The sequence below is a fragment of the Streptomyces iranensis genome, assembly GCF_017874715.1.
Lineage (GTDB): Bacteria > Actinomycetota > Actinomycetes > Streptomycetales > Streptomycetaceae > Streptomyces > Streptomyces iranensis.
In genome coordinates this window covers 1-54,686 of sequence record NZ_JAGGLR010000029.1, presented here as the reverse complement: position 1 = coordinate 54,686, position 54,686 = coordinate 1, and the positions used below count along the sequence as shown (strand labels likewise).

Here is a 54,686-nt window from a genome sequence, read left to right as displayed (position 1 = left end):
TGGCCGTCGCGGTGGTCGACGCCGAGCCAGAAGTCACGCCACTCGTCCGGAGCGCGACGAGCGACGAACGGCTCGTTGATCAGCATCTCCACGGTGACGGCCGGATACTGCGCCAGCGGATGGCGCTCGGAAAGGATGAGCACCCGCCCCTCGTCGAGAACCGGACACCATTCGATGGCGGGGTCCGGACGAAGCGGAGGCCGGACGAAAGCCACGTCGGCGTCGCCATTGCCCAGTCCTGCGAGAGGGTCCGCGAAGGCGAACTGTTTCATCTGGATATCGACATGAGGGTGGCGGCGGCCGAATTCTTCGAGGATGACCGGTGTCAGCTCCGCTACGGCGTTGGCCACGAATCCCACCGTGAGATGCCCCGGCTTTCCGCGGGCCGCACTGCGCGCGACCGCCATGGTCCGTTCCGCGGCGGCCAGCGTCCTGGTCGCCTCGGCGAGGATGGCCTGGCCGGCAGGGGTCAGCTCGACATGCCTGCTGGTGCGGCGGAACACCTCGACTCCGAGCACGTGCTCCAGCTTGCGGATCTGGACGCTGAGCGCCGGCTGCGAGATGTGCAGACGGGCCGCGGCACGCCCGAAGTGCAGATCTTGGGCCACGGCAACGAAGTACCTCAGCAGACGCAGGTCAAGCTCCATGTTCCGGATGCTACCGCCGAGCCGGCGGGCAGCCCAGAAGCATGCTGCCCCTCATCAATAACTTTGGGTTATCGATAGCAGCCGAATCTGTATTAGACCTTCCCGCTACGCCGCCCTAGCTTTGCAGAAACATCGGCGTCACCAAGGAGAGGAAAATGGCAACAGCAACGACGCAGGGGCCATTGGAGCAATTCCGTCAGCTCAATGACGGAGACGCGGAGCTTCAGGCACATGGGGCGTATTTCTCATGCAGTTATCTGCTCGACATGGAGGACCACACCTTTCTGGTCCGTGTCCACCGCGGCCGTATCGAGGAATTGACCATCGACCCGGAGCCACTTACGGCCTACGACTTCGCGATCCGCGCGAGCGCCGAGACATGGCGGGGATTCTGCCGGCCGACGCCGCCCCCGATGTGCCACGGCATCTGGGCGGCGACCTTCCGGCGAGACATGCGGCTGGAGGGAAACCTGCTGGTCCTCATGCAGAACCTCCGTTGCCTGACCCGGCAGCTGGAGCTGCTGCGCGTCACCGGCCCGCTGGGCTGACCCCGACCGCTCCGCCGAAAGGACCCCGATGAGTACGACTCCGTCCCGCATCTCGCCGGTCACCGGCCACTACGTCACCATCGACGTGGAGGGCATCGAGTACAAGGTGTTCTATCTGGAGCACGGCGAGGGACAGCCTCTCGTGTGTCAGCACACCGCCGGCGCCCACAATCATCAGTGGCGCGATCTGCTCGAAGACGAGGAAATCACCAGTAACTACCGCGTCATCGCATACGACCTCGCGCGCCACGGGAAGTCCGACCCACCCCGGAACACGGAATGGTGGAAGGAAGAATACAAACTCACGGCGAACCACTACGTGGCATTCATCACCGCCTTCTGCGATGCCCTCGGGCTGGACGATCCGATCTTCATGGGCTCCTCCTTCGGCGGGAACGTCGCACTGCAGCTGGCGCTGCACCACCCGGACCGTTTCAAGGCCGTCATCCCGGTCGAGGGCGCGGACCACTCTCCCGGCTTCTACCTGGACTGGTGGCAGCATCCGCACGCCAACGCGGCACAGGTGTGTGCCAGTGGTGTGTGGGACCTGATGGCCCCGCAGTCTCCCGACAAGGACCGCTGGGCCACCTGGTTCTACTACAGCCAGGGTTCCGAGTCCTTCAAGGGGGACTTGCACTTCTACTCGGTCGATCACGACCTGCGCGACCGGCTCGGCGACATCGACGGCGAACAATGCCCCGTGATCATGCTCACCGGCGACTACGACTACCTCACCACTCCCGAGGACGGCGAGCGCACCGCCAAACAGATCCGCGGCGCGGAGTTCGTCGAGATGAAGGACATCGGCCACTTCCCGATGAGCGAGAATTATCCGCGGTTCGCGCCCTACCTCAAGCACGCGTTGCGGCGCATCGCGGAGCTCACCGGCGACCGCTGAACGGACCCCCTCCAAAGCCTGGGGCGCACGGACCACCCGCGCGCCCCAGGCTTCGCCATTCCCTCCGCGGCCGGCCCGACCGAACAAGTGAGAGGCATTCGCCAACAGAAAGGCCGCCGCCCAGGCTCCCGGGCTGGTCAGGGAGGTCGCATGAACGAAGATCCGACAAGCGTCGTTGAGGCAGCGTTCCGTTATTACCGGGCACAGGACCGCGTTGTGAGCCATCGGGAAGCCCAGGAGCCTCCGCCGCTTCGGCCGGCTGCCCGGCCTCGCTACTGGCCGGAGGGCGTCGGTGCCGGTACGAGGCCGTCTTCGACCAGGCCGGCCAGGACCGCTTCGCCGAGGGCGTGGACGGCGGACTGGGGGCGGACCATGACGGTGAACTCCTTGATGCGGCCGTCGTCGGCGAAGTGCAGCAGGTCGATGCCGTGGATCTCCTTGTCGCCGACCCGGGTACGGAAGAGCAGCACCGCCGACTGGGCGGACGTGCCGTCGGTGCTGGTCTGCGCGGTGCCGGTGTGGTCGCCGATGTAGCGGAAGTCCTGGAAGGTGCGCAGCAGGACCCCGAAGAGGCCCAGCACCATCGGCTTGCCCTCGAAGGGGGTGAACTTGACGGGGCTGTAGAAGCGGATGTCCTCGGTGAACAGGTCGTCCAGGGCCGCGAGGTCCCGGTTGTCGATGGCGGTACGGAAACGGTCGGCAGTGGTCATCGCACACCCGCCTTCTTTCATAATCATGGACGTGAGTAGTCACTTTCATGACTATCATGGTCGCGTGTCCGGCGAGACATGAAGGAGGCGATCCGATGGCCCTGCGGCACGCCGTGCTGGCGGCACTGCTCGATGGGGAGCTCAGCGGATACCAGCTGACCAAGGCGTTCGACATCGGCGTGGCCAACTTCTGGCACGCCCAGCCACAGCAGCTCTACGCCGAGCTGACCCGCCTGGAGAAGGACGGGCTCATCGCGGGCCGGGCCGTGGTCCAGGAGACCCGCCCCACCAAGCGGTTGTTCCATGTGACCGATGCCGGGCTGGCGGAGCTGGAGGAGTTCACGGCGGCGTTCGCCAAGCCGTCCTTCATCCGCGACGACCTGCTCGTCAAGGTGCAGGCCGCCGACCACGTCGACAAGGAGACCCTGATCGCCCAGCTCACCGAGCGTGCCACCTTTGCCGAGGCCAAGATCCAACTCTTCGGCAAGCTGCTGCGCAAGATGCGCGGTGACCGTACGGAGGAGGAGTTCCTGCGCCACGGCCACCGCATCGGCCCGTACCTGACATGTCTGCGCGGCCTGGCCCTCGAACAGGGCAACCGCGACTGGTGCGAGCGCACCATCACCGTCCTGCGAGAGAGGCAGCACAGCCGTGCCCGACACTGACGCGGCGTACAGCCGCTACGTCGCACTGGGCGACAGCCAGACCGAGGGCCTGGGCGACGGCGACGACGTCACAGGCCTGCGCGGGTTCGCCGACCGCCTCGCCGAGCACCTCGCCCACGCCAACCCCGGCCTCACATACGCCAATCTCGCCGTACGGGGCCGCCTCGCCGCGCAGGTCCACGCGGAGCAGCTCGCACCCGCCCTGGCCCTCCGCCCCGATCTGGCCACCGTCGTCGCCGGGGTCAACGACCTCCTCCGCCCCCGCTTCGACGCCGACCACGCCGCCCACCACCTGGAGGCGATGTTCGCCGCGCTCACCGCGCAAGGCGCCCACGTCGCCACGCTCACCTTCCCCGACCCCGCCCGCATCAGCCCCCTGGCGCGTCCCCTCACCCCGCGCGTCATCGCCCTGAACGAGCGGATCCGCGAAGCCGCCCGGCGCCATGGCGTCACCGTCGCCGAAACCGGCCACTACCCCGTCGTCACCGACCCCCGGCTGTGGAGCCGCGACCGCCTCCACGCCAGCCCCATCGGCCACCAGCGCATCGCCGCCGCCCTCGCCCACACCCTCAACCTCCCCGGTGCCGACGACACCTGGAGCCACCCCCTGCCCCCGCCCGCGGCGCCCGCACCCACAGGATGGCGTGCCGCCACCGACGAACTCCGCTGGACCGCCGCCTTCCTCGGCCCCTGGCTCACCCGCCGCCTCCGCGGCCGCTCCTCCGGCGACGGCCGCACCGCCAAGCGACCGCGGCTGGGGCCGGTGCGAGCAGATGGGACGGAGTCCGTGAGCAAAGGTGGGGATGTTCAGCGCTGACTCGCCCCGCGGGAGGCTGCCGCCGACTGGTCGGTACGCGTACCGCGTCCAGTGCGGCGGCAACCTCATCTTGGGCGGCAGGCGCGGGGGTGTCGTTTCAGTGCTGTCGCGGACGGTGCGGTCGTGTCGGCAGCAGCGCGTTGGCGGACACGTATTCGCCGACGTTGGTACCGATGGCCCTCCCGTCCTCGGCGTCCCAGCGGAAGTGCACGCCCAGCCAGAGGCGGCTGAACTCGCCCTCCTGGGCGACCTGGCTGAAGCTGTCCATCCGGCGGTACGCCTTGATGGTGTGCGGGTCCTCGGAGCGTGCGGTGAACGAGACGTCGTCTCGGCCGAAGAAGTGCTTCATCGCGCTTGCCCACGCAGCCGTGAAGTTGGCGTGCCCGGAGGTCCAGGCGGCGAAGCACGGGGTGAACGGTGCCCCTGAGCGGTCCGCGCTGAGAGGCTCCCATTTCGCGTTCGCGCCGCCTGTCGCCTGGATCGCGGACACCGGGCGCCACAGCTTGATCCGGGTGTCGAACTTGCTGTCCCAGGCCGCGATCCCGGCATCCGCCAAAGACAGCGCCGACAGCGCGAACAAGCGGGTGGTCTCGTACCTGGCGAGCTTGAACTTCTTGGCGACGATCCCGGTCAGTTCGAGCAGTTGTCCCGGGGGGTGGTAGGTGCCGTCCAGGTCATGGTCCCAGAACCAGGCGACGACGGTCTGGTCGTAGGTGCGCTCGGTGGAGTCGACGGCACCGACCCGCCGCACCTCGGCACGCTGGCGCGCGTACTCCGGGCTGGCCAGCAGTTTGGCGTAGGAAGTGAAGCCGCGCAGGGTGGAAGGCCGGAACTGCGAGCCGGAGCGGAGCACGAACGGCCTCACCTTGCCCCAGTTCGGGGTCACCGCGTCGCTCGGCTTCTGGCAGTCCTCTTGGGGACCCGTCGGCCGCCAGGCTCCAGGTGTGGTGGTGTCGCCGCGGTAGACCTCCGGGTTGTCCGAACCGTCGCCCGCCCGAGCTTTGTGCATCTGCCTCACCACGCGGTCGACCACCAGGCGGTCGAGGGGGTCGTAGGAGTGGGGGGAGCGGCCGGTCCGAGCCTTGTACTGGGCGTCGATGTAGGCCTGATCGCCTGGGTACAGCTGGGAGATCATCCGGTACGCCGTGCGGTCGATCAGCCGCTCCTCTTCGTCCGCACGCGGCCGCGACGATTTGCCGGCGTACTTCAGCGGCCGGTTGAGGTACGGCTGGTACTTCAGGGTTCCGTACGTGTACTGATAGGCGCTCTCGGCGTTGTAGATCGCCGCGAAGACCATCGCCCCGGACCTGGAGAGTTTGCCGGGCGAGGCGTCCCAGCCCCGCGCATTGCGGAACGTCTGCAGCAGGACCTTGTTCCAGTACTGCGTCGGATCGTCCTCATGCCCCGTCGCGGCGGCCTGCGGCGCACCGGCCGCCACCGGACTCAGCCCGGCGAGCAGGGCACCGGCCACGACGGCGGCCCGCAGCCGTCCCAGGCGTCCGCCAACACGGGACTTACAGCGTGGAAGCACAGACTTCGCGGCCGGCCGACGGCCATGATTGGGCTTGAGAGGCACGGCATTCCTTTCGACGTCGCTGATCAACAGCGGCAGCGTAATGTCGTATATGCCGCATAAAGGACAACCACGCCGATATGCCTCGGGGCTTAGTGTTTCTGCATGCAGGACGCGCCGCCATGGAATGCGTGACCCGCGTTGAACGGTCGGCTCTCTCGGCGGCATACCGCCCCGACCGGCGTGGGGCCTCGTCCGCAGGGCCGGTCCTTTCGATCGATCTGGCCGTGGTCGCGAGCGTGTCGAGCCGGTCCGCCGTGGTTGCCCTTGCTACCGTCCACTTCGCCTAAATCGCCCATAAGGGGCCAATTCGCGTCTGCTGACGGCCGAGAGGACACGGACCATGAACGACTTTTCCCGCCGCGGGCTGCTGAGGGTGACGGCGGGCGCCGGTGCCGGCGCGGTCGTCGTGTCGGGCGCCGCGGCCGCCGCGGCCCCCGCTGCCAGCGCCGTGACCGAGGCGTCCGGGGGCGATGCGTATTGCGAGCCCGCGGAGCTGACCGGCCGGATCGTCCGCCCCGAAGACGCCGGATACACGGACGCGCGCCTCGGCTGGGACCAGCTCTTCTCCCACTATCCGCTGGTCATCGTCTTCGCCCAGAACACCCAGGACGTGGTCAACGCCCTGACGTGGGCGCGGCAGAACGACGTGGCGGTGCGGGTGCGGAGCGGCCGGCACGCCCTTGAGGGCTGGTCGAACGTGGACAACGGCCTCGTGATCGACATCAGCGAGTTGAAGTCGGTTCACGTCGACACCAAGTCGCGTATCGCGACGGTCGGAGCCGGGCTCAACCAGTTGGAAGCGGTGACCACCCTCGCGGAGCAGAACTTCGCGGTGACCACCGGAACGGAGGGCAGCGTAGGCCTGTCCGGTGCGACGCTCGGCGGCGGTTTCGGCTTCCTCACCCGCTGGCTCGGCATGGCCTGCGACAGCCTGGTGGGGGCCGAGATCGTCGTCCCGTCGGGTACCGAATGCGCCAAGGTGATCCACGCGGACCTGTACAACAACTCGGATCTGCTCTGGGCGCTCCGTGGCGCGGGGAACGGCAACTTCGGCATCGTCACGTCACTGACCTACAAGGTGGCTCCGCTGAAGAGCGTCACCTATCTCCAGGCGACGTGGCAGGGCATCGACAACCTTCGCGCCATCTTCGAGGCGTATCAGCGCACGGCACCGACCACCGACGCCCGTCTCGGAACCCAGCTCGAAATTCACCGAAACCAGATCTTCCTGTTCGGGGTTCTCCCTGAAGGAACGCCGGACGAGACGAAGAAGTTGCTGGCCCCGATCCTGTCGATCGACAGTCCGGACGTCACTACGCAGGTCGGTAACTGGGGCGACGTATACGCGGGATTCCAGATTCCGATCGAGCAGGAACCGGCGAACTGGAAATTCCACTCGCAGTTCACCAGAAAGCCGTTCCCGAGCGACGCGATCGACATCGTCGACTCGTTCATCAAAACGGCCCCGACGGATGACAGCAACTTCTTCGTCCAGGCTTTCGGCGGGAACGTCAGGAGGAGCCCCCGCGGCGGCACTGCCTTCCCGCACCGCGACGCGCTCTTCTACTCCGAACCCGGAGTCGGCTGGGGGGAGCGCAGTGACCAGCCGGGCGTCTGCGACCCGCTCACCTCGCAGTGCCAGGCTTGGATCGCCGAGTTCAGCCAGGCCCTGCGGACCTACGTGAACGGCGCCTACGTCAATGTGCCGAACATCGCGCAGCAGGACTGGGAAACCGCCTACTGGAGGAACAACTTCGACCGACTCCGCACCATCAAGGCGAAGTACGACCCCAACAACGTCTTCCAGTACGAGCAGAGCGTTCCGCCCGCGGTCTGCTGACCGAGCACGGCCAGAGCCCCCTCCCGATCGGTGAGGGGGCTCGGCCACGCCTACCCGTCCTGAGTATTTCGCTGAACGCCCGCAAGGGCTCGGCGGTCAGGCCGGGGCAGTTCGGGGCGCCGTGATCACCACCGTCGCGTACGGCATCGTGAAGCTGCCGCCCATCGCGTCGATGGCCGCGCCAACGCCCTCCAGCACCTCCGCCAGCTCGGCAGGAGGGAGCCGGGTGAAGGCACCCTGGGTGGGGATCTGCTCGAGCCAGGCGTCCCGGGTGTAGGTCCACTCCCAGTCGAACCGCCACTGTTCCGGTTCGCCGAACGCGCCCGCCGCCCGTATCCCGTCGGCGGCCCTGGCGAGGATCGGCTGATACACGTCCAGGCCGGCCTGCGTCACCGCCCGGAAGTCGAACGGCGCGTCGGGCATCACCCGTCGGCAGACCGCGGCGAGGGCTTCCGCCAGATCGGAGGGAAGCCGGAACACGTTCCAGAACGCGGCCAGCCGGGCGCCGGGCCGCAGCACCCGGGCGGCTTTGGCCGCCCCCGCGACGGGGTCGATCCAGTGCCACGCCTGGCCCGCGATCACGGCATCGAAGTGCCGACCGGCCGGGTCCCAGGCCTCGAACGCCGCGACCTCGACCTCCGTCCCGAGCCGCCGCGCCACGTCGGCCATCCGCGCGTCCGGCTCGACCCCGAGCACCGTACGGCCGGTCTGCTGGAACTGCCGGGCCGCGATACCGGTGCCACAGCCGACGTCGAGGATGTCGGGACCGGGGCTGCCGGTGGCGATCCGGTCCACCATGGCTTGGGGGTAGCGGGGCCGGGCCTGGTCGTAGCGTTCGGCATCCGAGCCGAACGACTCGGCCATCTGCCGATGCTGATGGGGCTCGTCCCCGGAAGACGGTAAAGTGGGCATGCGCCCACTATGAGTGGGCACTCGCCCACTCGTCAACCGGGCGGGCCACAAGCAAGGTGAGGGAGGGACGCACGGTGCCGACAGGGGTGGCCATGCGTGACGTACGCGAGCAGTTGTTCAAGGCCGCCGAGCGAGTCCTGCTCCGGGACGGGCCGAGCGCGCTGACCAGTCGGGCCGTCACCACGGAGGCGGGCTGTGCGAAGGGCGTCCTGCACCGGCACTTCGCCGACTTCGACGCCTTCCTCGCCGAGCTCGTACGGGATCGCGTCACCCGGCTCGACCACCAGTCCGCCGCCCTGCGCGACTCCGCCGGGACCGGCACCGTCGCCGACCACCTCGCCGACGCGCTGACGACCCTGTTCGAGTCGGTCGCCGTGGGCCTCGTCAGCCTCGTCATCTCGCGGGACGGGCTACGCGCCCGCCTCCGCGAAACCACACCGACCGGCCTGCCGCTCCTGACGGAGGCCACGGTCATGATCGCCTCCTACCTCACCACCGAGCGGGACCGGGGACGCATCGCGGCCGACGCCGACATCGACGCGCTCGCGCCCACGGTGATCGGGGCCGGGCACCTGCTCTTCGCGGACCGAGAAGCCGCGCCGCCGGACGCCGTGGCCGTCCGCAAGATGGTCACCACCGTCATCGCCGACGTCGTACGGGAGCCGTAGCCCTGACGGCCTGTGCGCCCCCGAGACCCCGACGCACCGGGCCGGAAAGTGATCCTCATCGCGGCCCCGGCGAGCCACGCCCGCCATCGGTCGGCCGTACCCCCGTCGGTACGATCAATACGGAACGGGAACCCATCCCACAGGGGAGCAGGTCATGTCCGAGTCGACCGTGTCGGGCCGAAGTGACTCGCCCGCCGTCGCGCTGGGCCCCACCGCGCTTGTCCTCGGCGTGTTCTCCGCCGTGGGCACATGGGTGCCCGCGCTCGTGCTCATCACCTTTCCGTGGACGATCATCACCGGGCCGCTCGCCATCGCTCTCGGGGCAATGGGTGTGCACCACGCCCGCCGCGGGGCCGGGCGCCTGTGGATCGCCATTGTCGGAACCGCCCTCGGTGTCATTGGGTTCGGCGGCATCACCGCCCTTTTCTGGTCCTTCGGCGGCTGACTACACATTGGTGTCGAGCTCGGCGGCGGACGCGATGACGGCGTCGAGGACGGTGAGGACTTCCTTGCGGGGCTCGGAGCGGGTGGTGCGGTGCCGGGCCATCAGGCGGCGGGTCCCCAGGCCGGGCAGGGACACCGCCTTTACGCCGTCGGGCAGTACGCCCAGCACGGCCAAGGCGGGCACGATCGCGATGCCCAGACCTCCCGACACCAGCGAGAGCGCGACGTCGTAGTCGTAGTAGCTGTGGACCGGGGGCGCGGCCTTCAGTCCGCGCCGGGCCTGTTCGGTGGCGCTGTGGGCGGCCGCGTCCGGGTCGACCCCGAGCCAGGTGAGGTGCTCCAGATCCGCCGTACTGACCGGGACCGGCGTCGCCACGGGCATGATCACCACCCACGGTTCCTCGAGCACCGGCACATCGCGGGTGCCGCGCGCGGCCCGGTGTCCGAGGGGGGTCTCGGCCTCCAGAATGATCAGGTCGACCGCTCCCGACCTCAGCTCCTGCTGGGCCTTCTCGCCGTCCATCTCCCGGATCAGCAGTTCCAAACCGGGGAACTGCTCGCTCAGCCGGTGCACCAGCGGTACGAGCAGCATGCGGATCACCGTCTTGAAGGCGCTGATGACGACCGTGCCCGTCACCTCCCCCTGCAGCGCCGCCAGCGCTTTGCGAGCGTCGGTCAACTCGGACTCGATGCGTTCCGCGGCTTCGGCGAGAACCCGGCCCGCCTGTGTCAGGACGGCTCCGCGGGGCTGCCGGTCCAGAACGGTGACGCCGACCGCGTCCTCCAGGCGGGCGATCTGCTGGGAAACGGCCGACGGTGTCAAATGCAGGACATCCGCCGCCGCCAGCACCCCGCCGGCCCGGTGGACGGCCAGCAGCACGGCCAGTTTGCGCGCGTCGATTTCCATTCAGTTCAGCTTAATGCAGGGGGAAGACAACTTCGATTGATGTGTATCCTCGCGACCGCCACCATGGGGGTATGGAGGAGTTGTTGCCCCCGGTCGCCACGGGAGCCGGGTGGATAGGTGCCCTGTGCACCGCCACGGCCTACGCCCTGGTGTCACGTCGGCGGATCGAACCGGATTCGCGCGCATCCCAGTCGATCAACATGCTCGGTGGCGCACTGCTGGCCGTATCGGCGGCCGCCAATGGCGCCTGGCCATCGGTCACTTCGAACTTCGTGTGGGTCATCATCGGCATGCAAACCCTCGTGGGCGTACGCCGCGGCCTGGGCGTGACCGACAGCCCCTAGCCCCGCGCGACGGCTACCACACCACCGGCACCTGCTCGAAGCTGTCCGTGAGCACTCCGGCGCGGCGCGCCAGCTCGGAGGACGGGACGGCCAGGGCGAGATCGGGCATGCGGTCCAGGAGGATTTCCAGGGCGACGTGCAGTTCGGTACGGGCCAGGGCCTGGCCTATGCAGGAGTGGGCGCCGGCGCCGAAGGCGAGGTGGCGGTTGGGGGTGCGGGTCAGGTCCAGGTGGTCGGGGTGGGGGAACATCCGCTCGTCGCGGTTGGCGGAGGCGACGACCGAAACGGTGGTACTGCCCTTGGGGATCACCTCGCCGCCCAGTTGGGCGTCCTCCGTCAGATAGCGGGGCATACCCGGGCCACGGTTGACGTCGAAGCGGAGCAACTCCTCGACGGCCGGGCGGATCAGGGAGCGGTCGTCCAGCAGGCGCTGCCAGCGGGAGCGGTCGTCCAGCAGGACCGGGACCAGCTTTCCGATCACGCTGGAGGTGGTCTCGTGACCGGCGTGCATCAGACCCTGCGCGATCTGGACCAGGACCGCCTCGGGCGGGCGGGGGTCGGCGGCGTCGGTGATCTCGATCAGCCTGCTGAGCAGGTCGTCTCCCGGTGCGCTCCGGGTCCGGGCCACCTGCCCGCCCAGATACGCCAGAAGCTCCTCGCGGGCGGTGCGGGTCTCCCGCTCGCCGTAGCGGTCCCCGCTGAACAGGGCGCCCGACCAGTACGCGAGGCGGTCCCAGTCCGCCTCGGGTACGCCCAGCAGGGCGCCGACGACCCGCACCGGGAACGGATACGCGAAACCCGCCCAGAGATCGGCGGGGATCGGCCCGGCCTCCATGACGTCCACCAGGGCGTGGCCGATGGCGACGATCCGGGGGCGGAGCGCGGCGACCCGCTTGGCGGTGAGCGCCTGGCCCACCAGGCGCCGCCAGCGCTGGTGCCGTTCGCCCGTGCCGGTCCCGTCCGGCCCCGCCTCGCTCACATCCCGCGGGAAGCGGGGATCGGACAGCATCGCGTGCACATCCTCGTACCGGGTCAGCACCCGCACCGGGGCGCCGGTGGAGCGCAGCGTCAGCTCCGGGATCGGGCATCCCTCCGCCCGTAGCGCCGCCCATTCCTTCGGGGGTTCCAGGGGGTGCTCCGTGGCGAACGGGAAGTCGCCCAGGGGGCAGCGTGCTTCCGCGCCGTCCGGCTTCGCGCCTTCCGGTTTCGCGTCTTCCGGTTTCGTCTCGTCCGCCACTTCTGCTTCACCCACGGAGCGCCTCCAGAGCCGTACGACCTGCGGCGAACAGTTACTCACCACTCATGGGTGAAGTCAAAGAGGCTGCCGGTCACGGCGGTTGGCGGCCTCGGCGGTGGTCTTCAGGTCGCTCAACCACGCTTCGAGGCCCTGGCCCAGGGCCTCGGCCGCGGGGTGGGGTCGACGCCTTCGCCGCGGCAGGTGGAGGGGTCGTCGTGGTGGGCGGCCTGAGCGGTCTCGGCCCTCGCGGGTGCGGCTTGGGTCTGCGGGGCGGCCATCCCGAGTACGCCCGCGGCGGCGAGCGCGATCGTGGGTCATCCCCGCGCGCTGATCCTGAACACCGGGAAGCCGGGCGCGATCTCCAGCAGCTTCCCGTCGCTCGAATGCGCGTCGACACCGTCGAAGAAGCGGCCGACCTCCCACGCCCACTTCTTCAGGTACAGCCGCAGGATCTCCGGCTTCGCGCCGTCCTCGACCTCGACCGCGGTGAACGGCTCCACCCTGCGGCCCAGCCGCAGTTCGCCGCCGCCGGCCGCGCGCATGTTGCGCACCCACTGGGTGTGGCCGCGCGGGGCGACGAGGTAGCGCTCGCCGTGCAGGGTGAGCGGGTTGACCGGGGTGGTGCGCCACTCGCCGCTCTTGCGGCCGCGGACGGCCAGGATCTGGCTCCCGGCCAGGCCGATACCGATTTTCGTCAGGCGCTTGGCGAGGCCGTTGAAGATTCTGTCGAACTTGCTGGGCTTGAGGTTGCGGAACTCGGTCATGTCATCCCTCTTCGACTCTCGATGTGCGAGAGCGGTGTTCGAGCGACGAGAGCGGTGCTCTCTGTTGAGATCACTGAACACCGAATCCCGTCCACAAGTCAAGAGCAGTGCTCTCGGAATCGTGCGCCGCTCTCGCACATGGCACACTGGTCGGTATGAACGCCAGTCGGACAGCCAGGGACCGGGCACGGGCGGAGCTCACGCAGGAGATCAAGAACGAGGCCCGGCGTCAGCTCGCGGTGGATGGCGCCCAGAAACTCTCATTGCGCTCGGTCGCCCGGGAGCTGGGCATGGTGTCATCGGCCCTCTACCGCTACTTCGCCAGCAGGGACGAGCTGCTCACCGCCTTGATCATCGACGCCTACGACGCGGTGGGCGAGCAGGCGGAGAAGGCCGCGGAGGGGGGTGCGCCGCGGGAGCGCTGGCGCAAGGCGTGTCACGCGGTACGGGACTGGGCGCGGGCCAACCCGCATGAGTACGCCCTGATCTACGGTTCACCGATCCCCGGGTACGCCGCCCCGCAGGACACGGTCGCCTCGGCGGCGCGCGTACCGATGGTCCTGATCGGGATCCTGCGGGAGACAAACCCTTCGCCCGCGTTCGAAGGCCCGCCCCTGACCGACGGCCTGGCCGGTCAGTTGCGGGCACTGGGCGAGCAGGTCGCGCCGGATGGCGAGCGGATCGCGCCGGATCTGCCGCTGGAGACGCTCAACCGCGGCATCGTGGTGTGGACGCAGCTGTTCGGGATGCTGAGCTTCGAGCTGTTCGGTCAGTTCGTCGGCAGCGTGGACCCCACGAACGAGTTCTTCGACCACACCATCGAACAGCTCGCCGACTTCCTCGGGCTTCCGCCGGCCCGTTGACGGGTCATGGGCGGCGGGCCGCCCACAGGGTGCGCTCGGCGCGGACGGCCAGGTCGTCGCGTCGCAGCACGCCGTCCGGGCCGTCGCTGTCGAGGAGGTGGTCGAGGGTGGCCAGGTCCTCGGGGCTCAGGCGCTCCGCCACATGGGAGCGCACACGGCGGAGGAACGCCTGGGCGTAGCGGCCGGTGGGCTCGGGGAGCGGGGGCCGCAGATCGATTTCGAAGGGGCGCTCCGTCACGATGCCGAATCCGGCGCGGGACAGGCGAGGGCCCCAGTCGGAGCCCAGTTCCGGCATCCGCTCGGCGTGCTCCTGGGCCTGTACGGCGTGACAGCGGGCTTCCAGGCCGGGCCGACCTCGGCCGACGTCGTCGGGGAGGAAGCGCGGGAAGCCCGCCATCTCGATCACGGCCAGCAGACCGCCGGGGCGCAGCCGCTCGAAGATCTCGCGCAGGCCACGGTCGGGGTCGGTGAGGTGGTGTACGGACGCCGACGCCCACACCAGGTCCACGGGGCCGAAGTCCGGCCAGGTGTCGTCCAGATCCGCCTGGACGGTTCGGACGCGGCCCTCCACTCCGTGTGCGCGGGCCTTGCGCCGCAGATGCTCCAGGAGGTCAGGGGATCGGTCGACGGCGATCGCCTCGGCGTCCTCGAAGCGCTGGAGCAGGGCGAGGGTTCCGGTGCCGGTGCCGCTGCCCAGGTCGAGGATGCGGTGGGGCGGTTCGTCCCGCGTCAGCTGGGCCAGCTGAGACATCACTTCGGACAGATAGCCGTGCAGGACTTCGGCGTCGAGGTCCAGGAGTTCGGCCCAGCCCGAGTCGTCCGCCCCGGCGGCGCCGTGGTGATGCTGGTGATGGTGCTCGTGGTGGTGCTCGTGGTGGTGGTCCGTCATGTTCCGAGCGTAGGCGGGCCTTGCTTCAGCGACATACCATCTTGCGTATGACGCAAGAGGACAGCGCTCTCGACGCCCTGGTTCGCAAGCGGATCAGGGGACTGCGTTCGGCCATGGGCTGGTCGCTGGACGATCTGGCCGCCCGCTGCTATCTGAGTCCGTCCACGCTGAGCCGGATCGAGACGGGGCATCGACGGATCAGTCTTGATCAGTTGAGCGCGATAGCGCGGGCCCTGGGGACCAGTCTGGATCAGCTGGTGGAGTCGACCGCCGACGATGACGTGCTCATCCGTCCGCAGCATGACGCGGCGCGCGGGCTGACCACCTGGATGCTGAACCGGCAGCCCGGGGTCATCGTGGCCAAGCTGCGCCTCACCAAACCGGCCCCGACCAGTGCCGAGGCGCTGAAGGTCCATCCGGGCAGGGACTGGTTCACGGTCCTGTCCGGGGCCGTCACGCTCGTGTTGGGGGATCGCAGGATCGTCGTCGAGACGGGGCAGGCGGCGGAGTTCTCCACGATGATCCCCCACGCCTTCGGAGCGCACGGCGGGCCTGCCGAGGCCCTGGGCATCCTGGACCAGGACGGGCGCCGTACGCATCTGCGGTCCCTGCCGGACGGGGGCGGGGATGAGGATACGGAGGAGGGCCGGGGCTCCTGAGGGGAGCCCCGGCCCTGGAGAGGCCGGTCCGGTCCTGCCCGGACTCAGTCCTGGTGGACCTCGTTGCTCCCCGGGCCGCCGGAGAGGGTGTCATCGCCCTGGCCGCCCCACAGCACGTCGTCGCCGCTGTTGCCGTAGATCGTGTCGTCGCCGTCCTCGCCATACAGCGTGTCGTCGTCCTGGTCGCCGTAGATGGCGTCGGCGCCCTTGCCACCGCGCAAGACGTCCTTGCCGGTGCCCCCGCGCAGGACGTTGTCCTCGGAGCCGCCGGTGATGGTGTCGTCGCCGGCGTCACCGTGGCATTCCTGCGAGCAGTTGGTGATGGTGTCGTCGCCGTCGCCGCCGTAGGCGCCGAAGCCCATGACACCGCCGCCGCCGTCGATCTGGTCGTCGCCGTCCTCGCCGTAGAACATCGGCGCCGCGCCGCCCTTGAGGACGTCGTTGCCGGCGCCACCGTGAATTCCGGCGTAGGCCGAGCTGTTCGCATCGAGCTTGATGGTGTCGGCACCGTCACCGAGGTCGACGTCGTAGTTATCCGAGTCGTCGGAGTTCTGCGGGATTTCCACCGCGCACTGAGCGACGGTGTGATCGCCCGCGGTCGGGTAGGTGCACTCGTCCCAGTCCGCCGCTTGCGCATCGATGGTGATGTCACCCTGGTCGCGGAAGGTGAGGACGTAATAGTCCTCGAATTCCCCACGGCTGACGATCTGCTCGGAGACCGTCAGATTGTTCTTCTGCCCCGCGGCGGCCTTGTACCAGAGCTCGCCGTCCTCGTGGACGAGAGAACCCGAGGTCGCCGGGGCCGCCTGGGCGGCGGGCGCCGCGAGCGCGGCTCCCCCAAGGGCGAGAGCGAGGGCGGCCGTAGCGGCCATGGTGCGGTATCTGCGCATAGGGAATCGGCCCTTCGTGCGATCAGTGCCGATCGGGCCGGCGGGAAAGTTCGGTTGAGTCACCGGGCACCGGCGATCGGCGATTCGGAGTTTCCGATCGCCCCGGTAGACCGCGATGGACGGCAAGCGGTTGCTCCGGAAATCCCCTAGCTTCCCGCAGGTTTCCCGCAGTCGCAGGTCATCGAGTTATTCGAAGGGAGTTGCACAAGAAATAACGACATCCCCGTAACCGGCCTTTCCGGGCCGCTTAACCCCTTGTTCACCCGGCCGGTTCCGGCGGACGCCCACATCCGTTCGCCCGGGTCGCCACGGAGGTCATCGCACGGGAGGAGCCGGGACCGACCCGGACGTGGGCGGTGGTCCACCGGCCCGGCGCCCGTCCGGGGACCGCGCCAGAAAGCCTCCGCGAGAGGGCCGCCGAGAGAAAGTCGCCAGGAGAAAGCGGCGCAGGAAACTGATCCGGATTCCAGTAAACATTTCCTGGAGAACATCTCCGGAATCTGTGGAGCTTCGGCGTATCCGCCTGTCAGGATCTTCCCTCATACCTTCCCCGTTCACTCAGGAATATCAGGGATTCTCGTGCGGAAAATGAATGCGGCCGCCACCGCGGCCGTCGCGGTACTGGCTCTGGCGCTGACCGGCTGCGGCAAGGACGACGACAAGGGCGCCCAGTCGTCCGGCGGCTCCGACAAGACGGCGTCCGCTCACAAGGCGGACAAGGCGGAGCGGGGCACCGCGTCCGCCACTCCCACCAGTGCGAGCCCCAGCCCGAGCCGTACAAAGCCCGCCAAGAGCCCCAGCGCGAACCCGAGCAGTCCCAGGGCCACCCGCGCCGCCGACGGCACCACCCCGGCCCCGCGCCGCACGACTCCGAAGACGCAGGCCCCCGCGCCGACCCGTGCGGGCGCCCCGGCGAGCGTGCAGGGCACGTGGTACTCCGAGGTGCGTGACCCGAACGGCAAACCGGTCGTCATGACCGTGACCGGCGGTTCCCTGACCGTGGGGTACCAGGGCAAGTCCTGCCCCGGGACGATCAGCGCGAGCATGGCCGTCACCATGACCTGTCAGGGCGAGACCATCTCCGGCGGCCACGCCGTGGTCAGCGGTGACGGCCAGAGCCTCAGCGTCAACTGGCCGCAGGGCAAACCCGACCGGTACGTCCGCCCGTGAGCCGACCCCTGGTCGGTGCGGCCCGTGGTGCGGCCCGTGTCGCGGTCCGTCAGTGGGGTCGGCCGGTGTTGAGCCGGGCGGCCTGGCGGGTCAGGTAGTCGCGCTCGGCGAGGTTGGCCGCCTTGTGGGCCGCCTCGGCGTACAGCCGGGCCGCCGTCGCCAGGTCGCCATCGCGCTCGTGGAGGTACGCCGCCACCGCCGCGTGGCGGGGCAAGGGGTATCCCCCGCTCGAAGAGCCGGCGGAAGACGCGTCCAGTTCCGCGAGCGCGGCCAGCCCGGCGCGCGGCCCATCGGCCTCGCCGACCGCCACCGCGCGGTTGAGCCGGACGACCGGGCTGTCGGTCAGGCCCGCGAGCTCGTCGTACCACTCCACGATCTGCACCCAGTCGGTCTCCTCGGCGGTGGGCGCGTCGGCGTGGAGGGCCGCGATGGCGGCCTGCGCCTGGAACTCGCCCAGTCGGTCGCGGGCGAGCGCCGCCTGCAGGATCTCCACCCCCTCGGCGATCGCCTTGGTGTCCCACCGGGAGCGGTCCTGCTCGGCGAGCGGCACCAGGCTGCCGTCGGGCGCGGTCCGGGTGGCGCGCCGGGCGTGGTGGAGCAGCATCAGGGCGAGCAGCCCCGCCACCTCGGGGTGGTCGATCGCGGTGACGAGCTGCCGGGTGAGCCGGATGGCCTCGGCGGCGAGGTCGACGTCGCCCGAGTAACCCTCGTTGAAGACCAGGTACAGCACGCGCAGCACGGTTGCGACGTCGCCGGGCTGGTCGAACCGTACGCCGGAGACGGTGCGCTTGGCCCGGCTGATGCGCTGCGCCATGGTCGCCTCGGGCACCAGATACGCCTGGGCGATCTGGCGGGTGGTGAGCCCGCCGACCGCGCGCAGCGTGAGCGCGACGGCGGACGACGGCGTCAGCGACGGGTGGGCGCACAGGAAGTACAGCTGGAGCGTGTCGTCCACCGAGGCCGCGGGCCCGGACGCCGGTTCCTCCTCGACGAGGTCCTCACGCCGGCGGCGGGCCGCGTCCGCCCGGGTCGCGTCGAGGAACTTGCGCCAGGCCACGGTGGTCAGCCAGCCCTTCGCGTCACGCGGGGGGTCGGCCGGCCAGCCGCGGACCGCCTCGATCAGCGCGTCCTGCACGGCGTCCTCGGCCGCCGCGAAATCGGCTCCGCGGCGGACGAGGACGCCGAGCACGCCCGGCGTGAGGCTCCTGATCAGGGCCTCGTTCATCTGCGTCACTTGAAGGTGCACTCCGTGGTGCTGGGCTTGGCGGCCAGGAACGGGCGCACCTCCAGCCACTCGTGGATCGGCTTCCCGTCCTTCCCCGGAGCGGCCGACAGCTCACCGGCCAGCTCGACGGCGCGCTCGTGGCTGTCGACGTCGATGATCATCCAGCCCGCGATGAGATCCTTGGTCTCGGCGAACGGACCGTCGGTGACCGGCGGACGCCCCTCACCGTCGTACCGCACCCACGACCCCTCCGGGGCGAGCGCCTGACCGTCGACGAACTCGCCGGACTTCTCCAGCCGGGCCGCGAAGTCGTTCATGTACTGCACGTGCGCCGAGATCTCCTCCGGCGTCCACTGGTCCATCGGCACGTTGTTCACCGGAGCCGGGGCGCCGCGGTAGTGCTTCAGCAGCAGATACTTGGCCATCGTGGTTCTCCTCGATGCGGATGCGACCCATTGTGGTCGCGTTCACCCCGGGGACGGAGCCGGTCACGCGTTCTCGACATCCCCGTCCGAGATTTTTTTCCGCTGTTCCTCGATCCGGTGCAGCACCGAGTCCAGATGGGCTTCGGAGGCCGCTCGGGCCGCCTCCGGGTCGCGGGCCTCGATCGCCCGCAGGATGGCCTGGTGCTCCTCGATGGTGGCGCGCCGGCGGGCGGCGGACAGCGAGGTCTTGCGCCGCCCCGGCTCGCCGATCTCGTAGACCCGGTCCAGCAGCCGCAGCAGCAGGGGGTTGCGGGTGTACTGGGCGATGGCGCGGTGGAAGGTGCGGTCCAGGTCGGTGAACTCCTGCCGCGTGGGCTCCCGTCGCATCGCGTCCAGCAGGGCGTGCAGCTGGACGATGTCGGAGGGGGTGGCCCGCCGGGCGGCCCGCGCGGTCACCGAGGGCTCGATACACGCGCGCACCTCCATGACCTGCAACAGCTCCGCCGTGGCATCAAGCCCCGAGGCCAGGAGGTCACCGCGCGGAGTGGCTCCCGGGTCGAGCACGACGGTGCCGGAGCCGGGGCGCCGGACGACCAGTCCGCGCGAGGCGAGCGCGCGCAGCGCCTCGCGGACCGAGCCCCGGGAGACGCCGAGGCTCTCCGCGAGCTCCCGCTCCGGGGGGACGCGGGAACCGGGCGCCAGCTCTCCGCTCAGGATCAACCGCTCCAGGCCGACGGCCAGGGCGTCCGGCCTCGACAGGGTGGAGTGCCGCAGTTGCCGCCAGTCCATCTCCTGGCTTTCCTCCGACTTCTTCGGCTTTCTTCAGCTTTCCGGCCCGGCCGGTGGTCCAGAGTCTCACACCCGGCGGGCGCCACCCCCGGCGTCCGCCCGGCGTCCCTCCCGGCCTCCTCCCGACCTCCTCCCGGCCACCGCCGCGAGCGGATTTAACCAGGTGGTGACGGGCGGGCAACCGGAGCCGCCGGGTCCGCACGCTAGCGTCTGCCGACATCAATTTGGTCCTACCAATGGACCAACTGCCGTCCCTGCGCCATCCTGGCCGCACCGCAGCGCGCGCCCCCGACGTCCCCAGCAGTGAGGCACCCCGCCATGCGCCAGAGAACGAGCGGACCCAGCGACCGGCCCCCACCCACCCGCCACCGACCGCGCGCCGCCGCCCTCGCCGCCCAGGTGCTGTGTGTGCTGGTCGCCGGCGCCACCGCCGGCTGCGCCTCCCTGGCGTCCCCCACGGCCGAGGTGGGCGCCGACCGGATGACCGACCCCCGGCCCGCCCGCGACGGCGGAACGCTGACCATCGCCCTCAAATCGGACCCGGACAAGCTGGATCCCACCCTGGCCAGCACCGCCGTGGGCCGGACCGTGTTCACCGCGATGTGCGAGAAGCTCTACGACGTCGACGCCGAGAACCGGATCGTGCCGCAGCTCGCCGCCGCCCCGCCCACGACCGGCGACGGGGGCCGCACCGTCACCATCAAGCTGCGGCGCGGCGTCCGGTTCGCCGACGGCACCCGTATGGACGCCAAGGCGGTCAAGACCTCCCTCGACCGCCACCGGACGCTGACCGGTTCCGTCCGCGCGAGCGAGCTGAAGCCCCTCACCTCGGTCCAGGCGGTCGGCGACGACACCGTACGGCTGCGGCTGGCCAAGCCGTACGTCCCGCTGCTCGCACTGCTCGCCGACCGCGCGGGCATGGTGATGTCCCCGACCGCGCTGAAGCGCTACGGCAAGGGCTTCGCGAGCCACCCCACCTGCGTCGGCCCGTTCCGCTACGCCGAGCGTGTGGTGGGCGACCGGATCGTGCTGGACAAGGACCCGAACTACTACGACGCCGACGCGGTCCATCTGCGGCGGGTGATCTACCGCACCATCATCGACGGCAACGTCCGGCTGGCCAATCTCCAGTCCGGCGACATCCAGGTGGGCGACCAGATGGACCCGGTCCAGGTGGGCCGGGCACTCACCGAACCCGGGCTGCAGCTGTTCCACTCCCCCTCGCTGGGCTACTACGGACTGACCCTCAACATCGGCAATACGAAGGGCGCCGGGGCACCGCCGGGCCGGATCGACACCCCGATCGCGCGGGATGTGCGGGTGCGCGAGGCGTTCGACCTCTCCCTGGACCGCGACCTGATCAACACCATCGTCTTCCAGGGCCGCTACCGCCCCACCTGCGGCCCGCTCCCCTCCGGCACCCCGTACGCCACCGGGTCCCGCTGCCCGGCCCGCGACCTGGCCAAGGCCAAGCGGCTGCTCAGGGCCGCCAAGGTGACCACCCCGGTACGGGTGCGGCTCCAGATCAGCACCACCCCGGAGGACAACCGGCTGGGCCAGGTCATCCAGGCCATGGCCAAGGAGGCGGGCTTCGCGGTGAGCCTGACGCCCACCGAGTTCGCCACCGGCCTGGAGCACTCCCGCGCGGGCGACTTCCAGGCGGCGACCACCAACTGGTCGGGGCGGCTCGACCCGGCGGGCAACATCGACGTGTTCGCCGGCACCGGCGGCGCCCAGAACTACGGCGGGCTCTCCGACCCCGCCATCGACCGGCTGATCGCCGAGGGCGGCGCCACCGCGGGCAAGCCCGCCCGCAAGAAGATCTACGCCCGGCTCGTGGAGCGCGTACGCGCCGCGCACACCGTGCTCTATCTGATCCAGCCCACGAACTACGTCTCCGTGACGGAGAAGGTCGCCGGGCTGAAGGTCTTCGGCGACGGGCTGATCCGGGTGAAGGACGCCGGATATGTGAAGGGAGGGAGCTGATGCCGTATCCGATCCGCCGTCTCGGCGAATCACTGATCACGCTCTTCCTCGTCAGCGTCGTGGTCTTCGCAGGCGTACGGGCGCTGCCCGGCGACACCGCCACCGCGCTGGCCGGGGAGGAGCCCACGCCCGAGGCGATCGCCCAGATCCGCGAGAGCTACGGGCTCGACGACAACATCGTGGTGCAGTACCTGCGCTATGTGCGGCACGCCGCCACCGGCGACCTCGGCGTCTCCTCCCGCACCGGGCTGCCGGTCCTGGACTCGGTGATGGAGGCGCTGCCCGTCACCCTCGAACTGTCCGCCCTGGCCCTGCTGCTCGCGGTCGTGGTCGGCGTGGGCGCCGGGGTGGTGGCGGCGGTCCGGCGCGGCCGGCCCGAGGAGTGGCTGGTCAACGCGGTGGCGCTGCTGGGGCTTTCGGTGCCCGCCTTCTGGCTCGGCATCGTGCTCGTCCTCGCCTTCGCCATCGCCGTCCCGGTCTTCGCCGCCTCCGGTTTCGTGCCGTTCGGCGTGGACCCGATGGAGAACCTGCGCCATATGGTGCTCCCGGTGATCGTCCTCGGCTCCGGTCTGGCGGCGGTCGTGATGCGGCAGACGCGCGCGGCCATGCTGGGCTCGCTGTCCGCCGACTACGTCCGCACGGCGCGCGCCAAGGGGCTCTCCCGGCGTCAGGTGATCATGGGCCATGCGCTGCGCAACAGCCTGGTCACCGTGGTGACCGTGCTCGGGCTCCAGCTCGGGCACCTCATCTCGGGCGCGGTGGTCACCGAGCAGATCTTCGTCCTGCCGGGCTTCGGCAAGCTCACCATCGACGCGGTCTTCTCCCGCGACTACGCGATGGTGCAGGGCGTGGTGCTGTTCACCTCGACCGCCTACATCCTCGTCAACCTGCTGGTGGACCTGGCCTATTCGGTGATCGACCCCCGTATCCGGCTCGGAGGTGCCCAGTGAGAACCCGGTTCGGAGATGCCCCGCCCGGCGCACCGGGCATCCGCCTCGGAGGTGCCCAGTGAGCGCGGCCGCCACCGCCCTTCCCGCCGCCGAGGAGCGGGCGCGGGCCCCGCTCGCCCCGCTGTCCCGGCTGCGGCTGCTGACCCGTAACAAGCTGGCCCTCACCGGGGCCGTGGCCGCCGCGATCCTGGTGCTGATCGCGGTGTGCGCACCGCTCATCGCGCCGTACGACCCGGCCCGCCCCGACTTCGCCGCCGCCCTCCAGGAGCCGGGCTGGGCCCACTGGCTGGGCACCGACGACCTGGGCCGCGATCAGCTCTCCCGCGTCGTGTACGGGGTGCGGGCCTCGCTGCAGATCGGGCTGCTCGCGGTGGCGCTGGCCTTCGCGGCCGGGGTGCCGCTCGGGCTGATCGCGGGCTACTACGGGCGGTTCGCCGACTCCGTGGTCTCACGGCTCACCGACACCCTGCTCGCCTTCCCCTTCCTGGTGCTGGCCGTGGGCCTGGCCACCATCCTCGGGCCGTCCCTGCTGAACGCCACGATCGCGGTCGGCGTCTCGCAGATCCCGGCCGTCATCCGGATCACCCGGGCGGAGACGCTGCGGCTCAAACACCTCGACTATGTGGCGGCGGCCGTGGTGGGCGGCGGCGGGGACGGCACCGTGCTCTTCCGCCACATCCTCCCCGGCGCCCTGTCCGCGCTGACCGTCCAGGCCACCGTGGGCATCCCCACCGCGATCATCGGTGAGGCGCTGCTGAGCTTCCTCGGCCTCGGCGTCCAGCCGCCGTCCCCCTCGCTCGGGGTGATGCTCTCCAGCGCCCAGGCGTACATCGCCGCCGCGCCCTGGATGGCGGTCTTCCCGGGCCTGGCGATCATCGCCGCGACGCTCGCGTTCAATCTGCTCGGGGACGGGCTGCGCGACATCCTCGACCCCCAGGGAGACAGCCGATGACCATGTCGGGAGAGAGCCGATGACCACCTCCGCGCCCCCTGCCCTGAGCGTGCGGGACCTGTCCGTGGTCTTCCGCACCCCGACCCGCGTGGTCCACGCGGTGGACGGGCTGTCGTACGACATCGCCGCCGGTGAAGTCCTGGCCGTGGTCGGCGAGTCCGGCTGCGGCAAATCCGTCACCTCCACCGCCGTGATGGGGCTGCTGCCGCCCACAGCGAGCGTCGGCGGCTCCATCCGGCTGGGCGGACGGGAGTTGGTGGGGGCGGACGAGAGCGAACTGCGGGACGTCCGCGGCCGGGAGATCGCGATGATCTTCCAGGAGCCGATGACCTCGCTGAACCCCGTCCTCACCATCGGCCGCCAGGTCGGCGAGGTCCTCAGGCGCCATCAGGGGATCGGCCGCCGTGCGGCGCGCGAACGGGCCGTGGACCTGCTCGACCTCGTGGGCATCCCCGCCCCCGCCCAGCGGGCCCGCGACTATCCGCACCAGCTCAGCGGCGGAATGCGACAGCGGGTGATGATCGCCATCGCGATCGCCTGCGACCCCGCCGTGCTCATCGCCGACGAGCCCACCACCGCGCTGGACGTCACCGTGCAGGCGGGCATCCTGGAGGTGCTGCAGTCCCTGCGGGAGCGGCTCGGCACCGCCATCGTGCTGATCACCCACGATCTGGGCGTGGTCGCCGACACCGCCGATCGGGTGCTGGTGATGTACGCGGGCCGGGGCGTCGAACAGGCCCCGGTGGACGAGCTGTTCGGCGCGCCCCGCCACCCGTACACCCGCGGGCTGCTCGGCGCGGTGCCGGTGCCCGGCCGACGGCGGGCGGAGGGCGGGCGGGGGCGGCTCCAGGAGATCCCCGGACTGGTGCCGAGCCTCACCGAACAGCCCGACCGCTGCACCTTCCAGCCCCGCTGCTCCTACGCCGACGAGCGGTGCGGGGAACAAAGGCCCGCGCTGCGGGCGCTGCCCGAGCGGGACGAGAGGCATGAGGGGTACGAACGGTACGAGCGCTCCGAGCAATCCGAGCCACACGAGGCCGCGTGCTGGTATCCGGTGCCGGTACACCCTGAACACCGCGAATGCCCCGAAGAGGAGGCCGCCTCATGACCGCCGCCGCCGCGCCCGCGCAGGCGTCGCGGGATGACGCCGTGCTCGACATCAGCGGCCTCGTCCGCCACTTCACCGGCCCCGCCGGCACCGTCAGGGCGGTCGACGGGGTCAGCCTCAGCATCGGCCGGGGCGAGATCGTCGGCCTGGTCGGGGAGTCCGGCAGCGGCAAGTCCACGGTGGGGCGGTGCGCCGTACGGCTGGACCGGCCGACCGCGGGCCAGGTGACGATCAACGGCCGCGATGTGACCCGGCTGTCGAAGCGGGCGCTGCGTCCGCTGCGCAAGGACTTCCACCTGGTGTTCCAGGACCCGTCCTCCTCGCTCGACCCCCGGATGACCGTGGGCGCCATCGTCGGCCAGCCGCTGCGGCTGCACCGTCTGGCCTCCGGCGACGCCCTGCGCGACCGGGTCGCCGCGCTGCTGGCCCAGGTGGGGCTGCGGCCCGAACTGGCACGGCGGCGGCCCCATGAACTCTCCGGCGGGCAGCGACAGCGGGTCTCCATCGCCCGCGCGCTGTCGGTCGATCCCCAGCTGCTGGTGGCCGACGAGCCGACGTCGGCGCTGGACGTCTCCGTCCAGGCGTCCGTGCTCAACCTGCTGGCGGACCTCCAGCGGGAGCGGCGGTTCGGCTGTCTGTTCATCACCCATGACCTGGCCGCCGTCGAGTACCTCGCCGACCGGATCGCCGTGATGTATCTGGGGCAGCTGGTGGAACAGGCCCCGGCCGACGAACTGTTCGCCGACCCCAAGCATCCGTACACCCAGGCCCTGCTGTCCGCGGCGCCGGTACCGAACCCGGCCGCACAGCGGTCGCGCGCCCGGATCGTGCTCAGCGGGGAGCTGCCCAGCCCGCTGGATCCGCCGAGCGGCTGCCGCTTCCACACCCGCTGTCCGCTCGCCGTCGACCGCTGCCGCACCGAGCCGCCCGTGCTGCGGCGGATCGCGGGGGGCGGCGGCCGTCGTCAGGTCTCGTGCCATCTGGTGGCGGAGGACGGCACCGCGCCCGACGCCTCGTCCCCTGCGGACGCCGCTGTCCCGTGAGGGCGCCTCTGTCCCCTGCGGACGCCTCTGTCCCCCGAGGTCCGTGAGACCTGCCCGCACCGCTGCACCCGTACCCGCACCCGCACCCGCACCCGCCCTCGTACGAGACCAGGAGCCTGCCGACATGTTCACCACCCGGCCCACCCTGCAGGGCACCCATGGCATGGTGTCCTCCACCCACTGGCTGGCCTCGCAGTCCGCCATGGCCGTCCTGGAGGACGGCGGCAACGCCTTCGACGCGGCCGTGGCCGCCGGGTTCGTCCTGCATGTGGTCGAGCCGCATCTGAACGGGCCCGCCGGAGAGGTGCCGATCATCCTCGCCCCGGCGGGCGGCGAACCCACCGTGCTGTGCGGCCAGGGCCCGGCCCCCGCCGGAGCCACCATCGACCACTACACCGCGCTCGGCCTCGACCTCGTCCCCGGCACCGGCCCGCTCGCGGCGGCGGTGCCGGGTGCGTTCGACGCCTGGATGGTGCTGCTGCGCGACCACGGCACGAAGCGGCTCGCCGAGGTGCTGCGGTACGCGATCGGCTACGCCGAGCACGGCCATCCGGCGGTCGAGCGGATCGGGGAGACGGTCGAGACCGTGCGGGAGCTGTTCGAGACCGAGTGGACGACCTCGGCCGAGCTGTATCTGCCGGACGGGAAGGCCCCCGCCGCCGGGCGGCTGCTCACCAACCCCGCGCTGGCCGCCACCTGGCGGCGGCTGGTCGCCGAGGCGGAGGCGGCAGGGCCGGGACGCGAGACCCAGATCGAGGCCGCCCGCCGGGTCTGGCGCGAGGGCTTCATCGCGGAGGAGCTGGCGGACGCGGCGGCCCGGCCCGCGATGGACTCGTCCGGGCACCGCAACGCCGGGACCATGACCGGGGACGACCTGGCCGCCTTCGAGGCCACGTACGAGCCGCCGGTCCGTCACTTCTGGAACGGCTGGACCGTGTGCAAGGCCGGGCCCTGGAGTCAGGGGCCGGTGCTGCTCCAGCAACTCGCCCTGCTGCCGTACGGGCTGAGCGAGGCCGACCTGGGCACGCCCGACTTCCTGCACCTCCTGATCGAGGGCGGCAAGCTGGCCATGGCCGACCGCGAGGCGTGGTACGGGGACGCCGCCGACGTTCCGCTGACCGAGCTGCTCTCCCGTCCGTACAACGACGAGCGGCGGGCGCTGATCGGCGAACAGGCCTCGTACGAGCTGCGCCCCGGGCGCCCCGGTGGCCGTACGCCACGGCTGAGCAAGCAGGCGCTGGCCGCCGTGGCCCGCGCCGCGTCCGGGGCGGCCGGACCGGCCGCCGGGCCGGGCGGCGGCGAACCCACGGTCGGCGGAGGGGACCTGGGCCTGGGGCTGGGGGGCCGGGCCGCCGGCGAACCCGCCGTCGACCGGGATGGGGTGACCCGGGGCGACACCTGCCACCTCGACGTGGTGGACCGCTGGGGCAACATGGTCGCGGCCACGCCCAGCGGCGGCTGGCTGCAGTCCAACCCCGTCATCCCCGCGCTGGGTTTCCCGCTCGGCACCCGGCTCCAGATGACCTGGCTGGACCCCGGCCTGCCCAACTCCCTCACCCCCGGCCGCCGCCCGCGCACCACGCTCACCCCCTCGCTCGCGCTGCGCGGAGACACCCCCGTCATGGCCTTCGGCACTCCCGGCGGCGACCAGCAGGACCAGTGGAGCACGCACTTCTTCCTCGGCGTCGCGCTACGGGCACCGGTGCGCTCCGGGCTGGATCTGCAGGGCGCCATCGACGCCCCCAACTGGCACCAGGAGTCCTTCCCCGGCTCCTTCCACCCCCGGGCGATGACGGCGGGCCGGGTGGTCGTCGAGTCCCGCGTCGGCGAGCCCGCCCTTGCGGAACTCCGCCGCCGCGGCCATGACGTCGTGGTCGGCGACCCCTGGTCGGAGGGGCGCCTGTGCGCGGTCGCCCGCGACCCGGAGACGGGCGTCCTGCTTGCTGCCGCCAACCCGCGCGGCGCGCAGGGCTACGCGGTGGGGCGCTGACCGCCGGGGGCGGCGGGCGCGCCGGGTGGTGTCCTGTCCGACGGATCGCGACGCGTGCGGCGGGCTGCTCCCCTCCCCGCCCTTTCCCTAATCGGGGGCTCCGCCCCAGACCCCGGCCGGTGCGCTGATCGCGGCGACGGTCGGCTCGTCGACCCCCGGGGTCCAGGGGCGAAGCCCTTGCCACGCGGCGGAGCCGCATACCGATGCGGCGGGAAAGGGGCGGGAAGGGAAACAGCCCGCCCGCGCAGGTGTACGACGGCGAACAGCCGACTCGTCGCCTCCGGGGTCTGGGGGGGAGCCCCAGTTTCGGGAAGGGGCGGGGCGGGGACAGATTCGCCGGGCGGAATTCGCGGGCTAGCGGGCGTACGCGCTGGGGTCTGCGGACCGCAGCTGCTCGGCCCGCTTCAGCGGGTCGTAGCCGGGGCCGACGCCATCGGCCAGGATCACATCGCCGTCGGTGTGGTCGGTGCGCAGCGTCAGGATGTCCTGGTAGGCGGGCGACGCGTACCACTCGCGGGCGTCCGCCATCCCACCCGGGAACTCGATCAGCACCACGCTGCCCGGCCACTCACCCTCGACCACCTCCAGCGTGTCGCCGTGGATGAGGAACCGGCCGTGGAAGGGGTCGAGGGTGCCCTGGATCCGCTCCAGGTACTCGATGGCGTCGGGGTGCGGGGTGCGGCCGTGCAGATGCGCGAGCGCGTAGGCGGCGGGCATGGCTCCTCCAAGTGCTCCAGGCAGATCGGCGGACACGGATCAGCCTGCCGCGCCCCGCCGGGAGCGTCGATTACCCCCGAGGTCATGACCGCGGCCCCTGGCCTCAGCCGAAGATGCCCAGGTCCTCCCGCATGATCCGGCGCATCGCCGACAGCCGGGGCTCGGCCTCCTCGTCCGCGTACCCGTCGTCGCGGATCCGGTGCGGCGTGTCCGGATCATGGCGGCTATGACGGTGGACACCGGCCGAGCCCAGCCGCGCCCCCTTCCGGTGGTCTCCGCCGTATCCACAGGTTTTCCACAGGCAGGTCCGGACCCTTTCCGAAACCCAGGCGATCAGAACTAATGTGCTGTTTCATGCACACCCCACCCTCCGACGTGCCCGCCGACGTGCCCGCCGACCGCGCCGACCGTGTCGATGACGTTCTCGCCCTCGCCCGGCTGGCCACCCGGCACGGGGCGGTACGGGAGATGCTCGGCTGGCTGGCCCGGCGGACCGGGGGCCCGGCCGTGCTGGTCGGGGACACGGGGCGGGTGCTGGCCGGGCCGGGCGGGGAGCACGGCCCGGCGGTGGCGCGGCTCGCCTGCGGCGTCGCCGCCGAGGCCGCCGTCGAGCTGCACCGGCGCGGGGCGGCGTCCGCCGTGCTGGGCGGGGGCGAGGGGCCCCCGGTGCATCTGATCGCGCTCGACACCGGCCCCAGGACGTATCTCGCCGTCGTCGGGCCGGACGATCCGCACTGCGGAATGCTGCTCGCCGACGCCGCCCGCACCCTCGCCCTGTGCTGGCGGCTGGAGCAGTCCGAGCGGGCGCGGCGGCGGATCGAGTCGGCCGAGGAGCACAGCCGGGAGGCGGTGCTGCATCTGCTGATGGTGGGCAGCGTGCCCGCCGCGCAGCGGATCGCCGGGGCGCTGCGGCCGGCGCTGCCCACGGTGGTCCAGATGTATGTGATCGAGTGCCCGCACGCCCGGCGGCGCGAGATCGTCCGGCGGATCGACCGCGAGGCGGAGGGCGGGGCGTGGATCGTGCCGTGCCCGGTGCGCCCGAACCACGTGCTCGCGCTCGTACCGCCCGAGCCGGGCCCGGTGAGCGGTGACCCGCATGGCGGCCCGGCACCGCTGGACCTGCTGATCGTCCGGCTGGTGCCAGAGTGCCGGGTCGGGGTGAGCGCGGCGGTCGCGCTGCGGGACACGCCGACCGCGTACGAGCAGGCCATCCACGCGCTGGCGGTGGCCCGTAACGCGCCCGAGCGCCGCGCGGGCTTCGGCGGCGACGTGGATGTCACCGTCCTGGCGGGCCCGGAGGGCTATGTGTGGGCCAGCGAGCTCCTGGCGCCCTGTCTGCGCTACGCACCGGCCCGCCGCGCCGACCCGGGCCCGCAGGAGCTGCTGGGCACGCTCGGGTCGTGGCTCAGCTTCGGCGGGGCCGCCAGCCGTCATCTGAAGATCCACCGCAATACGCTCGCGGCGCGGATGCGCCATCTGGACGGACTGCTGGGCGTGGAGGTCAGCCGCAGCCTGGCCGCGCAGTCGGCCGCGTGGCTGGCGCTGCGGCTGCACACCGCGCCGCAGGCCGCGGCGGCCCGCGCCCAGGCCCCGCCGGGGCACACCGCCACGCTGGACGCGGTGCTGGGCACCCCCGCCGCCGGTACCTGGGCGCGGGCCCAGCTGCGCCCCCTGGAGCAGGCCGGTCCGACGGCCGGGCTGGAGACCATACGCACCTGGCTGCGCGCCGACGCCCGCCTCCCCGCCGCGGCCACCGCCCTGGGCATCTCGCTCCCGGGCGCCCGCAAGCGTCTGACCAGGGCGGAGGACGTCCTGGGCCGCTCCCTGCTGACCGCGCCGAGCGCGAAGTACGAACTATGGCTCGCGATGCGGGCCCTGGGCTCGCTCTGAGCCAGGCACCCACGACCGGAGGCGCCGCCGGGAACCGCCACCGACCGGGGGCGGCGCGGGCGCGCTCACCATTCGCCGTCGCACTCACCGTTCGCCGTCGCACTCACCGTTCGCCGTCGCACTCACCGTTCGAAGGGGAACCGCCCGGCGGGCTCACTGTGCACATCGTTCCTCGCCGCGGGTGCCGCGGCCGCCTATTGTCCTGGACAAGCCACGACGGGCCGTGCCGAGCCCCGCCTCTCGCCGAAGGCTGAGTGCGCACTCCCCCCGCCCGCACGGCATCACACCCGGCCACCCCGCCGGGCTCATGAGCCGGGGCCGGCCGCCGCGCGACGACGGGGGTGTCGCGCGCGGCCCGCCCCTGTCCCCGTGGAAACCGGCACAGGCAGGCCCACCCATTCGAGGGAATGAGCTGCCTTTACAAGGGTGCGCTTCTACAAGCAACTGCTTATACTCACTCGTGACGTGGTCAATCAACATCCATGACGAGGTGGCCGAATGGTTCCTCGCCCTATGTGTTCACGATCCGCACTCGGCCGACTCGGTGGAGCAGGCCATCGAGCTGCTGGCGGATATAGGACCGAGTCTCGGCCGTCCCATGGCCGATGTGATCCACGGCAGCTCGATGACGAACCTCAAGGAGTTACGCCCGGGGTCGGCGGGCCGGACCGAAATCCGCATCCTCTTCGTCTTCGACCCCGGCCGGGAGTGCATCCTCCTCGTGGCGGGCGACAAGGCGGGCAACTGGCGGCGCTGGTACGACACCGCCGTCCCACTCGCCGAGGAGCGCTACCGGCAGTACCTCGACCACAAGGAGAAGGCGGCGGAATGAACGGTTTCACCTCGTGGGACGAGGTCAAGAGGAGCGGCGAGCGGGTCCGCCGCGAAGCCCACCCCGAGGTGGGCGAGGCGGAGTGGGCGGCGCGGAAGGAGGCGGCGCGTCTGCAGCAGGAGGCCCACCTCCTGGGCCATCACCTGCAGCGGCTGCGGAGGGAACGGGGTCTCACCCAGCAGCAGGCCGCCGCCCAGCTCGGCATCACCCAAGCCCGCGTCTCCCAGCTGGAGCAGGGCAAGTCGGTGGACCTCACGGCGATGCGCGCCTATGCGCAGGCCCTGGGGGCGCGGCTGACCCTGGTGCTCGAAGTCGACGATCAGCAGATCCGCATCGCCTGAGTACGATCGCCATCACGCCCCCAGGATCCCCCTCACGACCCCAGGATCGACGTCAGGAACTCCCCGGTCCACGCCAGCAGCTCCCGCCCCACCAGCGGCTTTCCGCCGATGCGGGCGGTGGCGGGGCGGGGCACCAGGACCTGCTTGGTGGCGGGCTTGATGACCGAGCGCTGATAGAGGCGCTTGAGGCGCAGCTCCTGGGATTCGCGGAGCTCCACCGGGGAGAAGCGGATGTTGGAGCCCTGGAGGGTGATGTCGGTGACGCCGCAGGCGCGGGCCAGCAGGCGCAGGCCGGCGACCAGGAGCAGGTTCTCCACCGGCTCGGGGAGCTTGCCGTAGCGGTCGGTGAGCTCCTCGCGGACAGCGCGGATGTCGTCCTCGCTACTGGCGGAGGCGATCGCCCGGTACGCCTGGAGGCGCAGCCGCTCGCCGGGGGCGTAGTCGTGCGGGACGTGCGCGTCGACCGGAAGCTCGATCTTGACCTCCAGCGGCGCCTCCACGGGCTCGCCCTCGCCCGCCTCGATCGAGGCACGGTAGTCGGCGACGGCCTCGCCGACCATCCGGACGTAGAGGTCGAAGCCGACGCCCGCGATATGGCCGGACTGCTCGCCGCCGAGCAGATTGCCCGCGCCGCGGATCTCCAGGTCCTTCATCGCCACGTACATGCCCGCGCCCATCTCGGTGTGCTGCGCGATCGTGGCCAGCCGCTCATGGGCGGTCTCCGTGAGCGGCTTCTCGGGCGGGTAGAGGAAGTACGCGTAACCGCGCTCGCGGCCACGGCCGACCCGGCCGCGCAGCTGGTGCAGCTGGGAGAGGCCGAAGTTGTCGCCGCGCTCGACGATCAGGGTGTTGGCGTTGGAGATGTCGATCCCGGACTCGACGATGGTCGTGGAGACCAGGACGTCGAACTTCTTCTCCCAGAAGTCGACCACGACCTGCTCCAGCGCGCCCTCCGACATCTGCCCGTGGGCGGTGGCGATCCGCGCCTCGGGGACGATCTCGCGCAGCCGGGCGGCGGCCCGGTCGATGGACTCCACCCGGTTGTGGATGTAGAAGACCTGGCCCTCGCGGAGCAGCTCGCGCCGGATCGCGGCGCCGATCTGCTTCTGCTCGTACGCACCGACGAAGGTCAGCACCGGATGGCGCTCCTCCGGCGGGGTGGTGATCGTGGACATCTCGCGGATACCGGTGACCGCCATCTCCAGGGTGCGCGGGATGGGCGTGGCGGACATGGTCAGCACGTCCACATTGGCGCGGAGCTTCTTCAGCTGCTCCTTGTGCTCGACGCCGAAGCGCTGCTCCTCGTCCACGATGACCAGGCCCAGGTCCTTGAACTTGGTTTCGGAGGAGAAGAGCCGGTGGGTGCCGATGACGATGTCGACCGAGCCGTCCCGCAGCCCCTCCAGCACCGCCTTGGCCTCGGAGTCGGTCTGGAAGCGGGAGAGCGCCCTGACGTTGACGGGGAACTGGCCGTACCGCTCGCCGAAGGTGCCGAAGTGCTGCTGCACCAGCAGGGTCGTGGGCACGAGCACCGCCACCTGTTTGCCGTCCTGGACCGCCTTGAAGGCCGCGCGGACCGCGATCTCGGTCTTGCCGTAGCCGACGTCGCCGCAGATCAGCCGGTCCATCGGAACCGACTTCTCCATGTCCTCCTTGACCTCGGCGATGGTGGTGAGCTGGTCGGGGGTCTCCACGTACGGGAACGCGTCCTCCAGCTCGCGCTGCCAGGGGGTGTCCGCGCCGAAGGCATGGCCGGGCGCCGCCATCCGGGCCGAGTAGAGCTTGATCAGGTCGGCGGCGATCTCCTTGACGGCCTTCTTGGCGCGCGCCTTGGTCTTGGTCCAGTCGGCGCCGCCGAGCCGGTGCAGGGTCGGCGCCTCGCCGCCCACGTACTTGGTGACCTGCTCCAGCTGGTCGGTGGGGACGAAGAGCCGGTCGCCGGGCTGGCCGCGCTTGGCCGGGGCGTACTCCACCACCAGATACTCGCGGGTGGCGCCCTGGACGGTGCGCTGCACCATTTCGATGTAGCGGCCCACGCCGTGCTGTTCGTGGACGATGAAGTCGCCCGCCTCGAGGGTGAGCGGATCGATCGTCTTACGGCGGCGCGCGGGCATCCGCGCCCCGTCCTTGCCCGCGGCCTTCTGCCCGGACAGATCCGTCTCGGTCAGCACGGCCAGCTTCAGGGCCGGGTCGACGAAGCCGTAGTCGATCGAGCCGCAGGCCACATGCACCACGGACGGCTTGATCTCGGTGAGGTCGCCGTCCAGCCGGGCCGCGATCCCCTCGCCGCCGAGCACCTCGACGGTACGGGAGGCGGGGCCGTGACCCTCGGTCACGTAGACCGTGCGCCAGCCGTCGGCGAGCCAGCCCTTGGTGTCGGCCAGCGCGCGGGCGGTGTCGCCGCGGTAGCTCTCGGTGGCGTGCATACCCAGCTTGACCGTATCCGCGTCAAGCTCCTCGTCGGCCGCGAAGGGGCTCACCGACCACCACATCATGCCCAGCTCACGGGCGTGGTCGCGGACGTCCGCGATGCTCCACAGGGAGGCCGCGCCGACGTCGATCGGGGCCTCGCCTCCCCCGGCGGTGGCCGCCCAGGACGCCTGGAGGAACTCCTGGCTGGTGGCCACCAGGTCCGCCGCCCGGGTGCGCACCCGCTCCGGCTCGCAGACGACCGTCATGCTGCCCGCCGGGAGGACGTCCAGCAGCAGCTCCATGTCGTCCACCAGCACCGGGGCCAGGGACTCCATGCCCTCGACCGCGATCCCCTCGGCGATCTTGCCGAGCAGCTCGCCCAGCTCGGGATGGGCCTCGGCGAGGGCCGCGGCCCGCTCCCGTACGTCGTCGGTCAGCAGCAGCTCCCGGCAGGGCGGGGCCCACAGCCCGTGCTCGGCGACCTCCAGGGAGCGCTGATCGGCCACCTTGAAGTAGCGGATCTCCTCGATGTCGTCGCCCCAGAACTCGATCCGGAGCGGATGCTCCTCGGTCGGCGGGAAGACGTCCAGGATGCCGCCGCGCACGGCGAACTCGCCGCGCTTCTCGACCAGCTCGACCCGGGAGTACGCGGCGGCCGCGAGCCCGTCCACGATCTCCTCCAGATCGGCGGTCCGCCCGGCCCGCAGGCTCACCGGCTCCAGGTCACCGAGCCCCTTGACCTGCGGCTGGAGCACGGACCGTACGGGCGCGACCACCACCGAGACGGGACCGGCCGCCGGGTCGTCCGGGCTCGGATGGGCCAGCCTGCGCAGCACCGCGAGACGCCGCCCGACCGTGTCCGAGCGCGGGGAGAGCCGCTCGTGCGGCAGCGTCTCCCAGGACGGGTACTCCACCACCCCGTCCGGCGGCAGCAGCGAGCGCAGCGCCGCCGCCAGGTCCTCCGCCTCCCGGCCGGTGGCCGTCATCGCGAGCACGGGACGGCCCGCGGAACGGGCCAGCGCGGCGATGGCGAACGGACGGGCGGCGGGCGGGCCGACCAGATCGACGTGGGGGCGATGGCCGTCGGCGGCACCGCGCACCGCCTCGGCGAGCGCGGGGTCCCTTACGACGGCGTCGAGCAGACCGGTGAGGCTCATAAAGGGGTATTCCATCCCGGAGGCGGACAACGCGAATGACCCGACACGTGTCACGGGCCGGGGGTCTTCCAGAGTACGGCCACCCGCCGACAATCTCCGCCGGTCCGTCCGCCCGCCCGGTCGCCGGTGGATCGCCCCCGATCAGACCGGCGTCGTGCCCGAGCACCCCGCGGTGAGAGTGCTGCCGGGCTTGTTCTTCTTCGTCTCCTCGTCCTCGAGCTTCCCGTCGACGAATATCTGGCAGCCGATTTCCTTCTTCGGCTCCGCGGAACCCGCTTGCAACGACAGCGACCTTCCGGGCTTCACCTTGAACTTCTTCGACCACGGTGTCTTGACGTTTTCGAGATCCAGGTCGGCGTCACCGCTGCTCTTCTTGGCGTCGGTATACAGACTCGAATTGATGCCGGGAATATATACGCTCGCCGGCGAATCCCCCGTCACCTTGAATTCGACGGTCACCATGCCGCCGTCCTCGGCTTTGCTCTTGTCGCCATCGTCGGAGCAGCCCGCCAGCAGGGCTACCATGATGGCCAGGCCGGCCACAGCCTTATGTGTACGCATTATTCCCCAACGGTATTTTCCACTCATGGCCGGTTATCAATCATGGGCAACCGGCCGCGAGCCATTTTCACATGCGTTCCGCCGCGGAACCAGCGATTCCTGCCCTTTTCCGGATCAGTTCGACTGCACCGGAGATAATTAGGCCTTCAAGGTGGACTGGGCGTGAGCAGCCTGCATGCCCCTTGCCCTCGCCCGGTGCTTTGGCTGTGGCACCGGGCTCACAGAGGCCAGGGCGTCACCTGGACAATGAACAAGCGCTCCTGTCTCACAATCGTCAGATACTGGAACATCCCCCCGGGCAGGACCTCCTCCTGCACACCGGGCGACTGCCCCTGGTAGGCGATGCCGTCCAGGTAGAGAGCCGCTGCCGCGCGGACCAGCTCATCCGCGCGTGCTTCGACCTCCGCGACAAAGGCAAGATTCGGCGTCTCGCCGATGACGTGGTGGGCGTCTGGGTTGTACTCCCAGCCCCAGTCACCCATTGGCAACCTTCGCGCGTGCAGCCTGCATGATCTCCCGGATCTCGTCCATGGCCGCCTGCCACTTTGGATCCTCCTTGTCGAGCACCTGGGCGGCCCGCTCAGCGGCGCGCAGGCGCCGGGCCACGTCGGGAAACCGCTCAATCTCGATCACTGTGGCCCACTTGAGCTGGAACATTGCGATCGGCCCGAAGCTGTTGGATTGGGTGGCCATCGTGAAGACTGTGTCCCGCTCGGACGTCATCTCCGGCAGGCGGGAGGGCGCGACCTGCGCGAGTGCGGCACGCAGTGCCGGGAAGGTCTTCTCGGGTCTGGGGATCAACGCCCCACCGTCGTGAACCGGCTGCGTGGTCATCCGTCCTCCGCCCTCCAAGGGTGCCCCGATCACCGTACGGCAAGCGGGGGTGACGGGCGTGGCGGTTGCCCCTTGCCGCCCCCGCCGTCACGCGGCCTCGGCCCGCGTGAACGTGGCACCGGCCCCCGGGGCGAGCCACACCAGCCGGGCCGAGATCCCCTCGCGGCGGCCGTAATGCCATACCGCCCGCTCCGGCGCGCGGAGGGACATCGTCACCGCCCCGCCCACGCCGATCACGTGTGCGCTGCCGTCGTCGTACGCCATGCCCCATGCGGCGACGTGCGCGTCCGCGTATTCCGTCCCCAGGTCGTATTCCGGCACCACGGCGAACAGGCGCGGCGTCGTGTCGCGTACGAGTGCGCACACCTCTTTGTCGAAATCGAACGGCGCTGAGCTGGGGTCTTGGGGGGCTGCGGTGGCCATGGAAGTCTCCCGTCAAAAGGAGGAGTTGAGCAGGTCGGCGAAGTGCTTGCGAGGCAACGTCCCGACCGAGCACCTGAGTTACAACATAGCCGCGAGCTATGATTCAGTGAACTCGACTGATGGGATACGCCATAACACCCCTCGTGTGGGTGAACGGCACCATGCGTGAGCGAGAGGGAAAGCCAGATGACCCGGATCAAGCTTCCGCCGACCATTCGGCAACGGCGGCTCGGTGCCGAACTGCGTCGGCTACGGGAGCAGGCGGACCTCAACGCCACGCAGGCGGGCGCGCTGCTCGGTTCGTCTCAGTCGCGCGTCAGCAGCATCGAATCCGGGGGCTACGCGGTGAGCGCCGACCGGGTGCGTGCCATGGCGCGGGCGTACGGCTGCGCGGATCAGGCACTGATCGAGGCACTCGCGGCGATGACCGGTGGCCGGACACGGGGTTGGTGGGACGAGTACCGCGACATCCTCCCGCCGAGCATGCTCGACATGGCCGAGTTGGAGCACCACGCCCAAGCCATGCGGATCGCCTGTGTCATCCACCTGCCCGGTGTCCTGCAGACCAGGGATCACGCTCGTGCGATCATCAACGCGGTCGAGCCGCCCCTCGCTCCGCATGAAGTCGAGCACCGGGTCTCGTACCGGATCAAACGCCAGGCCGCGCTCTACGGAGAGCAGCCGACCCCGCTGACAACGATCATCCACGAGGCCGCTCTACGCATGGACTTCGGCGGTCCGGACGTGGCCCGCGCACAGCTTGAACATCTGCTCTCCATGAGCGAGCAGGAGCACATCACCGTACGGGTGATCCCGTTCGGCTCGGGAGCCTTCCCGAGTTCCGGGCAGGCAATCGTCCACCTGAGCGGGCCGGTTCCACACCTGGACACCGTTGAACTCGACACGGACCATGGCTCCGAGTTCCTGGATACCCAGCCTCAACTGATCAGGTATCGCAGCACGCTGGACCGGACGGAGGCCCTCGCCCTCGAGCCGACAGCGTCACGCGACATGATTCACCACGTCACGCAGGGCATCTAGCGAAGGAACGTCCGTGTCCACGTCCACCGGCAACTGGCAGAAGGCGTCGTTCAGCGGCAACGCAGCCAACTGCGTCTACGTCGCCACCGGCGACAACCACACCGTGCGGCTGCGCGAGAGCGACGCCCCCGACACCACCCTCACCGCCACCCCCGCCGCGTTCGGGGTCTTCATACGCGCCGTCAAGGCAGGCGCCCTCGACCGCCTCACGGTGGGCTGAACCGACGACGCCCCCGGTCCCGGTGCGCTCCCCCGTGAGCGCACCGGACCAGGGCGTACCGCACAGGCGCAGCGGACAGTCCCGCGTCCGGCCCATCACGACAGGCGGCCGGGCGCGCCCTGTGATCACACTGATGCACATGGCAGAGCGAGACCCGCGCCCATCGCAGACCAAGACGAGTACCCGGCCCCGAGCCCCCAAGCCGGCCGAGGCCGCCCGGCACGCGTGCGAACAGCTCGCCTCACTGATCGTCCATGAGCCCGAGGGCGTCAGCGGCGTGGCCCGCCACGAGGACGGCTGGCTCGTCAGCGTGGACGTCCTCGAGGTCGCCCGGATCCCGGACACCACCAGCCTGCTGGCCACGTACGAGGTGCGCATCGACGAGCGGGGCGAGCTCCAGGAATACCGGAGGGTCCGCCGCTACCGGCGCGGTGCGGCCGACGACTGCTGAGACGACAGCCGAAAGGACGCTCCGCGATGCCCACTGGCACTTACACGGAAGAAGTCGTCTGCATCCAGCGGACCGGCACCCTCTACGACTGCCTGGAACTCATCCTCGACCGGGGCATGGTGATCGACGTCTTCATCCGGGTCTCCCTCGTCGGCATCGAGATCCTGAAGATCGACGCCCGGATCGTGGTCGCCAGCGTGGACACCTACCTTCGCTTCGCCGAGGCCTGCAACCGCGTGGACCTCGAATTCGACCGCAGCAGCACGACCGTTCCCGAACTGCTGGGCGGGGTCGCGGGCGGCGGCGGGAGTCCGGCCGGGCGGATGGCCACGGGCCTCGGCAAGAAGAAGGCCAAGAAGGCGGTGGCGGGCGTGGGCGAGAAGGTAAAGCGGGCCGTCGGGGCCGACGACGAGGAGGAAGAGGGGGAGCGGGAGGAGCGGGAGAGCCGCCCCCGGCGGCGCACCGCCCCCACCCGCCGCCGTTCCGCTTCCGCTTCGGAGCCTTCCGAGCCTTCCGAGGAGGACTGATTCCATGACCGCACCCGCACCCGCACCCGCACCCGCACCTCGGAGCGTGTACGTCTACGGCGTCGTCCGCGCCTCCCACGCGATGCCGCCCGGCCGCACCGGGGTGGGCGAGCGGCCCGCCCCGGTCCGTACCGTCCGGGCCGGAGCGCTGGCCGCGGTGATCAGCGACGCTCCCGCCCGGCTGCGCGCCAAGCGCCGCGACCTCCTCGCCCACCAGGACCTCGCCCTGACGCTGGGGCGGGACGGGCCCGTGCTGCCGATGCGCTTCGGCATGGTCGCCCCCGACGAGGAGTCGGTGCGGCGGCAGCTGCTGTGCACACAGAACGACTGCCTGGCCGCGCTCGAACGCGTTGACGGGCGGATCGAGATGAACCTCAAGGCGCTGCCCACCGAGGCCGACCTGGGTGCTCTGGTACGGGAGGACCCCGAGGTGAGCCGGTTGCGCACCGCCGCGCGCCGGGCCCCGGGGTACGAGGCCAGCGTGCGGCTCGGTGAGGCCGTGGCACGCGGGCTGAAGCGCCGGGCGGCGGCGGCCGCCGCCACGGTGCTCGCCGAGCTCTCGGCCGTGGCGGACGCCACGGTGCACGGCCCGGAGGTCGAGGGGTGCGTGCTCAACGCCTCGTTCCTGCTGGACCGGCGCGGGCGGCGGCGGTTCGAGGGCGCCGTGGAACGCCTCACGCCCGCCCACCGCGACCGGGTCGAACTGCGGCTCACCGGCCCGCTGCCCTGCTACAGCTTCACGGAAGGCCGGGCCTGAGATGGGCGTACTGAGCCAGGTCGTCCTCTTCCCGCTGGCGCCGGTGCGCGGGGTGGTGTGGGTCGCGGAGCGCGTGAGGGACATGGCGGAGGAGGAGATGTGCCATCCGTCGGTGCTGCGGGCCCGGCTGGCCGCGCTGAACGAGGCCCTGGAGTCGGGGGCGATCGGCCCGGAGGAGTTCGACCGGGAGGAGGACCGGCTGCTGGATCTGCTGGAGCGCCCGGCCGGCCGGGGAGGAAGGGCGAGGGTGCGCACGCCATGACTGAACGCGACCTGGCCCACCCCCCTTCCGTGACCGCCGAGCGGCACCCCTCCGACCTCGCCGAGATCCTGGAACGCGTCCTGGACAAGGGCATCGTGATCGCCGGGGACATCAAGATCGACCTGCTGGACATCGAACTGCTCACCATCCGGCTGCGGTTGTTCATCTCCTCCGTGGACACCGCCCGCAAGGCCGGAATCGACTGGTGGGAAACCGATCCCGCGCTCTCGTCGCGCGCCGCGCGGGACACCCTCGCCCAGGAGAACGCGGAACTGCGGAGCCGGCTTCACGCCCTGGAGTCACGGATCGGCTCGGAGGAGCTGAGCACGGTCGGCGCGGCCGGGGAGGAGAGGCGCCCATGACCGAGGCCCCCACCCTCACCTACGCCTTCGCGGTCTGCCGGGGCGGCGACCTCACCGCCCCGGCGGAACCGTTGGCGGAACTCCCCGGGCTCGGCACCGGTGCCCCCGTCCGTACGGTCGCGGCGGGTCCGCTCACCGCCGTGGTCCAGGACGTGCCCGCGGCCGGGTACGGCGAGGAGGCGCTGCGGCGGCGGCTGTCCGACGGCGCCGAACTGGAGCGCTGCGCCCGCGCCCACCACGCGGTGATCACGGCGGCGTCGGCGCTCGCCCCGGCCGTTCCGCTGCCCCTGGCCACGGTCTATCTCGACGACGGCCGGGTCCGCGAGGCCCTGGGCGACCGGGAGACGTCCTTCCTGACCGCCCTGGACCGGATCGCGGGCCGGGTCGAATGGGGGGTCAAGGTCTACGCCCCCACGGGACCGCCGCCCGCATCCGAAGCGGCCCCGGCGGAGGGCCCCGGCCCGGACAGGAGCGGCCGCGCCTATCTGGACCGCGTCCGCACCCGGCAGCGCGGCCGCGAACAGCGCCACACCCTGGCGCTGCGGGCCGCCGAGCGGGTGGACACCGTCGTCCGGGGCCTCGCCGTGGCCGCGCGCCGGCTGCGCCCGCACGGCGTCGAGGTGACCGGGAAGCACCGCGCCCATGTGCTGAACGCGGCCTACCTCCTCGACCTGGGCCGGGAGCGCGAACTGCGCGCCGCGCTCGCGTCGTTGCGCCACGACGAGACGGAGGTCCAGATCGAACTCTCCGGACCGTGGGCGCCCTACTCCTTCGCCGACGGAGGAATCACGGACCCGGGGCCGACCCCATGACCAGGCCGTCCACCTGGGATACCACCCCGGCGAAAGCGCGGTGGGAAGCGACCCCCGCCACCACCGCCCGCAGAGAGGCCCCGGAGTGGGGAACCACCCCCGCCGAGGCGCTGGGCCCGCTCGGCGTCCCCCTGGTGGACCTCCTGGACCGGGTGCTCGCGACCGGCGTCGTCATCAGCGGCGACCTGGTCATCGCGATCGCCGAGGTCCCCCTCGTCCGCCTCTCCCTGCACGCCCTCCTCTCCTCGGTCAACGAACGGGTCCGGGCCCCATGGACCGACAGCGGCCCGCTATGAGCACGCCGGTCCCCGCCACCCCCTCCCGCGTGGACATCGACCGCGACTCGGTCGGCCGCGATCTCGTGGCCCTGGTGCTGACGGTCGTCGAACTCCTCCGCCAGCTGATGGAACGCCAGGCCATCCGCCGCATCGACACGGGCGGCCTCACCGACGACCAGATCGAGCGCATCGGCACCACGCTGATGCTCCTCGACCAGCGCATGACGGAACTGTGCGACCAGCACGGTCTGACCCCGGAAGACCTCAACCTGGACCTCGGCCCCCTGGGCACCCTGCTCCCCCGCGACTGAGGCAGCGGACGGTCAGCCGCCGAGGGCTTCCGCCATGCGGTCGAGGTCGGCGAGGAGGGCGGCCAGACGGCGCTGCGGGAAGGCGTCGACCATCGTCCGTTCGATGGCGTAGACGGCGGACCGGGCCGCGTCGAGCCGTTCGCGGCCGTGCTCGGTGAGGTGGGCGGGGAGCGCGCGGCCGTGGTCGGTGGTGGCGGGCCGGGAGATCAGGTCCGCGTCCTGGAGGCCGCGGAGGACGACGTTCATGGACTGCCGGGTGACGAACGTGGAGCGGGCGAGCTCGGCGTTGGACAGGCCGGGCCGCTGGTCGAGGAGTTCGAGGCAGGCGTACTGCGGCACCGTCAGCCCGTGCTCGCGCAGCGCCTTGTCCATGGCGCCGCGCAGCGCCGCGGCGGCGCGTTTGAGGCGGTAGCCCACATGCTCGGTGACGTCGTCGGCGGGGTGTGGCGGGGGTACGGGCGTCCGGTCCTTCATGTCAGGATTTTGACATAGGGGGCGGCCGTACGTACAGTCCAGTCGTGTCAAAGTCCTGACATCGCCATCACTGGCTCAGCCAACAACCGGGGAGGACCCATGCCCGCCACCATCGACGGCCCCGACTTCATCGCCCTGCAGGTACGCGATGTCGAGGCGGCGGCCGCCTTCTGCGAAGCCCATCTCGGCCTGCGGCGCGCGCCGGCCTCGCCGCCCGGTGCGGTGGTGTTCACCACCGAGCCGATCCCGTTCGCCGTCCGCGAGCCGCTGCCGGGCGTGGATCTCGACGACGCCGCACGGCCCGGCCTCGGCGTGGCCCTGTGGTTCCGCACCACGGACGCCCAGGCGCTGCACGACCAGCTCGCCGCCGCCGGGGTGCCGATCCTCAGCCCGCCCCAGGACAGCCCCTTCGGCCGCACGTTCACCTTCATCGGCCCGGAGGGCTACGCCCTCACGGCGCACGGAGGCTGACCGTGACCGCCGCCGTCCTCACCCCGTCCGGCCCCTTCTCGCTCGCGGCGAGCGTGCGGTTCCTGGAGGGCTTCACCCCGGCGAGCTACCAGGGCGCGGCGGACGACGTCCTCCACCTGGCCTTCCCCGCCGACGACGGCCACTCGACGGTGGCCGTCGCGGTGCGGCAGGAGGAGGCGGCGGCGGAGGGCGGAGCGGGCCGGGTCCGGGCCGAGTTCACCATGTACCCCGACACCCCGGCAGACCCCGTGTCCGCCGGGACCGGACCCGGACCCGGACCCGGCGAGGCCGCTCGGGCTCAGCTGGCCCGCATCCTCTCCCTCGACGTCGACGGAAGCGGCTTCCCCGGACTCGCCGCCGCCGACCCCGTGGTGGCCGGGCTCATGGCGGACTATCCGGGCCTTCGGCCGGTGTGCTTCCACTCGCCCTACGAAGCCGCCGCGTGGGCGATCATCGGCCATCGCATCCGCATGACCCAGGCCGCCGCGATCAAGGCCCGCCTCGCCGAGCGGCACGGCCGGCGCGTCCGGATCGAGGGCCGGACCCGGTACGCCTTCCCCACCCCACCGGCCCTGCGCGCGATCACCCGCGCCCCCGGCCTGACCGAGGTGAAGATCGAGCGGCTGCACGCACTGGCCGAAGCGGCCGACGCCGGTGAACTCGACGCCGTACGGCTGCGCTCGATGCCGGTGGACGACGCCCTCGCGGCGCTGCGCGACCTCCCCGGCATCGGCCCGTTCTCCGCCGAACTCATCCTCATCCGCGGTGCCGGGCACCCCGATGTCTTCCCGCGTCACGAACCGCGGCTGCACGCGGCCATGGTGGACGCGTACGGCCTCGGCGAGGCCGCCTCGGGCGACATCCGCCGACTGGCCGGTATCGCCGACCGCTGGCAGCCCTACCGCAGCTGGATCGCGCTGCTGCTCCGCGCCCGCGCCGCGCACATCGGCGGCCGTACGTCGTAACCACACCGAAGAGCCGGTCCGCCCCCCGTCCGCGGACCGGCTCCTCACCGGTGGCCGACGGGGTCAGCCGTTCTCGACGACCATCACCGCGTTGCCGTCCCCGTCCCGGAAGCTGAACATCGGCGGCACCGGGGCGCCCCAGCGCTGGACCTCCGGGTCGGTGTCGACGCCGCGCTCACGCAGCGCCGCGTGGTCGGCGTCGATGTCCTCGGAGGTGAGGATGACACCGGTGTCGTAGCCCGGCCCCTGCCCGCCCTCGCGCGGCAGAACCAGCGCGATCCCGGTCGGGGCGCCCGCCGGGGCCACCTCGATCCAGCGGTGACCGTCGCCGAAGGGGATGTCGGCACGCTTCTCGAAGCCGAGCGTGCCTACGTAGAACTCCAGCGCCCGGTCCTGATCGGCGACGGTGACGGCGACCCGGCCCACCTCGGTGAAACGGGCGCCTCTGGCGGTCTCGGTCATGGTGATCTCCCTTGGGGTGATGCGTTCACCTCCAAAGACCCCGTGCCACTCCGAAACTCATCGGTTCCCCGATCAGCGGTTGACGAAGGTGAGGTTCTTCTCGTCGTAGCGGGTACCGGCGACCTGGTCGGCCGGGGCAGCGGCGTCGATCGCGGACAGTTCCCCGGGGGTCAGCTCGAGGGTGGCGGCGGCCAGGTTCTCCGCCAGGTACTTCTGGCGCCGGGTGCCCGGGATGGGGACCACGTCGTCGCCGCGGTGCTGCACCCAGGCGAGGGCGAGTTGGCCGGCGGTGACGCCCTTCGCGGCGGCCAGTTCGTTCAGCTTCTCCACGATGGCCAGGTTCTTCTCGAGGTTGCCGTCGGCGAACCGGGGCTGAGTGCGGCGTACGTCGCCCTCCGGCAGACCGTCGGTCGAGGTGTAGCGGCCGGTGAGGAAACCGCGGCCGAGCGGGGAGAAGGGGACGAGGCCGATGCCCAGCTCACGGCAGACCGGGACGATCTCGTGCTCCAGATCCCGGGTCCACAGCGACCATTCGCTCTGCAGGGCCGCGATGGGGTGCACCGCGTGGGCCCGGCGGATGGTCTCCGCGCCCGCCTCGGACAGTCCGAGGTGGCGCACCTTGCCCGCCTTCACCAGCTCGGCCATCGCGCCGACGGTCTCCTCGATGGGGACGTCCGGGTCGACGCGGTGCTGGTAGTAGAGGTCGATGTGATCGACGCCGAGCCGCCGCAGCGAGGCGTCGCACGCCCGGCGGACGTACGCGGCGTCCCCGCGGATCGCGGTCGGCTCGCCCAGCCGGTTGGCGAACCCGAACTTGGTGGCCAGCACCGCCCGCTCCCGCCGCCCGGCCAGGGCCCGGCCGAGCAGCTCCTCGTTGTGCCCGGAGCCGTAGAAGTCGGAGGTGTCCAGCAGCGTGACGCCGAGGTCGAGGGCGCGGTGGAGGGTGGCGATCGACTGGGCGTCGTCCGAGTCGCCGTAGCCGTGGCTCATCCCCATGCAGCCCAGGCCCTGGGCCGCGACGGTCAGTGCCCCCAGGTGGCGGGCGGGCAGTTCGGACATCGGGTACCTCCCTCGTGGTCGTGTCTCGTGGTCGTGACGATCACGCTAGGAGTTGGAGCGCACTCCAAGTCAAACCACGGGAACCCCCGGAATCCGGCTCCCGGAAACACACGGCCGGCCCGGTGCGCTCCCCCGTCGCGCACCGGGCCGGTCGGTCGGCCTGCTGCCCATCCCCCCATGGAGGGCAGCGGGCCCATTTCCCCCGTTGGCCATTCCCCCGTCGGCCATACCCCCGTTGGCCGTTCCCCCGTCGGCTATTCCGTGGCGATCGCGTTCAGGACGTTCATCCGCGCCGCCCGGAAGGCCGGGACCAGGGCCGCGATCAGGCCCACGACGGCGGAGCCGATGAAGACCGTGATGATCGTCGGCCACGGGATCTCCAGGGTCTTCAGACCCTCGAGCGCCAGCAGCTTCTGGGCCGTGGTGCCCCAGCCCATGCCGAGCCCTAGGCCCAGCAGGGCGCCGAAGAGGGCGATGACCACGGACTCCAGGCGGATCATGCGGCGCATCTGACGGCGCGAGACGCCGATGGCGCGCATCAGGCCGATCTCGCGGGTCCGCTCGACGACCGAGAGGGCCAGGGTGTTCACCACGCCGAGGACGGCGACGATGATCGCGAGCGCCAGCAGGCCGTAGACCAGGTTGAGCAGCTGACCGACCTGGTCCTTGACCTCCTTCTTGTAGTCGGTCTGGTCGCGCACCTTCACCGACGGGTAGTGGTGCAGCTGGGACTTGAGGGAGGCGTACGCCTGCTTCTCCTGGCCGTCCTTGGCCTGCGCCAGCATCATGACGTCCGCCGGAATCAGCTTGGCGGGGACATAAGCCTCGACGGTGGCGATGTTGGTGTACATCGCGCCCTTGTCGAGGCTGACGTCGTCCGAGGTGATCGCGGCGACGGTCAGCTTGGCGGTGCGGCCCTCCTTGAAGGCGACGGTGAGGGTGTCGCCCCTCTTCACCTTGTGGTCCTTGGCGAAGCCCTCCGGCACCGACATGGCGTTCTTGCCGTACGCGGCGGACAGGTCGCCCTCGACGACCGGGGTGCGCAGGTCCTCGGCGTACGTCGGGCTGGCGGCCGAGAGGTCCTTGGTGACCGTCTTGCCGTCGGGCAGCGTGAGCTTGGTGCCCTCGATGTCCTTGGCCTCGCTGATGTGCTTCAGGCCCTTGGCCTGGCGCACCGCGTCCGCGATCCCCTTGGTGATCGGCTGGCCGGTGTCGGACTGGACGATGAAGTCCGCGCCCACCGACTTGTCCAGCTCGTCGGTGGCCGAGGCGACCATCGAGGAGCCCACCACCGACAGACAGGCGACCAGCGCCAGGCCGATCATCAGGGCCGCGCCGGTGGCACCGGTGCGCCGCGGGTTGCGCAGCGCGTTGCGCTCGGCCAGCCGGCCGACCGGGCCGAAGATCCGCAGGACGACGGTGGCCAGTACGCGGACCACCAGACCGGCCAGCAGCGGGCCGATGACGATGAAGCCGATGAGCGTCAGCACCACGCCGAGGCCCAGGAACATCGAGCCGTCGACCGCCTTGTCCGCGTTCCCCGCGACCACCAGGGAGGCCGCGCCGCCCGCGGTGAGCAGGGTGCCGATCGCGCCGCGGATCCATCCGGACTTGCTGTCCGCCGGGGTGCCCGCATCGCGCAGGGCCGCCATCGGGGAGATCTTCCCTGCCCGGCGGGCGGGGATGTACGCCGCGATGACGGTGACGACGACGCCGATGCCGATGCCCACGATGGGCGTGGTGGCCTTCACCGTCAGCTGGTCGGTGCTCAGGTGGAGCCCCGCGCTGCCCATGATCTTCATCAGGCCGACCGCGAGGCCGACGCCGCCGAGGACGCCGAGGATCGAGCCGATGACGCCGAGCAGCAGCGCCTCGATCAGCACCGACCGGTTGATCTGCTTCCGGCTGGAGCCGATGGCCCGCATCAAGCCGATCTCACGGGTGCGCTGGGCGACCAGCATCGAGAAGGTGTTGACGATCAGGAAGATGCCGACCAGGACGGCGATCCCGGCGAAGCCGAGCATCGCGTACTTCATCACGTCCAGGAACGAGCCGATGTCGTCCTCGGCCTCCTTGCTGGACTCGGCCTTCGTCTGCACCTTGACCCCGGTGCCGAGGTCCGCGACGACGTTCTTCTTCAGCTGGTCGTGGCTGACGCCCGCCTGCGCGGTGAGCGAGTAGCTGGAGTAGACCCCCGGAGCGCCGAGCAGCTTGCGCTGCGCGGTGTCGGTGTCCATGTAGATCAGCGTGGCGCCGGGGTTGGTCACCTGGAACGTGGCAATGCCGACAATCTTCGCGCGGAACTCGCCCGGGATGGCGATGATCCGCACCTCGTCGCCCAGCTTCAGCTTCTTGTTCTTGGCGGTGTCGGCGTCGACCATCACCTCGGTCGGGCCGCGCGGGGCGTGGCCGGAGGTGATCTCGACCGAGCGCTTCTCGGTCGGGTCCCAGTTGGTGCCGATGGTCGGGGCGCCGGTGTCCGAGCCGATGCTGTTGTCGTCGCGGTCGGCGGCGGTGACCGACTGGCTGGTGGCGTCGCCGAGCACCGACTTGACGCCGTCCACCTGCTTCAGCCGGGCCAGCTCCGAACCGGGCAGGGTACGGATCCGGCCCTGCCGGGTGTCCTTGTCGCTGACACCCTTGGGGCTGACCGTGACATCGGAGGCCGTGCTCGCGAAGAGCTTGTCGAACGTGGCGTTGGTGGTGTCGGTGAAGACGAGCGTGCCGCAGACGAAGGCCACCGAGAGCAGCACGGCGATCGCGGACAGCGCCATCCGCCCCTTGTGGGCGACGAAGTTGCGCAGTGAGGTCTTGAGGACGGTCATGACACCCGTCCTCGCGCGTCGAAGTGCTTCATGCGCTCCAGGACCAGATCGGCCGTCGGGTTGTACATCTCGTCGACGATCCGGCCGTCGGCCAGGTACAGCACCCGGTTGGCGTAGGAGGCGGCGACCGGGTCATGGGTGACCATCACGATGGTCTGGCCCAGCTCGTCCACCGACCGCTTGAGGAAGCCCAGCACCTCGGCACCGGCCCGCGAGTCCAGGTTTCCGGTCGGCTCGTCACCGAAGATGATCTCGGGGCGGGCGGCGAGGGCGCGGGCCACGGCGACGCGCTGCTGCTGACCGCCGGAGAGCTGGTTCGGACGGTGCTTGAGCCGGCCGGCCAGACCCACGGTCTCCACCACCCGGTCCATCCAGGCCCGGTCGGGCTTGCGGCCCGCGATGTCCATCGGCAGCGTGATGTTCTCGATCGCGCTGAGCGTGGGCAGCAGGTTGAACGCCTGGAAGATGAAGCCGATCCGGTCCCGGCGCAGCTTGGTGAGCTTCTTGTCCTTCAGCTTGGTGATCTCGGTCTCGTCGATGAAGATCTGCCCGGAGCTGACGGTGTCCAGACCGGCCAGGCAGTGCATCAGGGTCGACTTGCCGGAGCCGGACGGGCCCATGATCGCGGTGTACTGCCCCCGCGCGATGTCCACGTCCACCTGGTCCAGCGCGACCACCCGGGTCTCCCCGGAGCCGTACGCCTTGGTGACCTGACGTGCTCGGGCGGCGACGGCCGTATGTCCTCCGCTGCCCCCGGTCCTGGGAATCGATACAGCCGTTGTCACGGTCTTTCTCCTTCGGTGTCCGATCGGCGATCTCTGTTCCCCGATCGCCGCATAAAGACTGCCGCGATCCGGGAACCTCCGCGATGGGGAATGACTCCCTCTTAGCGGTAGGGCTAGCCCCACCCCCTCGGTCGCGCAGCCCGTAGCAACCATATGAAGTGGGGACGACTGGCTCCTCATCCGCCCGGACGAACCGGGAGTAGGAGTACAGGGTGGGCATCCCCTAGGGGAGTGAGTCCTGGGTCTGACCCCGGACTCGGGGTCGATGGTGCACCCTCCCCCCACGTCAGGCTCAAACCGGGCCGTCTGGACAGCCCGAATGTGTTCTTCCGCCAGCCTGCCCCGGCATGGAATCGTGGGTCGTACAAGAATCGTGCGCACGCGAGTCCGTCGTACGAACAACAGGGACACGTGCCGGCACGGACCGGCGGAGGGAGTTCGCCACCGTGGGCGGCACCGCACGACGGCCGATGGACGCGGACCCCAGGCCCCCCGCACCCCAGCTCCATTCCGGAACCCCCACCCCCAGCCACCGCCGCCCCGTCGTCGCCGCCCTGATGCTCGGCATGGCGCTGTCCGCGCTGGACTCGACCATCATCTCCACCGCCGTCCCGCAGATCGTCGGCGACCTCGGCGGCTTCTCCGTCTTCTCCTGGCTCTTCTCCGGCTATCTGCTCGCCGTCACCGTCTCCCTGCCGCTGTACGGAAAGCTCTCCGACACCTTCGGCCGCAAGCCCATCCTGCTCGCGGGCGTCGTGCTCTTCGTCATCGGCTCGCTGCTGTGCGCGGGCGCCTGGAACATGGCCTCCCTCATCGCCTTCCGGGTCGTCCAGGGGCTGGGCGGCGGGGCGCTCCAGGGCACCATCCAGGTCGTCGCCGCCGACCTCTATCCGCTCAAGGAGCGCCCGAAGATCCAGGCCAGGCTCTCCTCGGTGTGGGCGGTCTCGGCCGTGGCGGGCCCCGCGATCGGCGGACTGCTCGCCGGATACGCCGACTGGCGGTGGATCTTCCTCATCAATCTGCCGGTCGGCGCCCTGGCGTTCACCCTGATCACCCGGCATCTACACGAACCGCGACGACACCGGGAGAGCCGCCCCCGGGTCGACTGGGCCGGGGCGCTCGCTGTGTTCCTCAGCGGCGGGCTGCTGCTGACCGCCCTCGTCCAGGGCGGAGTGGCCTGGGGCTGGCTGTCCGCGCCTTCGCTCACCATGCTCGGCGGCGCCGCGGTGTGCGCCGCGGCCACCGTATGGATCGAACGGCGCGCCGCCGAACCGATCATCCCCGGGTGGGTCTGGCGCCGCCGCACCATCACGGCGGTCAACGTCGCCTTCGCCGCGCTCGGTCTGCTGATGATCGCCCCGACCGTCTTCCTGCCCACCTACGCCCAGTCGGTGCTGGGGCTCGGGCCGATACCGGCCGGGTTCGTCCTGTCCACGATGTCGCTGAGCTGGCCGATCGCGGCCGCGCTCAGCAGCCGCGTCTACAACCGCGTCGGCTTCCGGGGCTGCGCCATCACCGGGATGACGGCCGCCACGCTGATCCTGGCCGCCTTCCCCTTCCTCCCCTACCCGGGCGCCGCCTGGCAGCCCGCGCTGATCATGCTGCTGCTCGGGGGCGCGCTCGGGCTCTTCCAGCTGCCGCTGATCATCGGGGTGCAGTCGTCCGTCGGATGGGCCGAGCGCGGCACCGCCACCGCCTCGATCCTCTTCTGCCGCCAGGTCGGCCAGAGCGTCGGGGCGGCCCTCTTCGGCGCCGTGGCCAACGCGACGCTGGCCTCCCGGCTCACCGGGGCCCCCGACGCCATCCGGCCGGGGCTGCCCGACGACCTGGACTCGGTCTCGCGCGCCCTGGAGCACCCCGGCACCCTCACCGACCAGGCGGCCGACTATCTGCGACGGGCCGTGGACACCGCCGTCGACCACGTCTATCTGGGCTCGGCCGCGGCCGCGCTGCTGGCGCTGCTGGCCCTGGTGTTCCTCGCCCCGCGCCGCTTTCCGGTCCGGACGGAGGCGGACGCGGAGGCAGAGGCGGAAGCCTGAACGGCGGCCGGAGGCGACTGCGGCTGCCGACGCGTGGGTCGGCCGGCGGCCCGCCGGTGCCTACGGGGTGCCCGACGGGCCTTTCCCCTCCCCGCCCCTTCCCGTTCCCAAGGGCTCTGCCCCTGGACCCCGGGGCCTGGGGCGGAGCCCCGGGCGGGATCTGGGGCGGAGCCCCGGGCAGGGTCTGGGGCGGAACCCCGGGCAGGATCTGGGGCAGAACCCCGGACAGGGCCCTGGGGCAGAGCCCCGGGCAGGGCCTGGGGCAGAGCCCCGGGCGGGGCTCGGGGCGGAACCCCGGGCAGAGCCTGGGGCAGAGCCCCGGCCTGGGGCGGAACCCCGGCGGGCCTGGGGCAGAGCCCCGGACAGGGCCTGGGGCAGAGCCCCGGACAGGGCCTGGGGCAGAGCCCCGGACAGGGCCTGGGGCAGAGCCCCGGACAGGGCCTGGGGCAGAGCCCCGGCCTGGGGCGGAACCCCGGCGGGGCTCGGGGCGGAACCCCGGCGGGGCTCGGGGCGGAGCCCCGGGCGGGGGCTGGGGCAGAGCCCCGGACAGGGGCGGAACCCCGGGCGGGGTCTGGGGCGGGGGCTGGGGCGGAGCCCCAGTATTCGGGGAGGGGCGGGGAGGGGGACAGCCCGCCGCAGGCGTCACGATCCGTCAGACGCCCCCAGGCCCGTGGGCGGTCCGCCAGTGGGTCAGGACTCGTGGTGCGGGGCCGCCGCCGCGTCCTCCGCCACCGGCTTGCCGGTCAGCGCCGCCAGGCTGCCACGTACATGCTCCAGATGCGCCTTGAGCTCCTCGCGCCGCTCCACGTGCTCGCGCAGCGTCCGCTCCGTCTCCCGCGCCAGCCGCTCCTCCCGGGCCCGCGCCTGGGCGATGATCTCCGCCGCCTGCGCCTGCGCGTCCTCCTGCCGCAGCCGCCCGGCCTGCTCGGCCATCCCGTACTCCCGCTTGGCGTCGGCGAGCCCCGCCTGGGCGTACTCCTCCAGCTGGGCCAGCCGGGCCGTCATCGCGTTGTCCCGGTCGGCCAGTTCGCGGCCCGCCGCCTCCCACCGCTCGGCGTGCTCCCGCTCCTGCTCGGCCAGGATCCCGGCGGTGCGCTGCCGCATCTCCTTCAGCTCCGCCAGCGCCTGGGCCCGCCACTCCTTGGCGTCCTGGCGCGAGATGGCGCGCAGCTCGTCCACGTCCACCTGGGCCGACTCCAGGGTGGCGCGCGCCGCCGCCTCGGCGGCCTCGCGGACCAGCTCGGCCTCGTCGCGGGCGGCGTCCCGCACCGTACGGGCCACGGCCTGCGCGGCCTCCCACTCCTCCTGCGCCGTCGCCTCGGCCGCCGCCCGCAGACAGACGACCTCCTCCTCGGCCGCCATCAGGATCAGCTGGGCCCGGTCGCCGAGGGACTCATAGGTCTGGGGGGCCAGTTGGGAGATCACCTCGCGCAGCCGCTCCGCCTCGGCGGTCAGCTCATTGGCCAGCACGGTGAGGCGCGCGGCACGCTCCCACGCCGCGTCCCGCGCTTCGGACAGGTCGGCCACATAGCGGTCGACCTGCGCGGGACGGTAGCCACGGCCCCGTCCGCCGACGATGGTGAAGCCATGACGTGACACCGATGCGCCCATCCTTGGAACCCCTTTTGTCCGGTATGCAACGCGCTTCGGCGCACATCTTTATAGATGGCCTCTCATCCCCATAACGCGACACTCCGCCCATATCCGCGGCCGGGAGCGCCGCCGGTGACAACAACGACGAGGCGCCCGCCCCCGTCACGGGGGTCGGGCGCCTCGATCGCCATTCGTTCTTCGGTCGCGCAGTTCGTTCGGTGGCGCGCGGTCAGGGCCGCGCGGGCGGGCTCACAACGGGCTCACAACGGGCCTACAGCAGGCCGTCCCACATCTGCTCCAGCAGCACGGCCCACCAGTTGTCCGGCGTGGACAGCGCCGCCGGGTCCAGCCCCGCGAGCTGCCCCTGGAAGTCCACGGTCCAACGGCCCGCCTGGTCCGGCGTCAGCCCGTACCGCAGCCGCCACATCCGGCCGAGCAGCGCCATGCACCGCACGAACTCCGGCAGCCCGGTGTTCACGAACTGCGGCGGGGTCGGCTGGGGCGTCGCCTCCAGCGGCACCGCCACGATGTTCGCCGTGCCGTACTGCACACACAGCTGACGGCCGAAGTCATTGCCCATGACCAGGTACGAACCCGCGTCCGGCGCGGACTGCACCCCGCGCTCCGCCGCCAGCTCCGCCAGCGTCGGCACCGGGCGGCCCGCCTGGGCCTGGGCCCAGAAGAACGGACCGAAGTCCAGCGGCAGCCCCGCCCACACCAGCGTCTGCGCCACCACCTCCGGAACGCCCATCCGTGACACCGCGCGCTGGTCGAAGCGGACGATGCCCTGCGGCCCGAACGCCTGGCCCAACTCATGCGCCAGCCCCTCCGGCGGCACCGGCGGGATCGGCTGCACCTGGCTGGGATGCGGCAGCGGCACCCGGTTCGGCGCCGGACGGGCCGGGCCGTCCGCCACCTGGTGCAGCTCGCCCTGGTGCTCCAGCAGATGACGTACGCCCTGCTGCCGAGTGGCGTGATCGCGTCCGTACGCAGCGGTGTGGCTGATCCGCACCTGCGGCCAGCTCTCCCGGATCATCCGGGCGCAGTAGCCGCCGGGCAGATCACAGGACTCCAGCTCGGTGTGGAGCTCCAGCACCTGCTGCGGCGGAACGTTCATGGCCCGCAGCTCATGCAGGATCTGCCACTCCGGATGCGGGGTCCCGGGCGCCGAACGGCGGATCAGCTGCTGCTCCGAGCCGTCCTGGGCGCGGTAGCGCAGCACCGCCATATAGCCCGGTCCCACGGTCGGCTGACCGGGGGGCGGCGGCGGATACGCATAGCCGGGCTGCGGCGCCATCCCCGGCGCGGGCGCGCCCGGAGGCGGCGCCATCCCCTGAGCGGGAGCGCCGGCGGGCGGCGGCATACCGGGGGCGCCCGGCGCGCCGGGGGCGCCGGGTCCGCCCGGGTACGGCGGTCCGGCCGCGCCCGGCGGGGGCGGCGGCGTGTGCGGACCACCCGCACCGGGGACACCGGGTGGGCCGGGCGGCTGCGGGCCGGACGGGGCACCCTGGCCGGGAGCACCGGGAGCACCGGGCGGATGCGGGGTGCCGGGGGGCGGGGTCTGGCCGGGCGCACCCGGACCACCGGCAAGCATCGTCGCGGCAGCGTGCACACCGCCACCGGGCGCACCCGGAGCACCAGGCGGAGGCGGCGTCTGACCACCACCCTGCCCACCAGGAGCACCATGGGCGCCATGGGCGCCCGGCACGCCGGGCGGACCAGGCGGCCCAGGAGGTCCGGGGGGACCGGGCGGGCCGGGAGGATGCGGGGTGCCCGGAGCCGGGGTCTGGCCGGGCGCACCCGGACCACCCGCGAGCATCGTCGCGGCAGCGTGCACACCGCCACCGGGCGCACCCGGAGCACCAGGCGGAGGCGGCGTCTGACCACCACCCTGCCCACCAGGAGCACC

58 protein-coding genes (1 of these 58 running past the window's edge) are annotated in these 54,686 nt (G+C 71.3%); 33 read left to right on the top strand and 25 right to left on the bottom strand.

Annotated elements, in window-relative coordinates; all coding sequences use genetic code 11:
• A protein-coding gene (locus J2Z30_RS40775) for a LysR family transcriptional regulator (RefSeq protein ID WP_044570796.1) crosses the window boundary here: on the bottom strand, positions 1–647 show its 5' portion. The gene continues 274 nt to the left of window position 1, outside the view; 647 of the gene's 921 nt are visible here — the first part of the coding sequence; the start codon lies at positions 645–647; its stop codon lies off the left edge, out of view.
• 155 nt (positions 648–802) lie between these two features.
• Between J2Z30_RS40775 and J2Z30_RS40770 the strand changes: the two genes are divergently transcribed.
• The gene (locus J2Z30_RS40770) at positions 803–1,195 is read left to right on the top strand and encodes a hypothetical protein (RefSeq protein WP_044570797.1); all 393 of its coding nucleotides are present in this window, start codon (positions 803–805) and stop codon (positions 1,193–1,195) included.
• 28 nt (positions 1,196–1,223) lie between these two features.
• On the top strand, positions 1,224–2,093 hold the full coding sequence (locus J2Z30_RS40765) for an alpha/beta fold hydrolase (protein ID WP_044570799.1): 870 nt from the start codon (positions 1,224–1,226) through the stop codon (positions 2,091–2,093).
• A 272-nt stretch (positions 2,094–2,365) separates the two neighbouring features.
• On the opposite strand, the gene J2Z30_RS40760 is transcribed toward J2Z30_RS40765, so the two are convergent.
• On the bottom strand, positions 2,366–2,803 hold the full coding sequence (locus J2Z30_RS40760; RefSeq protein WP_044570802.1) for a nuclear transport factor 2 family protein: 438 nt from the start codon (positions 2,801–2,803) through the stop codon (positions 2,366–2,368).
• Between the two features lie 95 nt (positions 2,804–2,898).
• Between J2Z30_RS40760 and J2Z30_RS40755 the strand changes: the two genes are divergently transcribed.
• Both J2Z30_RS40755 and J2Z30_RS40750 read left to right on the top strand, forming a co-directional pair.
• The gene (locus J2Z30_RS40755) at positions 2,899–3,468 is read left to right on the top strand and encodes a PadR family transcriptional regulator (RefSeq protein WP_044570804.1); all 570 of its coding nucleotides are present in this window, start codon (positions 2,899–2,901) and stop codon (positions 3,466–3,468) included.
• A complete protein-coding gene (locus J2Z30_RS40750) occupies positions 3,455–4,285 on the top strand; it encodes an SGNH/GDSL hydrolase family protein (RefSeq protein ID WP_044570806.1) in 831 nt (276 codons plus the stop codon). Before J2Z30_RS40755 ends, J2Z30_RS40750 begins: the two co-directional genes overlap by 14 nt.
• A gap of 97 nt (positions 4,286–4,382) precedes the next feature.
• Here the strand turns inward: J2Z30_RS40750 and J2Z30_RS40745 are convergent, their stop codons facing one another.
• Positions 4,383–5,756 (bottom strand): vanadium-dependent haloperoxidase, encoded by a 1,374-nt coding sequence (locus J2Z30_RS40745; protein WP_052701397.1) that lies wholly within the window; start codon positions 5,754–5,756, stop codon positions 4,383–4,385.
• Between the two features lie 445 nt (positions 5,757–6,201).
• Here J2Z30_RS40745 and J2Z30_RS40740 point away from each other — a divergent pair, with 445 nt between their 5' ends.
• Positions 6,202–7,701, top strand: a complete 1,500-nt coding sequence (locus J2Z30_RS40740) for an FAD-binding oxidoreductase (protein ID WP_044570808.1) — start codon at positions 6,202–6,204, stop codon at positions 7,699–7,701.
• A 96-nt stretch (positions 7,702–7,797) separates the two neighbouring features.
• Here the strand turns inward: J2Z30_RS40740 and J2Z30_RS40735 are convergent, their stop codons facing one another.
• Positions 7,798–8,565 (bottom strand): class I SAM-dependent methyltransferase, encoded by a 768-nt coding sequence (locus J2Z30_RS40735; protein WP_044570811.1) that lies wholly within the window; start codon positions 8,563–8,565, stop codon positions 7,798–7,800.
• Between the two features lie 122 nt (positions 8,566–8,687).
• Between J2Z30_RS40735 and J2Z30_RS40730 the strand changes: the two genes are divergently transcribed.
• On the top strand, positions 8,688–9,281 hold the full coding sequence (locus J2Z30_RS40730; protein WP_044570813.1) for a TetR/AcrR family transcriptional regulator: 594 nt from the start codon (positions 8,688–8,690) through the stop codon (positions 9,279–9,281).
• A gap of 154 nt (positions 9,282–9,435) precedes the next feature.
• Positions 9,436–9,726: a hypothetical protein gene (locus J2Z30_RS40725; protein WP_044570814.1), complete on the top strand. Its 291-nt coding sequence runs from the start codon at positions 9,436–9,438 to the stop codon at positions 9,724–9,726.
• Here the strand turns inward: J2Z30_RS40725 and J2Z30_RS40720 are convergent, their stop codons facing one another.
• Positions 9,727–10,632: a LysR family transcriptional regulator gene (locus J2Z30_RS40720; protein ID WP_044570816.1), complete on the bottom strand. Its 906-nt coding sequence runs from the start codon at positions 10,630–10,632 to the stop codon at positions 9,727–9,729.
• A 71-nt stretch (positions 10,633–10,703) separates the two neighbouring features.
• On the opposite strand from J2Z30_RS40720, the gene J2Z30_RS40715 reads away from it, so the two are divergent.
• Positions 10,704–10,976 (top strand): CBU_0592 family membrane protein, encoded by a 273-nt coding sequence (locus tag J2Z30_RS40715; RefSeq protein ID WP_044570818.1) that lies wholly within the window; start codon positions 10,704–10,706, stop codon positions 10,974–10,976.
• A 13-nt stretch (positions 10,977–10,989) separates the two neighbouring features.
• On the opposite strand, the gene J2Z30_RS40710 is transcribed toward J2Z30_RS40715, so the two are convergent.
• Positions 10,990–12,228 carry a cytochrome P450 gene (locus J2Z30_RS40710; RefSeq protein WP_078956696.1) on the bottom strand — a complete coding sequence of 413 codons (1,239 nt, stop codon included), beginning with the start codon at positions 12,226–12,228 and terminating at the stop codon, positions 10,990–10,992.
• A gap of 299 nt (positions 12,229–12,527) precedes the next feature.
• Positions 12,528–12,977, bottom strand: coding sequence for a nitroreductase family deazaflavin-dependent oxidoreductase (locus tag J2Z30_RS40705; RefSeq protein WP_044570821.1), 450 nt, complete (start codon positions 12,975–12,977; stop codon positions 12,528–12,530).
• A gap of 155 nt (positions 12,978–13,132) precedes the next feature.
• Here J2Z30_RS40705 and J2Z30_RS40700 point away from each other — a divergent pair, with 155 nt between their 5' ends.
• Complete coding sequence (locus tag J2Z30_RS40700; RefSeq protein WP_044581502.1) at positions 13,133–13,840, top strand: TetR/AcrR family transcriptional regulator; 708 nt, start codon at positions 13,133–13,135, stop codon at positions 13,838–13,840.
• A gap of 4 nt (positions 13,841–13,844) precedes the next feature.
• Here the strand turns inward: J2Z30_RS40700 and J2Z30_RS40695 are convergent, their stop codons facing one another.
• The gene (locus tag J2Z30_RS40695; protein ID WP_044570823.1) at positions 13,845–14,729 is read right to left on the bottom strand and encodes a class I SAM-dependent methyltransferase; all 885 of its coding nucleotides are present in this window, start codon (positions 14,727–14,729) and stop codon (positions 13,845–13,847) included.
• Positions 14,730–14,776: 47 nt separating this feature from the next.
• Here J2Z30_RS40695 and J2Z30_RS40690 point away from each other — a divergent pair, with 47 nt between their 5' ends.
• Positions 14,777–15,388 (top strand): helix-turn-helix domain-containing protein, encoded by a 612-nt coding sequence (locus tag J2Z30_RS40690; RefSeq protein ID WP_044570826.1) that lies wholly within the window; start codon positions 14,777–14,779, stop codon positions 15,386–15,388.
• 44 nt (positions 15,389–15,432) lie between these two features.
• Here J2Z30_RS40690 and J2Z30_RS40685 read toward each other — a convergent pair whose 3' ends face one another.
• Positions 15,433–16,278: a calcium-binding protein gene (locus J2Z30_RS40685; RefSeq protein ID WP_044570827.1), complete on the bottom strand. Its 846-nt coding sequence runs from the start codon at positions 16,276–16,278 to the stop codon at positions 15,433–15,435.
• A 579-nt stretch (positions 16,279–16,857) separates the two neighbouring features.
• On the opposite strand from J2Z30_RS40685, the gene J2Z30_RS40680 reads away from it, so the two are divergent.
• Positions 16,858–17,448: a hypothetical protein gene (locus tag J2Z30_RS40680; protein ID WP_209469047.1), complete on the top strand. Its 591-nt coding sequence runs from the start codon at positions 16,858–16,860 to the stop codon at positions 17,446–17,448.
• Between the two features lie 49 nt (positions 17,449–17,497).
• Here the strand turns inward: J2Z30_RS40680 and J2Z30_RS40675 are convergent, their stop codons facing one another.
• The 3 genes from J2Z30_RS40675 to J2Z30_RS40665 form a co-directional block, all read right to left on the bottom strand.
• Positions 17,498–18,673, bottom strand: a complete 1,176-nt coding sequence (locus tag J2Z30_RS40675) for an RNA polymerase sigma factor (RefSeq protein WP_044581504.1) — start codon at positions 18,671–18,673, stop codon at positions 17,498–17,500.
• 5 nt (positions 18,674–18,678) lie between these two features.
• Entirely contained in the window at positions 18,679–19,098 is a 420-nt protein-coding gene (locus J2Z30_RS40670; RefSeq protein ID WP_044570830.1) for a YciI family protein, read from the bottom strand.
• Between the two features lie 63 nt (positions 19,099–19,161).
• Complete coding sequence (locus J2Z30_RS40665; protein WP_044570833.1) at positions 19,162–19,887, bottom strand: FadR/GntR family transcriptional regulator; 726 nt, start codon at positions 19,885–19,887, stop codon at positions 19,162–19,164.
• Positions 19,888–20,205: 318 nt separating this feature from the next.
• On the opposite strand from J2Z30_RS40665, the gene J2Z30_RS40660 reads away from it, so the two are divergent.
• The 6 genes from J2Z30_RS40660 (at position 20,206) to J2Z30_RS40635 (ending at position 27,916) form a co-directional block, all read left to right on the top strand.
• Positions 20,206–21,873, top strand: coding sequence for an ABC transporter substrate-binding protein (locus J2Z30_RS40660; protein WP_107073308.1), 1,668 nt, complete (start codon positions 20,206–20,208; stop codon positions 21,871–21,873).
• Positions 21,873–22,823: an ABC transporter permease gene (locus J2Z30_RS40655; RefSeq protein WP_044570835.1), complete on the top strand. Its 951-nt coding sequence runs from the start codon at positions 21,873–21,875 to the stop codon at positions 22,821–22,823. The genes J2Z30_RS40660 and J2Z30_RS40655 overlap by 1 nt, the downstream gene beginning before the upstream one ends.
• A 130-nt stretch (positions 22,824–22,953) precedes the next feature.
• Positions 22,954–23,775, top strand: a complete 822-nt coding sequence (locus J2Z30_RS40650) for an ABC transporter permease (protein WP_372453391.1) — start codon at positions 22,954–22,956, stop codon at positions 23,773–23,775.
• A gap of 19 nt (positions 23,776–23,794) precedes the next feature.
• Entirely contained in the window at positions 23,795–24,883 is a 1,089-nt protein-coding gene (locus J2Z30_RS40645) for an ABC transporter ATP-binding protein (RefSeq protein WP_078956699.1), read from the top strand.
• Positions 24,880–25,926, top strand: a complete 1,047-nt coding sequence (locus J2Z30_RS40640; RefSeq protein WP_044570837.1) for an ABC transporter ATP-binding protein — start codon at positions 24,880–24,882, stop codon at positions 25,924–25,926. The genes J2Z30_RS40645 and J2Z30_RS40640 overlap by 4 nt, the downstream gene beginning before the upstream one ends.
• Positions 25,927–26,050: 124 nt before the next feature.
• The gene (locus J2Z30_RS40635) at positions 26,051–27,916 is read left to right on the top strand and encodes a gamma-glutamyltransferase family protein (RefSeq protein WP_044570839.1); all 1,866 of its coding nucleotides are present in this window, start codon (positions 26,051–26,053) and stop codon (positions 27,914–27,916) included.
• Positions 27,917–28,270: 354 nt separating this feature from the next.
• Here J2Z30_RS40635 and J2Z30_RS40630 read toward each other — a convergent pair whose 3' ends face one another.
• Entirely contained in the window at positions 28,271–28,633 is a 363-nt protein-coding gene (locus J2Z30_RS40630; protein WP_044570841.1) for a DUF1330 domain-containing protein, read from the bottom strand.
• A gap of 354 nt (positions 28,634–28,987) precedes the next feature.
• Here J2Z30_RS40630 and J2Z30_RS40625 point away from each other — a divergent pair, with 354 nt between their 5' ends.
• The 3 genes from J2Z30_RS40625 (at position 28,988) to J2Z30_RS40615 (ending at position 31,696) form a co-directional block, all read left to right on the top strand.
• Positions 28,988–30,523, top strand: coding sequence for a PucR family transcriptional regulator (locus J2Z30_RS40625; protein WP_044570844.1), 1,536 nt, complete (start codon positions 28,988–28,990; stop codon positions 30,521–30,523).
• 460 nt (positions 30,524–30,983) lie between these two features.
• Positions 30,984–31,355, top strand: a complete 372-nt coding sequence (locus J2Z30_RS40620; RefSeq protein WP_044570846.1) for a type II toxin-antitoxin system RelE/ParE family toxin — start codon at positions 30,984–30,986, stop codon at positions 31,353–31,355.
• Positions 31,352–31,696, top strand: coding sequence for a helix-turn-helix domain-containing protein (locus J2Z30_RS40615; protein ID WP_044570847.1), 345 nt, complete (start codon positions 31,352–31,354; stop codon positions 31,694–31,696). The genes J2Z30_RS40620 and J2Z30_RS40615 overlap by 4 nt, the downstream gene beginning before the upstream one ends.
• A 32-nt stretch (positions 31,697–31,728) precedes the next feature.
• Here the strand turns inward: J2Z30_RS40615 and mfd are convergent, their stop codons facing one another.
• From mfd to J2Z30_RS40590, 5 genes are all read right to left on the bottom strand, one after another.
• The gene (mfd, locus tag J2Z30_RS40610; RefSeq protein WP_044570850.1) at positions 31,729–35,265 is read right to left on the bottom strand and encodes a transcription-repair coupling factor; all 3,537 of its coding nucleotides are present in this window, start codon (positions 35,263–35,265) and stop codon (positions 31,729–31,731) included.
• A gap of 141 nt (positions 35,266–35,406) precedes the next feature.
• On the bottom strand, positions 35,407–35,808 hold the full coding sequence (locus J2Z30_RS40605) for a hypothetical protein (protein ID WP_044570853.1): 402 nt from the start codon (positions 35,806–35,808) through the stop codon (positions 35,407–35,409).
• A gap of 236 nt (positions 35,809–36,044) precedes the next feature.
• Complete coding sequence (locus tag J2Z30_RS40600; RefSeq protein ID WP_052701399.1) at positions 36,045–36,308, bottom strand: hypothetical protein; 264 nt, start codon at positions 36,306–36,308, stop codon at positions 36,045–36,047.
• Entirely contained in the window at positions 36,301–36,660 is a 360-nt protein-coding gene (locus tag J2Z30_RS40595; protein WP_044570855.1) for a hypothetical protein, read from the bottom strand. The genes J2Z30_RS40600 and J2Z30_RS40595 overlap by 8 nt, the downstream gene beginning before the upstream one ends.
• Positions 36,661–36,747: 87 nt before the next feature.
• The gene (locus J2Z30_RS40590; protein WP_044570859.1) at positions 36,748–37,083 is read right to left on the bottom strand and encodes a hypothetical protein; all 336 of its coding nucleotides are present in this window, start codon (positions 37,081–37,083) and stop codon (positions 36,748–36,750) included.
• Between the two features lie 186 nt (positions 37,084–37,269).
• Here J2Z30_RS40590 and J2Z30_RS40585 point away from each other — a divergent pair, with 186 nt between their 5' ends.
• The 10 genes from J2Z30_RS40585 to J2Z30_RS40540 all read left to right on the top strand — a co-directional run bounded on the left by J2Z30_RS40585 (position 37,270) and on the right by J2Z30_RS40540 (position 42,104).
• Positions 37,270–38,124, top strand: a complete 855-nt coding sequence (locus J2Z30_RS40585; protein ID WP_044570861.1) for a helix-turn-helix domain-containing protein — start codon at positions 37,270–37,272, stop codon at positions 38,122–38,124.
• A 13-nt stretch (positions 38,125–38,137) separates the two neighbouring features.
• Positions 38,138–38,344: a DUF397 domain-containing protein gene (locus J2Z30_RS40580; protein ID WP_044570863.1), complete on the top strand. Its 207-nt coding sequence runs from the start codon at positions 38,138–38,140 to the stop codon at positions 38,342–38,344.
• A gap of 139 nt (positions 38,345–38,483) precedes the next feature.
• Entirely contained in the window at positions 38,484–38,795 is a 312-nt protein-coding gene (locus J2Z30_RS40575) for a gas vesicle protein GvpO (protein ID WP_044581509.1), read from the top strand.
• Positions 38,796–38,821: 26 nt separating this feature from the next.
• Positions 38,822–39,322, top strand: coding sequence for a gas vesicle protein GvpJ (gvpJ, locus tag J2Z30_RS40570; protein ID WP_044570866.1), 501 nt, complete (start codon positions 38,822–38,824; stop codon positions 39,320–39,322).
• 4 nt (positions 39,323–39,326) lie between these two features.
• Positions 39,327–40,079 carry a GvpL/GvpF family gas vesicle protein gene (locus tag J2Z30_RS40565; RefSeq protein ID WP_044570869.1) on the top strand — a complete coding sequence of 251 codons (753 nt, stop codon included), beginning with the start codon at positions 39,327–39,329 and terminating at the stop codon, positions 40,077–40,079.
• 1 nt (position 40,080) lies between these two features.
• Positions 40,081–40,341, top strand: coding sequence for a gas vesicle protein GvpG (locus tag J2Z30_RS40560; RefSeq protein WP_044570871.1), 261 nt, complete (start codon positions 40,081–40,083; stop codon positions 40,339–40,341).
• Positions 40,338–40,703 (top strand): gas vesicle protein, encoded by a 366-nt coding sequence (locus tag J2Z30_RS40555; RefSeq protein WP_044570872.1) that lies wholly within the window; start codon positions 40,338–40,340, stop codon positions 40,701–40,703. The genes J2Z30_RS40560 and J2Z30_RS40555 overlap by 4 nt, the downstream gene beginning before the upstream one ends.
• Positions 40,700–41,515, top strand: a complete 816-nt coding sequence (locus tag J2Z30_RS40550) for a GvpL/GvpF family gas vesicle protein (protein WP_044570874.1) — start codon at positions 40,700–40,702, stop codon at positions 41,513–41,515. Before J2Z30_RS40555 ends, J2Z30_RS40550 begins: the two co-directional genes overlap by 4 nt.
• A 110-nt stretch (positions 41,516–41,625) precedes the next feature.
• A complete protein-coding gene (locus J2Z30_RS40545) occupies positions 41,626–41,811 on the top strand; it encodes a gas vesicle protein (protein WP_044581510.1) in 186 nt (61 codons plus the stop codon).
• Positions 41,808–42,104 (top strand): gas vesicle protein K, encoded by a 297-nt coding sequence (locus tag J2Z30_RS40540; protein WP_044570876.1) that lies wholly within the window; start codon positions 41,808–41,810, stop codon positions 42,102–42,104. Before J2Z30_RS40545 ends, J2Z30_RS40540 begins: the two co-directional genes overlap by 4 nt.
• 12 nt (positions 42,105–42,116) lie before the next feature.
• Here J2Z30_RS40540 and J2Z30_RS40535 read toward each other — a convergent pair whose 3' ends face one another.
• A complete protein-coding gene (locus tag J2Z30_RS40535; protein ID WP_044570879.1) occupies positions 42,117–42,578 on the bottom strand; it encodes a MarR family winged helix-turn-helix transcriptional regulator in 462 nt (153 codons plus the stop codon).
• A gap of 99 nt (positions 42,579–42,677) precedes the next feature.
• Between J2Z30_RS40535 and J2Z30_RS40530 the strand changes: the two genes are divergently transcribed.
• Positions 42,678–43,049 carry a VOC family protein gene (locus J2Z30_RS40530; RefSeq protein WP_044570882.1) on the top strand — a complete coding sequence of 124 codons (372 nt, stop codon included), beginning with the start codon at positions 42,678–42,680 and terminating at the stop codon, positions 43,047–43,049.
• A 2-nt stretch (positions 43,050–43,051) separates the two neighbouring features.
• Positions 43,052–44,014: a DNA-3-methyladenine glycosylase family protein gene (locus J2Z30_RS40525; RefSeq protein ID WP_044570884.1), complete on the top strand. Its 963-nt coding sequence runs from the start codon at positions 43,052–43,054 to the stop codon at positions 44,012–44,014.
• A 63-nt stretch (positions 44,015–44,077) separates the two neighbouring features.
• On the opposite strand, the gene J2Z30_RS40520 is transcribed toward J2Z30_RS40525, so the two are convergent.
• From J2Z30_RS40520 to J2Z30_RS40505, 4 genes are all read right to left on the bottom strand, one after another.
• Positions 44,078–44,476, bottom strand: a complete 399-nt coding sequence (locus J2Z30_RS40520; protein WP_044570886.1) for a VOC family protein — start codon at positions 44,474–44,476, stop codon at positions 44,078–44,080.
• A gap of 72 nt (positions 44,477–44,548) precedes the next feature.
• Positions 44,549–45,535: an aldo/keto reductase gene (locus tag J2Z30_RS40515; RefSeq protein WP_044570888.1), complete on the bottom strand. Its 987-nt coding sequence runs from the start codon at positions 45,533–45,535 to the stop codon at positions 44,549–44,551.
• Between the two features lie 254 nt (positions 45,536–45,789).
• Positions 45,790–48,360, bottom strand: a complete 2,571-nt coding sequence (locus J2Z30_RS40510; protein WP_044570890.1) for an ABC transporter permease — start codon at positions 48,358–48,360, stop codon at positions 45,790–45,792.
• Complete coding sequence (locus tag J2Z30_RS40505) at positions 48,357–49,145, bottom strand: ABC transporter ATP-binding protein (protein ID WP_044570893.1); 789 nt, start codon at positions 49,143–49,145, stop codon at positions 48,357–48,359. Before J2Z30_RS40505 ends, J2Z30_RS40510 begins: the two co-directional genes overlap by 4 nt.
• Positions 49,146–49,615: 470 nt before the next feature.
• Between J2Z30_RS40505 and J2Z30_RS40500 the strand changes: the two genes are divergently transcribed.
• Complete coding sequence (locus J2Z30_RS40500; RefSeq protein ID WP_044570895.1) at positions 49,616–51,184, top strand: MFS transporter; 1,569 nt, start codon at positions 49,616–49,618, stop codon at positions 51,182–51,184.
• A 690-nt stretch (positions 51,185–51,874) separates the two neighbouring features.
• Here the strand turns inward: J2Z30_RS40500 and J2Z30_RS40495 are convergent.
• Positions 51,875–52,795, bottom strand: coding sequence for a coiled-coil domain-containing protein (locus tag J2Z30_RS40495; RefSeq protein WP_044570897.1), 921 nt, complete (start codon positions 52,793–52,795; stop codon positions 51,875–51,877).
• A 253-nt stretch (positions 52,796–53,048) separates the two neighbouring features.
• A partial coding sequence (locus J2Z30_RS40490; RefSeq protein ID WP_209469046.1) for an SUKH-4 family immunity protein occupies positions 53,049–54,686 on the bottom strand: 1,638 nt, incomplete at its 5' end.

What these genes read in the sequence shown, in the direction of transcription:
- J2Z30_RS40770 (WP_044570797.1), top strand. Translation starts at nt 803, where the DNA reads ATGGCAACAGCAACGACGCAGGGGCCATTGGAGCAATTCCGTCAGCTC.
- J2Z30_RS40765 (WP_044570799.1), top strand. Translation starts at nt 1,224, where the DNA reads ATGAGTACGACTCCGTCCCGCATCTCGCCGGTCACCGGCCACTACGTC.
- J2Z30_RS40760 (WP_044570802.1), bottom strand. Translation starts at nt 2,803, where the DNA reads ATGACCACTGCCGACCGTTTCCGTACCGCCATCGACAACCGGGACCTC.
- J2Z30_RS40755 (WP_044570804.1), top strand. Translation starts at nt 2,899, where the DNA reads ATGGCCCTGCGGCACGCCGTGCTGGCGGCACTGCTCGATGGGGAGCTC.
- J2Z30_RS40740 (WP_044570808.1), top strand. Translation starts at nt 6,202, where the DNA reads ATGAACGACTTTTCCCGCCGCGGGCTGCTGAGGGTGACGGCGGGCGCC.
- J2Z30_RS40735 (WP_044570811.1), bottom strand. Translation starts at nt 8,565, where the DNA reads ATGGCCGAGTCGTTCGGCTCGGATGCCGAACGCTACGACCAGGCCCGG.
- J2Z30_RS40725 (WP_044570814.1), top strand. Translation starts at nt 9,436, where the DNA reads ATGTCCGAGTCGACCGTGTCGGGCCGAAGTGACTCGCCCGCCGTCGCG.
- J2Z30_RS40720 (WP_044570816.1), bottom strand. Translation starts at nt 10,632, where the DNA reads ATGGAAATCGACGCGCGCAAACTGGCCGTGCTGCTGGCCGTCCACCGG.
- J2Z30_RS40715 (WP_044570818.1), top strand. Translation starts at nt 10,704, where the DNA reads ATGGAGGAGTTGTTGCCCCCGGTCGCCACGGGAGCCGGGTGGATAGGT.
- J2Z30_RS40705 (WP_044570821.1), bottom strand. Translation starts at nt 12,977, where the DNA reads ATGACCGAGTTCCGCAACCTCAAGCCCAGCAAGTTCGACAGAATCTTC.
- J2Z30_RS40700 (WP_044581502.1), top strand. Translation starts at nt 13,133, where the DNA reads ATGAACGCCAGTCGGACAGCCAGGGACCGGGCACGGGCGGAGCTCACG.
- J2Z30_RS40695 (WP_044570823.1), bottom strand. Translation starts at nt 14,729, where the DNA reads ATGACGGACCACCACCACGAGCACCACCACGAGCACCATCACCAGCAT.
- J2Z30_RS40690 (WP_044570826.1), top strand. Translation starts at nt 14,777, where the DNA reads ATGACGCAAGAGGACAGCGCTCTCGACGCCCTGGTTCGCAAGCGGATC.
- J2Z30_RS40685 (WP_044570827.1), bottom strand. Translation starts at nt 16,278, where the DNA reads ATGCGCAGATACCGCACCATGGCCGCTACGGCCGCCCTCGCTCTCGCC.
- J2Z30_RS40675 (WP_044581504.1), bottom strand. Translation starts at nt 18,673, where the DNA reads ATGAACGAGGCCCTGATCAGGAGCCTCACGCCGGGCGTGCTCGGCGTC.
- J2Z30_RS40670 (WP_044570830.1), bottom strand. Translation starts at nt 19,098, where the DNA reads ATGGCCAAGTATCTGCTGCTGAAGCACTACCGCGGCGCCCCGGCTCCG.
- J2Z30_RS40665 (WP_044570833.1), bottom strand. Translation starts at nt 19,887, where the DNA reads ATGGACTGGCGGCAACTGCGGCACTCCACCCTGTCGAGGCCGGACGCC.
- J2Z30_RS40660 (WP_107073308.1), top strand. Translation starts at nt 20,206, where the DNA reads ATGCGCCAGAGAACGAGCGGACCCAGCGACCGGCCCCCACCCACCCGC.
- J2Z30_RS40655 (WP_044570835.1), top strand. Translation starts at nt 21,873, where the DNA reads ATGCCGTATCCGATCCGCCGTCTCGGCGAATCACTGATCACGCTCTTC.
- J2Z30_RS40645 (WP_078956699.1), top strand. Translation starts at nt 23,795, where the DNA reads ATGACCACCTCCGCGCCCCCTGCCCTGAGCGTGCGGGACCTGTCCGTG.
- J2Z30_RS40640 (WP_044570837.1), top strand. Translation starts at nt 24,880, where the DNA reads ATGACCGCCGCCGCCGCGCCCGCGCAGGCGTCGCGGGATGACGCCGTG.
- J2Z30_RS40635 (WP_044570839.1), top strand. Translation starts at nt 26,051, where the DNA reads ATGTTCACCACCCGGCCCACCCTGCAGGGCACCCATGGCATGGTGTCC.
- J2Z30_RS40630 (WP_044570841.1), bottom strand. Translation starts at nt 28,633, where the DNA reads ATGCCCGCCGCCTACGCGCTCGCGCATCTGCACGGCCGCACCCCGCAC.
- J2Z30_RS40625 (WP_044570844.1), top strand. Translation starts at nt 28,988, where the DNA reads ATGCACACCCCACCCTCCGACGTGCCCGCCGACGTGCCCGCCGACCGC.
- J2Z30_RS40615 (WP_044570847.1), top strand. Translation starts at nt 31,352, where the DNA reads ATGAACGGTTTCACCTCGTGGGACGAGGTCAAGAGGAGCGGCGAGCGG.
- mfd (WP_044570850.1), bottom strand. Translation starts at nt 35,265, where the DNA reads ATGAGCCTCACCGGTCTGCTCGACGCCGTCGTAAGGGACCCCGCGCTC.
- J2Z30_RS40600 (WP_052701399.1), bottom strand. Translation starts at nt 36,308, where the DNA reads ATGGGTGACTGGGGCTGGGAGTACAACCCAGACGCCCACCACGTCATC.
- J2Z30_RS40595 (WP_044570855.1), bottom strand. Translation starts at nt 36,660, where the DNA reads ATGACCACGCAGCCGGTTCACGACGGTGGGGCGTTGATCCCCAGACCC.
- J2Z30_RS40590 (WP_044570859.1), bottom strand. Translation starts at nt 37,083, where the DNA reads ATGGCCACCGCAGCCCCCCAAGACCCCAGCTCAGCGCCGTTCGATTTC.
- J2Z30_RS40585 (WP_044570861.1), top strand. Translation starts at nt 37,270, where the DNA reads ATGACCCGGATCAAGCTTCCGCCGACCATTCGGCAACGGCGGCTCGGT.
- J2Z30_RS40575 (WP_044581509.1), top strand. Translation starts at nt 38,484, where the DNA reads ATGGCAGAGCGAGACCCGCGCCCATCGCAGACCAAGACGAGTACCCGG.
- gvpJ (WP_044570866.1), top strand. Translation starts at nt 38,822, where the DNA reads ATGCCCACTGGCACTTACACGGAAGAAGTCGTCTGCATCCAGCGGACC.
- J2Z30_RS40565 (WP_044570869.1), top strand. Translation starts at nt 39,327, where the DNA reads ATGACCGCACCCGCACCCGCACCCGCACCCGCACCTCGGAGCGTGTAC.
- J2Z30_RS40560 (WP_044570871.1), top strand. Translation starts at nt 40,081, where the DNA reads ATGGGCGTACTGAGCCAGGTCGTCCTCTTCCCGCTGGCGCCGGTGCGC.
- J2Z30_RS40555 (WP_044570872.1), top strand. Translation starts at nt 40,338, where the DNA reads ATGACTGAACGCGACCTGGCCCACCCCCCTTCCGTGACCGCCGAGCGG.
- J2Z30_RS40550 (WP_044570874.1), top strand. Translation starts at nt 40,700, where the DNA reads ATGACCGAGGCCCCCACCCTCACCTACGCCTTCGCGGTCTGCCGGGGC.
- J2Z30_RS40540 (WP_044570876.1), top strand. Translation starts at nt 41,808, where the DNA reads ATGAGCACGCCGGTCCCCGCCACCCCCTCCCGCGTGGACATCGACCGC.
- J2Z30_RS40535 (WP_044570879.1), bottom strand. Translation starts at nt 42,578, where the DNA reads ATGAAGGACCGGACGCCCGTACCCCCGCCACACCCCGCCGACGACGTC.
- J2Z30_RS40530 (WP_044570882.1), top strand. Translation starts at nt 42,678, where the DNA reads ATGCCCGCCACCATCGACGGCCCCGACTTCATCGCCCTGCAGGTACGC.
- J2Z30_RS40520 (WP_044570886.1), bottom strand. Translation starts at nt 44,476, where the DNA reads ATGACCGAGACCGCCAGAGGCGCCCGTTTCACCGAGGTGGGCCGGGTC.
- J2Z30_RS40515 (WP_044570888.1), bottom strand. Translation starts at nt 45,535, where the DNA reads ATGTCCGAACTGCCCGCCCGCCACCTGGGGGCACTGACCGTCGCGGCC.
- J2Z30_RS40510 (WP_044570890.1), bottom strand. Translation starts at nt 48,360, where the DNA reads ATGACCGTCCTCAAGACCTCACTGCGCAACTTCGTCGCCCACAAGGGG.
- J2Z30_RS40500 (WP_044570895.1), top strand. Translation starts at nt 49,616, where the DNA reads ATGGACGCGGACCCCAGGCCCCCCGCACCCCAGCTCCATTCCGGAACC.
- J2Z30_RS40495 (WP_044570897.1), bottom strand. Translation starts at nt 52,795, where the DNA reads ATGGGCGCATCGGTGTCACGTCATGGCTTCACCATCGTCGGCGGACGG.